This is a genomic window from Arthrobacter sp. Y3221159, from assembly GCF_059089885.1.
Genome location: NZ_JBNHFC010000009.1, coordinates 114,339 through 168,796 on the forward strand (window position 1 = coordinate 114,339; position 54,458 = coordinate 168,796).

General features: G+C 61.5%; 57 protein-coding genes and 2 pseudogenes (1 of these 59 only partly in view). 32 read left to right on the plus strand and 27 right to left on the minus strand.

The window, feature by feature from the left end; all coding sequences use genetic code 11:
• The 5 genes from AC5RT3_RS11155 to AC5RT3_RS11175 all read left to right on the plus strand — a co-directional run.
• Positions 1–532, plus strand: the 3' portion of a protein-coding gene (locus AC5RT3_RS11155) for an alkene reductase (RefSeq protein ID WP_494124193.1). 545 nt of this gene lie to the left of the window's left edge; only the last 532 of its 1,077 coding nucleotides appear in the window; its start codon lies beyond the left edge, outside the window; the stop codon is at positions 530–532.
• A 128-nt stretch (positions 533–660) separates the two neighbouring features.
• Positions 661–1,374 carry an SDR family oxidoreductase gene (locus AC5RT3_RS11160; protein WP_494124194.1) on the plus strand — a complete coding sequence of 238 codons (714 nt, stop codon included), beginning with the start codon at positions 661–663 and terminating at the stop codon, positions 1,372–1,374.
• Positions 1,375–1,683: 309 nt separating this feature from the next.
• Complete coding sequence (locus AC5RT3_RS11165) at positions 1,684–2,682, plus strand: NADP-dependent oxidoreductase (protein ID WP_494124195.1); 999 nt, start codon at positions 1,684–1,686, stop codon at positions 2,680–2,682.
• Between the two features lie 50 nt (positions 2,683–2,732).
• Complete coding sequence (locus tag AC5RT3_RS11170; RefSeq protein ID WP_494124196.1) at positions 2,733–3,599, plus strand: alpha/beta fold hydrolase; 867 nt, start codon at positions 2,733–2,735, stop codon at positions 3,597–3,599.
• Between the two features lie 276 nt (positions 3,600–3,875).
• Positions 3,876–4,478, plus strand: a complete 603-nt coding sequence (locus AC5RT3_RS11175) for a TetR/AcrR family transcriptional regulator (RefSeq protein WP_494124197.1) — start codon at positions 3,876–3,878, stop codon at positions 4,476–4,478.
• Between the two features lie 574 nt (positions 4,479–5,052).
• On the opposite strand, the gene AC5RT3_RS11180 is transcribed toward AC5RT3_RS11175, so the two are convergent.
• Both AC5RT3_RS11180 and solA (AC5RT3_RS11185) read right to left on the minus strand, forming a co-directional pair.
• On the minus strand, positions 5,053–5,727 hold the full coding sequence (locus tag AC5RT3_RS11180) for a haloacid dehalogenase type II (protein WP_494012146.1): 675 nt from the start codon (positions 5,725–5,727) through the stop codon (positions 5,053–5,055).
• A 94-nt stretch (positions 5,728–5,821) separates the two neighbouring features.
• The gene (solA, locus tag AC5RT3_RS11185) at positions 5,822–7,006 is read right to left on the minus strand and encodes an N-methyl-L-tryptophan oxidase (protein ID WP_494124198.1); all 1,185 of its coding nucleotides are present in this window, start codon (positions 7,004–7,006) and stop codon (positions 5,822–5,824) included.
• 165 nt (positions 7,007–7,171) lie between these two features.
• On the opposite strand from solA (AC5RT3_RS11185), the gene AC5RT3_RS11190 reads away from it, so the two are divergent.
• Positions 7,172–8,074, plus strand: a complete 903-nt coding sequence (locus AC5RT3_RS11190; protein WP_494012144.1) for a LysR substrate-binding domain-containing protein — start codon at positions 7,172–7,174, stop codon at positions 8,072–8,074.
• A gap of 377 nt (positions 8,075–8,451) precedes the next feature.
• Here the strand turns inward: AC5RT3_RS11190 and AC5RT3_RS11195 are convergent, their stop codons facing one another.
• Positions 8,452–8,811 carry a cupin domain-containing protein gene (locus AC5RT3_RS11195; protein ID WP_494124199.1) on the minus strand — a complete coding sequence of 120 codons (360 nt, stop codon included), beginning with the start codon at positions 8,809–8,811 and terminating at the stop codon, positions 8,452–8,454.
• 563 nt (positions 8,812–9,374) lie between these two features.
• On the opposite strand from AC5RT3_RS11195, the gene AC5RT3_RS11200 reads away from it, so the two are divergent.
• From AC5RT3_RS11200 to AC5RT3_RS11215, 4 genes are read left to right on the plus strand one after another with little or no spacing between them, the layout of a single operon-like run.
• A complete protein-coding gene (locus AC5RT3_RS11200; RefSeq protein ID WP_494012142.1) occupies positions 9,375–10,052 on the plus strand; it encodes an aspartate/glutamate racemase family protein in 678 nt (225 codons plus the stop codon).
• A gap of 33 nt (positions 10,053–10,085) precedes the next feature.
• Positions 10,086–11,372, plus strand: a complete 1,287-nt coding sequence (gene otnK, locus AC5RT3_RS11205) for a 3-oxo-tetronate kinase (RefSeq protein ID WP_494012141.1) — start codon at positions 10,086–10,088, stop codon at positions 11,370–11,372.
• Complete coding sequence (gene otnC / locus AC5RT3_RS11210; RefSeq protein WP_494012140.1) at positions 11,354–12,013, plus strand: 3-oxo-tetronate 4-phosphate decarboxylase; 660 nt, start codon at positions 11,354–11,356, stop codon at positions 12,011–12,013. The genes otnK and otnC overlap by 19 nt, the downstream gene beginning before the upstream one ends.
• Positions 12,003–13,349, plus strand: a complete 1,347-nt coding sequence (locus tag AC5RT3_RS11215) for an MFS transporter (protein ID WP_494012139.1) — start codon at positions 12,003–12,005, stop codon at positions 13,347–13,349. The genes otnC and AC5RT3_RS11215 overlap by 11 nt, the downstream gene beginning before the upstream one ends.
• A gap of 118 nt (positions 13,350–13,467) precedes the next feature.
• Here AC5RT3_RS11215 and AC5RT3_RS11220 read toward each other — a convergent pair whose 3' ends face one another.
• The 3 genes and pseudogenes from AC5RT3_RS11220 to AC5RT3_RS11230 all read right to left on the minus strand — a co-directional run.
• Positions 13,468–13,953, minus strand: a complete 486-nt coding sequence (locus AC5RT3_RS11220) for a hypothetical protein (protein ID WP_494012161.1) — start codon at positions 13,951–13,953, stop codon at positions 13,468–13,470.
• Between the two features lie 16 nt (positions 13,954–13,969).
• Positions 13,970–14,089: pseudogene (locus AC5RT3_RS11225) on the minus strand (hypothetical protein); the annotation flags it as partial.
• A gap of 68 nt (positions 14,090–14,157) precedes the next feature.
• Positions 14,158–14,314 (minus strand): annotated as a pseudogene (locus AC5RT3_RS11230) (IS3 family transposase); the annotation flags it as partial.
• 125 nt (positions 14,315–14,439) lie between these two features.
• On the opposite strand from AC5RT3_RS11230, the gene AC5RT3_RS11235 reads away from it, so the two are divergent.
• From AC5RT3_RS11235 to AC5RT3_RS11245, 3 genes are all read left to right on the plus strand, one after another.
• Positions 14,440–15,114, plus strand: coding sequence for a GntR family transcriptional regulator (locus AC5RT3_RS11235; RefSeq protein WP_494012138.1), 675 nt, complete (start codon positions 14,440–14,442; stop codon positions 15,112–15,114).
• Between the two features lie 147 nt (positions 15,115–15,261).
• The gene (locus AC5RT3_RS11240) at positions 15,262–16,320 is read left to right on the plus strand and encodes a phosphotransferase (protein ID WP_494012137.1); all 1,059 of its coding nucleotides are present in this window, start codon (positions 15,262–15,264) and stop codon (positions 16,318–16,320) included.
• 29 nt (positions 16,321–16,349) lie between these two features.
• Positions 16,350–17,711 carry an aspartate aminotransferase family protein gene (locus AC5RT3_RS11245; protein ID WP_494012136.1) on the plus strand — a complete coding sequence of 454 codons (1,362 nt, stop codon included), beginning with the start codon at positions 16,350–16,352 and terminating at the stop codon, positions 17,709–17,711.
• Between the two features lie 413 nt (positions 17,712–18,124).
• On the opposite strand, the gene AC5RT3_RS11250 is transcribed toward AC5RT3_RS11245, so the two are convergent.
• Genes AC5RT3_RS11250 through AC5RT3_RS11275 form a run of 6 tightly spaced genes read right to left on the minus strand, consistent with a single transcriptional unit; the run spans position 18,125 to position 23,280 of the window.
• Entirely contained in the window at positions 18,125–18,328 is a 204-nt protein-coding gene (locus AC5RT3_RS11250; protein ID WP_494012135.1) for an NAD(P)-dependent oxidoreductase, read from the minus strand.
• Between the two features lie 15 nt (positions 18,329–18,343).
• A complete protein-coding gene (locus tag AC5RT3_RS11255) occupies positions 18,344–18,631 on the minus strand; it encodes a hypothetical protein (protein ID WP_494012134.1) in 288 nt (95 codons plus the stop codon).
• The gene (locus AC5RT3_RS11260; RefSeq protein ID WP_494012133.1) at positions 18,628–19,749 is read right to left on the minus strand and encodes a tartrate dehydrogenase; all 1,122 of its coding nucleotides are present in this window, start codon (positions 19,747–19,749) and stop codon (positions 18,628–18,630) included. The genes AC5RT3_RS11255 and AC5RT3_RS11260 overlap by 4 nt, the downstream gene beginning before the upstream one ends.
• On the minus strand, positions 19,746–21,269 hold the full coding sequence (locus AC5RT3_RS11265) for an aldehyde dehydrogenase family protein (RefSeq protein ID WP_494124200.1): 1,524 nt from the start codon (positions 21,267–21,269) through the stop codon (positions 19,746–19,748). Before AC5RT3_RS11265 ends, AC5RT3_RS11260 begins: the two co-directional genes overlap by 4 nt.
• 33 nt (positions 21,270–21,302) lie before the next feature.
• Entirely contained in the window at positions 21,303–22,580 is a 1,278-nt protein-coding gene (locus tag AC5RT3_RS11270; RefSeq protein WP_494012131.1) for an NAD(P)/FAD-dependent oxidoreductase, read from the minus strand.
• Between the two features lie 28 nt (positions 22,581–22,608).
• On the minus strand, positions 22,609–23,280 hold the full coding sequence (locus tag AC5RT3_RS11275; protein ID WP_494012130.1) for an HAD family hydrolase: 672 nt from the start codon (positions 23,278–23,280) through the stop codon (positions 22,609–22,611).
• A 363-nt stretch (positions 23,281–23,643) separates the two neighbouring features.
• On the opposite strand from AC5RT3_RS11275, the gene AC5RT3_RS11280 reads away from it, so the two are divergent.
• From AC5RT3_RS11280 to AC5RT3_RS11305, 6 genes are all read left to right on the plus strand, one after another.
• Positions 23,644–24,573, plus strand: coding sequence for an ABC transporter substrate-binding protein (locus tag AC5RT3_RS11280; RefSeq protein WP_494124201.1), 930 nt, complete (start codon positions 23,644–23,646; stop codon positions 24,571–24,573).
• Positions 24,574–24,625: 52 nt separating this feature from the next.
• On the plus strand, positions 24,626–25,522 hold the full coding sequence (locus AC5RT3_RS11285) for an amino acid ABC transporter permease (protein ID WP_494124202.1): 897 nt from the start codon (positions 24,626–24,628) through the stop codon (positions 25,520–25,522).
• On the plus strand, positions 25,519–26,286 hold the full coding sequence (locus tag AC5RT3_RS11290; protein WP_494124203.1) for an amino acid ABC transporter ATP-binding protein: 768 nt from the start codon (positions 25,519–25,521) through the stop codon (positions 26,284–26,286). The genes AC5RT3_RS11285 and AC5RT3_RS11290 overlap by 4 nt, the downstream gene beginning before the upstream one ends.
• 3 nt (positions 26,287–26,289) lie before the next feature.
• Positions 26,290–27,429: an N-methyl-L-tryptophan oxidase gene (gene solA / locus AC5RT3_RS11295; RefSeq protein ID WP_494124204.1), complete on the plus strand. Its 1,140-nt coding sequence runs from the start codon at positions 26,290–26,292 to the stop codon at positions 27,427–27,429.
• An 85-nt stretch (positions 27,430–27,514) separates the two neighbouring features.
• Complete coding sequence (locus AC5RT3_RS11300) at positions 27,515–28,969, plus strand: NAD-dependent succinate-semialdehyde dehydrogenase (protein ID WP_494012125.1); 1,455 nt, start codon at positions 27,515–27,517, stop codon at positions 28,967–28,969.
• 35 nt (positions 28,970–29,004) lie between these two features.
• On the plus strand, positions 29,005–29,697 hold the full coding sequence (locus AC5RT3_RS11305) for a GntR family transcriptional regulator (RefSeq protein WP_494124205.1): 693 nt from the start codon (positions 29,005–29,007) through the stop codon (positions 29,695–29,697).
• Positions 29,698–29,833: 136 nt separating this feature from the next.
• Here AC5RT3_RS11305 and AC5RT3_RS11310 read toward each other — a convergent pair whose 3' ends face one another.
• On the minus strand, positions 29,834–30,064 hold the full coding sequence (locus tag AC5RT3_RS11310; RefSeq protein WP_494124261.1) for a hypothetical protein: 231 nt from the start codon (positions 30,062–30,064) through the stop codon (positions 29,834–29,836).
• Here AC5RT3_RS11310 and AC5RT3_RS11315 point away from each other — a divergent pair.
• Positions 29,979–30,350, plus strand: a complete 372-nt coding sequence (locus AC5RT3_RS11315) for a CGNR zinc finger domain-containing protein (protein WP_494124258.1) — start codon at positions 29,979–29,981, stop codon at positions 30,348–30,350. The two genes, AC5RT3_RS11310 and AC5RT3_RS11315, sit on opposite strands and share 86 nt — an antisense overlap.
• 1,217 nt (positions 30,351–31,567) lie before the next feature.
• Here the strand turns inward: AC5RT3_RS11315 and AC5RT3_RS11320 are convergent.
• Positions 31,568–32,623: a PDDEXK nuclease domain-containing protein gene (locus AC5RT3_RS11320; protein ID WP_494124259.1), complete on the minus strand. Its 1,056-nt coding sequence runs from the start codon at positions 32,621–32,623 to the stop codon at positions 31,568–31,570.
• A gap of 363 nt (positions 32,624–32,986) precedes the next feature.
• Between AC5RT3_RS11320 and AC5RT3_RS11325 the strand changes: the two genes are divergently transcribed.
• On the plus strand, positions 32,987–33,583 hold the full coding sequence (locus AC5RT3_RS11325; RefSeq protein WP_494124206.1) for a helicase associated domain-containing protein: 597 nt from the start codon (positions 32,987–32,989) through the stop codon (positions 33,581–33,583).
• Positions 33,584–33,639: 56 nt separating this feature from the next.
• Here the strand turns inward: AC5RT3_RS11325 and AC5RT3_RS11330 are convergent, their stop codons facing one another.
• Genes AC5RT3_RS11330 through AC5RT3_RS11340 form a run of 3 tightly spaced genes read right to left on the minus strand, consistent with a single transcriptional unit; the run spans position 33,640 to position 36,936 of the window.
• Entirely contained in the window at positions 33,640–34,872 is a 1,233-nt protein-coding gene (locus AC5RT3_RS11330) for a hypothetical protein (protein WP_494124207.1), read from the minus strand.
• Between the two features lie 30 nt (positions 34,873–34,902).
• Positions 34,903–36,540, minus strand: coding sequence for a relaxase/mobilization nuclease domain-containing protein (locus AC5RT3_RS11335; RefSeq protein WP_494124208.1), 1,638 nt, complete (start codon positions 36,538–36,540; stop codon positions 34,903–34,905).
• Positions 36,541–36,543: 3 nt separating this feature from the next.
• Positions 36,544–36,936, minus strand: a complete 393-nt coding sequence (locus AC5RT3_RS11340; protein ID WP_494124209.1) for a MobC family plasmid mobilization relaxosome protein — start codon at positions 36,934–36,936, stop codon at positions 36,544–36,546.
• A 245-nt stretch (positions 36,937–37,181) separates the two neighbouring features.
• On the opposite strand from AC5RT3_RS11340, the gene AC5RT3_RS11345 reads away from it, so the two are divergent.
• From AC5RT3_RS11345 to AC5RT3_RS11360, 4 genes are all read left to right on the plus strand, one after another.
• Positions 37,182–37,481, plus strand: coding sequence for a hypothetical protein (locus AC5RT3_RS11345; RefSeq protein ID WP_494124210.1), 300 nt, complete (start codon positions 37,182–37,184; stop codon positions 37,479–37,481).
• Between the two features lie 301 nt (positions 37,482–37,782).
• Positions 37,783–38,472 (plus strand): hypothetical protein, encoded by a 690-nt coding sequence (locus AC5RT3_RS11350; RefSeq protein ID WP_494124211.1) that lies wholly within the window; start codon positions 37,783–37,785, stop codon positions 38,470–38,472.
• 442 nt (positions 38,473–38,914) lie between these two features.
• Positions 38,915–40,195, plus strand: coding sequence for an IS110 family RNA-guided transposase (locus AC5RT3_RS11355; protein WP_494124212.1), 1,281 nt, complete (start codon positions 38,915–38,917; stop codon positions 40,193–40,195).
• 276 nt (positions 40,196–40,471) lie between these two features.
• Positions 40,472–40,834 (plus strand): DUF7793 family protein, encoded by a 363-nt coding sequence (locus AC5RT3_RS11360; protein WP_494124213.1) that lies wholly within the window; start codon positions 40,472–40,474, stop codon positions 40,832–40,834.
• Between the two features lie 314 nt (positions 40,835–41,148).
• Here AC5RT3_RS11360 and AC5RT3_RS11365 read toward each other — a convergent pair whose 3' ends face one another.
• The 6 genes from AC5RT3_RS11365 to AC5RT3_RS11390 form a co-directional block, all read right to left on the minus strand.
• On the minus strand, positions 41,149–41,547 hold the full coding sequence (locus AC5RT3_RS11365) for a DUF5956 family protein (RefSeq protein ID WP_494124214.1): 399 nt from the start codon (positions 41,545–41,547) through the stop codon (positions 41,149–41,151).
• 746 nt (positions 41,548–42,293) lie between these two features.
• Complete coding sequence (locus AC5RT3_RS11370; RefSeq protein WP_494124215.1) at positions 42,294–42,575, minus strand: helix-turn-helix domain-containing protein; 282 nt, start codon at positions 42,573–42,575, stop codon at positions 42,294–42,296.
• A gap of 2 nt (positions 42,576–42,577) precedes the next feature.
• Positions 42,578–42,847, minus strand: a complete 270-nt coding sequence (locus AC5RT3_RS11375) for a ParB family protein (RefSeq protein WP_494124260.1) — start codon at positions 42,845–42,847, stop codon at positions 42,578–42,580.
• Positions 42,848–42,862: 15 nt separating this feature from the next.
• Positions 42,863–43,315 (minus strand): hypothetical protein, encoded by a 453-nt coding sequence (locus tag AC5RT3_RS11380; RefSeq protein ID WP_494124216.1) that lies wholly within the window; start codon positions 43,313–43,315, stop codon positions 42,863–42,865.
• A 45-nt stretch (positions 43,316–43,360) separates the two neighbouring features.
• Positions 43,361–43,669, minus strand: coding sequence for a hypothetical protein (locus tag AC5RT3_RS11385; RefSeq protein ID WP_494124217.1), 309 nt, complete (start codon positions 43,667–43,669; stop codon positions 43,361–43,363).
• 78 nt (positions 43,670–43,747) lie between these two features.
• A complete protein-coding gene (locus AC5RT3_RS11390; protein WP_494124218.1) occupies positions 43,748–44,086 on the minus strand; it encodes a hypothetical protein in 339 nt (112 codons plus the stop codon).
• Positions 44,087–44,107: 21 nt separating this feature from the next.
• On the opposite strand from AC5RT3_RS11390, the gene AC5RT3_RS11395 reads away from it, so the two are divergent.
• The 3 genes from AC5RT3_RS11395 to AC5RT3_RS11405 all read left to right on the plus strand — a co-directional run bounded on the left by AC5RT3_RS11395 (position 44,108) and on the right by AC5RT3_RS11405 (position 47,233).
• A complete protein-coding gene (locus AC5RT3_RS11395; protein WP_494124219.1) occupies positions 44,108–45,187 on the plus strand; it encodes a tyrosine-type recombinase/integrase in 1,080 nt (359 codons plus the stop codon).
• A 22-nt stretch (positions 45,188–45,209) separates the two neighbouring features.
• Positions 45,210–45,512, plus strand: a complete 303-nt coding sequence (locus AC5RT3_RS11400; protein WP_494124220.1) for a helix-turn-helix domain-containing protein — start codon at positions 45,210–45,212, stop codon at positions 45,510–45,512.
• A gap of 407 nt (positions 45,513–45,919) precedes the next feature.
• Entirely contained in the window at positions 45,920–47,233 is a 1,314-nt protein-coding gene (locus AC5RT3_RS11405) for a tyrosine-type recombinase/integrase (protein ID WP_494124221.1), read from the plus strand.
• Between the two features lie 120 nt (positions 47,234–47,353).
• Here AC5RT3_RS11405 and AC5RT3_RS11410 read toward each other — a convergent pair whose 3' ends face one another.
• Positions 47,354–47,758: an SHOCT domain-containing protein gene (locus AC5RT3_RS11410; RefSeq protein WP_494124222.1), complete on the minus strand. Its 405-nt coding sequence runs from the start codon at positions 47,756–47,758 to the stop codon at positions 47,354–47,356.
• A 215-nt stretch (positions 47,759–47,973) separates the two neighbouring features.
• On the opposite strand from AC5RT3_RS11410, the gene AC5RT3_RS11415 reads away from it, so the two are divergent.
• The 3 genes from AC5RT3_RS11415 (at position 47,974) to AC5RT3_RS11425 (ending at position 50,556) form a co-directional block, all read left to right on the plus strand.
• The gene (locus AC5RT3_RS11415; protein WP_494124223.1) at positions 47,974–48,585 is read left to right on the plus strand and encodes an RNA polymerase sigma factor; all 612 of its coding nucleotides are present in this window, start codon (positions 47,974–47,976) and stop codon (positions 48,583–48,585) included.
• On the plus strand, positions 48,582–49,496 hold the full coding sequence (locus AC5RT3_RS11420; protein WP_494124224.1) for a peptidase M56 family protein: 915 nt from the start codon (positions 48,582–48,584) through the stop codon (positions 49,494–49,496). Before AC5RT3_RS11415 ends, AC5RT3_RS11420 begins: the two co-directional genes overlap by 4 nt.
• Positions 49,497–49,617: 121 nt before the next feature.
• Positions 49,618–50,556, plus strand: coding sequence for an AbiTii domain-containing protein (locus tag AC5RT3_RS11425; protein ID WP_494124225.1), 939 nt, complete (start codon positions 49,618–49,620; stop codon positions 50,554–50,556).
• Between the two features lie 225 nt (positions 50,557–50,781).
• Here the strand turns inward: AC5RT3_RS11425 and AC5RT3_RS11430 are convergent, their stop codons facing one another.
• Together AC5RT3_RS11430 and AC5RT3_RS11435 are read right to left on the minus strand one after the other, a co-directional pair.
• Complete coding sequence (locus tag AC5RT3_RS11430; RefSeq protein WP_494124226.1) at positions 50,782–51,297, minus strand: single-stranded DNA-binding protein; 516 nt, start codon at positions 51,295–51,297, stop codon at positions 50,782–50,784.
• A 38-nt stretch (positions 51,298–51,335) separates the two neighbouring features.
• On the minus strand, positions 51,336–51,617 hold the full coding sequence (locus AC5RT3_RS11435; RefSeq protein WP_494124227.1) for a glutaredoxin family protein: 282 nt from the start codon (positions 51,615–51,617) through the stop codon (positions 51,336–51,338).
• A gap of 1,309 nt (positions 51,618–52,926) precedes the next feature.
• Here AC5RT3_RS11435 and AC5RT3_RS11440 point away from each other — a divergent pair.
• Positions 52,927–53,418, plus strand: a complete 492-nt coding sequence (locus tag AC5RT3_RS11440; protein ID WP_494124228.1) for a hypothetical protein — start codon at positions 52,927–52,929, stop codon at positions 53,416–53,418.
• A gap of 355 nt (positions 53,419–53,773) precedes the next feature.
• Here the strand turns inward: AC5RT3_RS11440 and AC5RT3_RS11445 are convergent, their stop codons facing one another.
• Complete coding sequence (locus tag AC5RT3_RS11445; protein ID WP_494124229.1) at positions 53,774–54,298, minus strand: hypothetical protein; 525 nt, start codon at positions 54,296–54,298, stop codon at positions 53,774–53,776.
• Positions 54,299–54,458 lie beyond the last annotated feature (160 nt).

Genomic DNA, 54,458 nt, shown 5'->3' on the forward strand with positions numbered 1-54,458 from the left:
GTTGCACCAGTTTCTCTCCCCCAACGCCAACCACCGCGCCGACTCCTACGGCGGATCGGTAGAAAACCGGTCCCGGTTCGTGGTCGAGATCGCCCAGGCTGTGGCCGAGGAAATCGGCGCGGACAGGGTTGGCGTCCGCCTCTCACCCGCCATGCCTTTGGGCGGAATCGATGAGGGCGACACCGAGAGTGTGCGCGCTCAGTACCGGCACCTGGTCGGTGAGCTCGCCACCCTGAACTTGGCCTACCTGCACCTTCACCATGTGGGCGACGAGGAACTCCTCCGCTCCCTCAGGAATCTTTGGCCGACGGCGGTTCTGGTGGTCCGCTACGGACGTAACCGTGAGCGGATCGCCGGCGACATCAAGGCCGGCCTTGCTGACATTGCCCCGTTGGGCCGTTTCGCGCTGGCCAACCCCGACATCGTCGCGCGACTGCGTTCCGGCGCCCCTCTGAATGAGGTGGACCCCGCCACTGTGTACGGCGGTGGGGCATCCGGGTACACCGACTACCCGACCCTTGTCCCCGCCTGACCGGCTACCCTCAGGCCGCCCGCCCTGCCTGCTCCCCCGGAGTCAGGGGCGGGCGGCCCCCAAGCGACCTCAGCACCATCCGCACATTCCGGGTGCGGATTCAGCCCCCTAATAAGGAAGTTCTTGAAATGCCCTCACTTAATGAAGCAGTCGTCCTCGTCACCGGTGCAAACGGCGGCATCGGAACACACTTCGTCCACGACGCCCTCGCCCGCGGCGCCAGCAAGGTCTACGCCACCGCCCGCACCCCCCGAACCTGGGAGGACGAGCGCATTGTCCCGCTCACACTCGATGTCACAGACCCGGCCTCCATTCAGGCCGCAGTCGAAGCCGCAGGCGACGTCACGGTGTTGATCAACAACGCCGGAGCGTCCGTGGCAAGCCCGGGCATCCTTACCCACACCGACGCGGAAATCCGGACCAACGTCGAGACGAACTTCCTCGGCCCCCTGTTCCTCGCCCGCGCCTTCGCGCCGATCCTGTCCGCGAAGGATGGCTCGGTGATCATCGACATCCACTCCGCAATGAGCTGGTACGCCGTCGGCGGCATTTACAGCGCCACCAAGGCTGCCCTCTGGTCGGCCACCAACTCGCTGCGCCTGGAACTCGCACCCGAAGGGGTTCATGTGGTGGGCGTCCACGTAGGGTACGTCGATACGGCGATGGCCGTGAACGCCACCGATCCCAAGATGGACCCGGCTGACCTGGTCACCACGGTATTGGATGCCGTCGAAGCCGGTGAGTACGAGGTGCTGGCTGACGAGACATCCGTGCAGCTCAAGGCCGGACTCAGCGCCCCCATCGAGGCTCTCTACCCCCAGCTGGCCGTCAAGACCGCCTAGAACGCGCGCGGCGCCGTGGTCATGAAGAACCACCTCACTGACCACGGCGCTTCCCAAGCCCGATCCTCAAACCGGCATGCGCGACTGGGAGCAGGGGGCAGCGGCAACCCCGCTTCGTGCGCACAACACCTTCCCCTTGAAAAAATATCTGAGTTCAGTCATAATTGATTGCAATCGTTATGGGACGCCAGCTAAAGAATTGCCGGCTGGCACCGACCACCTGCCGGTGCCCGAGCGGGCGTCCCCGAGATATCGCTGCATCAAGGGCACCAACTACAAATCCACCACCCCCAGAAGGAGCATCACGTCATGCGAGCATTCGTCGTCACCAAGTACAGGGAGCCGCTGCGCGAGGCAGACGTCCCCGAGCCAATCGTCGGGGACCGCGATGTGCTCGTACAAGTGCAGGCGGCGGGCCTGAACCAGCTGGACGAGAAGATCCGGCTGGGCGAGTTCAAGCAGATCCTGCCCTACAAACTCCAGCTGATCCTCGGCAACGACGTCGCCGGCACCGTCCTGCAGGTCGGGGCAAAGGTGCGCGGGTTCAAGCCCGGCGATGAGGTCTACGGCCGCCCCGACAAGGACCGCATCGGCACCTTCGCCGAGCGCATCGCCGTCGCCGAGGAAGACCTGGCGCTGAAGCCGGCATCGGCCAGCATGGAGGAAGCGGGCTCGCTGCCGCTGGTAGCGCTGACCGCATGGCAGGCCCTCGTCGAGCAGGGCAACGTCCGACCCGGGCACAAGGTCCTCATTCACGCCGGCACCGGCGGGGTCGGCTCCATCGCCATCCAGCTCGCCAAGCACCTCGGCGCGACCGTTGCCACCACCGCCAGCGGCTCCAACGCCGACTTCGTGCGCGACCTCGGATCCGATATCGTGATCGACTACCGCACCCAGGACTTTGAGCAACTCCTCAGCGGGTACGACCTCGTGCTCGACAGCCTCGGCGGGGAGAACCTCGAAAAGTCACTGCGCATCCTCAAGCCCGGCGGCAAGGCCATCGGTATCTCCGGCCCGCCGGATCCGGCGTTCGCACGCGAAGCCGGACTGAATCCTGCGCTCCGCCTGGCAGTCACTCTACTGAGCAGCAAAATTCGACGGCAGGCCAGGAAGCTCGGCGTCAGCTATGAATTCCTCTTCATGCGCGCCAGCGGGGACCACCTGCGCCAAATCAGCGCCCTGGTCGACGACGGCGTGCTGCGCCCCACCGTAGGAAGAGTCTTCAGCTTCGACCAGACCCCAGAGGCGCTGCAGTCCCTGGCCGCGGGCGGCATTCGCGGAAAAGCAGTTGTCGCCCTGACCCACTGAACCGCCACCCATTAACACCTCTATAAACCACACGCAGGAGAAGAACCGCCATGGACAACACCGGCACCCCGCACGAATCCCTCGCTACCTCATATGCCAAAGCACCTACCAAAGCCCTCACCGCTGGTGGCACCTCCTACGCGTACCGCGAGCTGGGACCGAAGGGCGGCATCCCCGTCGTGTTCTTCGTGCACCTCGCCGCCACCTTGGATAACTGGGATCCCCGCATCATCGACGCCATCGCGAAGACCCGCCACGTCATCACCTTCGACCAGCCCGGTGTCGGCGCCTCCACCGGGCAGGTGCCGGACAGCATCGAGGCAATGGCTGACGACGCCTACACCTTCATCAGGGCCCTCGGGTTTGAAAGAATCGATGTTTTCTCCTTCTCCCTGGGCGGCATGATCGCCCAGGACCTGGCCCTTAAGCATCCCGACCTTGTCCGCAAGCTTGTGCTCACCGGGACCGGCCCGCGGGGCGGAAAAGACATCGATAAGGTCCTGGGCACCACCTACTGGGACATCCTCCGCGCAACCCTGACAAGGTCCGACCCCAAGGAATTCCTGTTCTTCAACCGCAACACCACCGGCAAACTCGCCGCGAAAGCGTTCATCAGCCGCCTTAAAGAGCGCACTGTCAACCGTGACAAGCCGATCAGCACCCGTGCATTCCAAACGCAGCTGAAGGCAATCCAGGCGTTCGGCCGCTCCGCCCCGTCAGACCTGTCCACGCTCACCCACCCCACCCTCATAGCCAACGGCGACAACGACCGCATGGTGCCGTCCGCTCTCTCCGAAGACCTGCAGCGGCGCATCAAGGGATCCGAACTGATCCTCTACCCCGACTCCGGCCACGGCAGCATCTTCCAGCACCACGCCAAGTTCGCACCCGCCGCCGTCGAATTCCTCGCCGACTGACCCACATTCCGAACCTCTACCTCTCATCATCGAGAGTTCGCCGACACCGCGGCCCGCGGTGGCTTCTTCACCAACAGCGCGGTCAAGCAGCTTTCCCGCCGCTGATACCGATTGCTTCGGCAACTCACGCTTATGACATAGACCCCCGCTCCCCTACGCGAAGCACCGTCCAGCCTTCCCGCTGCTTGAAGCGGACAGGACGGGGGGTGCCTCGGCTCTCGGTGGTCGTTATACTCAGAACTGAGTCCAGTCAGTTTACGGTCCGGAGGAACCTTCATGTCTGTCGCATCCCAGCCGCTCGGACGACGCGAGCGGAACAAGCAGCAGAAGCTTGACCGCATCACTGCCGCGGCCAGTGCGCTGTTCGCGGAACACGGGGTCGAAGAGGTCACAACCCAGCAGATCGCCGATAAGGCCGATATCGGCACCGGAACCCTGTTCCTTTACGCAAAGACCAAGGGAGAACTCCTCCTGCTAGTGCAGAACGCGCACTACGCGGAAGCGCTCGAGCGGGGCCGGGCCGAGGCTGACACCATCCCGGATGCACTGGATGCAGTGATGGCCATCGTGCGGCCGATCGTGGAGTGCAACCGCGTCCAGGTCGACAATGGGCGCACCTACCTGCGCGAGATGGTCTTCGGCGACCCGACGGAGCCCCACCACAGTGAAGCTCTTTCCATCGTCGCGCAGACCGAGGAGGCTATCGCTGCCGTTCTGGGCCGGAATGAACTTGTCAGTGCCGATGATGCCGCAACAACCGCACGCATTTTCTCGGCCGTCATGTTCCTCAGCATGGCAATGAGTGCGAATCCCACTCTTGGCACCGAGGAGATTGTCCAGGACATCAAGACCCAAATCCGCCTGCTCCTGCCCCGCTGACGCAAGAACTTTCACCTATCGCCGTCAGGCTTGCCGCCTGTCACCCCAGACCTACACCCGAAGCTGACACACGGCTCCTTGCCTGGTCCTGCGAACAGGTCGACGTTTGAACGAGAAGTCAGGTCCGCCTGCCCACAGCCGGGGACAATTCTCATAGGTTATCCACCGCTACTGCTGCCATGGAGCTTCCCCAACGGCTCCTACTTCCAGCCGTGGATAACCTGAATTGACCCCAGCCATGGACGGATCAGAGTCGCCATCAATTCCGGCCGCCAGCAGGCACGGGTTTGGCCGACCGAGGCAGGTTAACGGAATATCCGTTATCGGCCTTTAAGAAACAAGAGTCAAGTAGTTGCGAGAATGCCCGCCCCGCCCTGATGATCAGGAGAACGGCCGCAAGAACAGGCGGAGTTCCTTGTCTTCCAAGAAGCCTGCCAGCTGTTGTTGGCGGGCTTCTTGGAAGTACATAGTCACCGTGCCAGCGTTTGAACGCCTTGAGTGAAATGGTTGATCGGGACGTGACGCCGCATACGGCTTTCGTTTAAAGGTGTGGCCTTTCGCATCGGACCCGGGGTTAGAGACCGAGGTGCTTGTTCAGCTCGTCCAGGGACTTAACAGTGAAGATGTTGTAGCCCGGGGCGAAGGGTTCAGCGCCACGATCGAGCATCACCAGGTCCCGGAAACCCAGGTTGTACATCGGAATGTGGTCGTACAGCGGGTGCGAGGAAACATGCAGGAAGTCTTCGGGCTTGGCGTTCAGACTGTCCAGCATGTACTCGAACGCCTGGAGGCGCGGCTTGTAGGCCTGGGCCTGCTCAGCAGTAAACACGGCGTGCCACTCGGCGCCGAGCTTGGGAATGCTGATGTCCAGGAAGCTGTTGTCCGCGTTCGACAATGCGACCAGCTTGTAGTTGTCGCCCTGGAGCTTCAGCGCGGCCGGCACGTCCTCGTGGGCAACGGCGTTGCGTACTGCCTCTGCGAGCTCTGCGCCGGCACCAGGGGTTGGCCCGATGCCGAACCGCTTGCATGCGCGGTCAAAGGCATCCTGAAGGATCTGCTCGTAAGGCTTGTAGTTGCCATTGACCTCGTCAAACCGGTATGCCCGGAAGATCTTTTTGAAGGCCAGCCACTGCTCGTCCGGGATGCGGCCGTCGAGCAGGCGCTGGGTGGTTGGATAGATGGTGAAGTTGATGAGCGTGCCGTAGACATCGTAAGAGATGTACTTGGGCCGGAAGTTCGTGTCTGCCATGATTTGTCCGTTCCTGGTTGTTTGTATTTTTCTGGTTGCTATTTGTTTATTTGGCGACATGGGCGATCGCCTTTGGGTGAAGGATCGGTACCTCTTAGCTCAGAGCCAGTGACGTGAGCCGTGTATCCGGTCCGAGGAACCGTGCCGGGTTCATGAAACTGAGGTCGGTGGTCGTTTTTCCGTCCAGCAGGAGGTCGGCGGCAATGGCTCCCAGTGCGGAAGCCATCTTGAAGCCATGGCCGGAGAAGCCGGCCGCCACGACGACGCCTTCCATCCCGGGAACAGCGCCGAACAGCGCGGTGGTATCAGGTAAATGACCGTCCGCGCACGTGGCAACGCGCACCGGGTCCGGAATCAGTCCCGGCATGAATTCCCGGACCCAGGACCGGATGGTGTCCAAATGCTGCGGATCCCAAGTAGGAGGCTTCTCCATGGACTCGACCTCGTCCAGGAACCTGCTCGCGACAACTTTCACCGTCCAACCGTCGGCGCTCGGGAACCCGTAGAACTGGGCGTTGTCCGACCTTCCGGCTTCCTCCGCCCTCCTGAGGAAGACCGGCATGTCTTCCCTGCAGAAAGCCGCCGGATCCGCGACGGGGAACCACGTCAGGATCTGTGGCAGAACGGAAAGGTGAACACCGAGTTCCTTGCACACAGCTCCCGCACCATTGCCCTGCGAGATGATCACCCGGGAGGCGATGATGTCTTCCTGATCGGTCCGCACGATATACCGGTCACCGTAGGGTTCAACGCTCTGCGCCTTCCGGTTTCCCAGTAACTGAGCACCTAGACGGGTAGCCTCGCGCAGTGCGGCGGCCACGGCTCTCTCGGAAGTCAGGTAGCCACCCTCAGGGTCGAAGATTGTGACATCGGTGTCCCTGATTACGTGTTCGGGGTACTTGGCCCCGGCCTCGTCGCCCCGGAGAAATTCGTAGTCAAGGCCATTGTCTTTCCCGGCTGCGAGGAGCGATGCCAGCCGAGGATTGTGCTCGTCGTATATCGTGACAGCACCTGTGGTGTTGAGCAGCCGAATGCCGGTGATTTTCTCCAGATCCCGCCACACATCCTGTGACCTCTGCAGAAGGGGTGTGTAATGCCCGCCTTCCGCGTAGACCTTGCGGAAGAGGCGCGATTCGCCCGTGTAGGCAGAAAAGGGGCCCGGAATCGAAAACCGGTCTATTCCAATGACCCTCTGGCCACGGGAGGCGAGTTGCCAACCGGCCATGCTTCCAACAGAGCCAACTCCGACGATGACAACGTCTGTTTCGAGTGCAGTCACGCTTCTACCTTGCTTCCCTTATCGCAAGCCGCTGTCCGGTCCCCGGTCTGCCTCTGGATGGCATATCGTCGGCTGTGCTTCCAGTCCGACCAGCGTACGACACAATAAAATAATGATTAAGGGCCTGTAAGGCAACGCATTATTGCTGAAAACGAAAGAAGCAGGATGGATCTCACATCGATTGATGATTTGGAGTTCTTCGAACAGGTAGCCCGTTCCCAGAGCCTTACTGAAGCGGCCAGGGGTTGGGGTAAGTCGGTGTCGGCGGTAAGCAAACGTCTGGCCGCGCTCGAGTCGCGCCTGGGGGTGGCGCTGGTCCGCCGCAGCACCCGGAGGCTGACCCTCACCGAAGAAGGGGAGCGTTACGCGACCGGCGCCCTGGCAATCCTGCAGCAAAAAACTGATCTTGAAGACGCCCTGTCATTGCAGCATGGAGAGCTGAAGGGACGGATCAGTGTCCATTCGAGCCTGGGAATCGGTCGAAAGCACATTGCGCCGCTGCTGGGTGAGTTCGTCCGGCAACATCCTTTGATCCAGATCGATTTGGAGCTCTCACCACTGCCTTTGAACATCTCGGGTACGAGCTTCGACATCGCCATCCGGGTCGGAGGACTGTCGGACTCCAGGCTCAAGGCAAAACTCCTGGCGCGGAACCGGAGGATCGTGTGTGCGGCGCCCAGCTACATTGAGGGTGCATCGCCGTTGAAGAACATCAGGGACCTGGAACGGCACAACTGCATCGTCCTGCGTGAAAACAACGCCGACTACTCGCTGTGGCGCTTCGGCGAGAAGGGGCATGAGTATGTCGACGTCAAGGGCAGCATGATCAGTGATGACGGGGATGTCGTGACCGACTGGTGCGTCCAGGGCCTCGGCCTGATCATGCGCTCCACCTGGCACGTCAACCCATTGATCCAGCAGGGGGTCCTGCAGCAGGTCCTTGCTGATGTCCCGACGCCCAGCGCCGACATCTATGCCCTCTACCCCGCCGTGGCTAAGACACCCCGCCGGATCGTCGCGGCCATTGAGCACCTGCGACAAGGCCTCGCAGCGAGGATAGGTTCATAGGCACACGTCAACGAGCACGGCATCGTGCCACCTGGCGACGGGAGCCGGCACTCAACGACCGTTAGAACCCGCCCACCCCAGGCCCGTCGTCGTAGTGTGTTCGGGGACATTGCGGGCCTGCGCAGCCTGTTCGCCCGCATCATCCTGCCGGCGCCGCCAGGCATATTTGAAGGGCCGCACTGATGAAGTGCGACAGCTAGAAGGAAGCAGCCATGATTCAGAACTGGGGGCAAGTTTCGGCCTGGCCGGCTTGCAGGGTGCCCCGGGACAGCTGCTGCTGTCCCGGGGCACTCTTTCACCTCAGACGCGGCGACAAACCGTGACCGCGGCGGTGGCGCTGACGTTTGCCGAATCGAGTTAGTCTGCGCGTAATTGGGTTAGTCGGTCGTCGCCGGAACATCCTTGACAACCCACATCTTGCGCACGGTTTCGTGGATAGTCCACACCCCTTCCCAGCCGGCCGGCATCACGAACAGAGTACCTGGACCGATGTCAAAGCTCGTTCCGTCCGCTTCAGTGATGGTTGCGGACCCACTCAGAATCTGGCAAATTTCGTCATTCTGCCGGACGGTTTTGGACACTCCCGGAGTTGCCTCCCAAATACCCACTTTGAAGTCGTCCCTGGCCCAAAGGCGGAAAGACACATCCGTCTGGCCGGGCGTAACCGAATTCTCCTTGGGAGTGTGCTCCCCCGGATCTGCTGTTGTTGCGTCGCTCATAACGGTGGCCTTGACCATAGCTTCTCCTTCTCATCTTTCCCTTGATGAATGCCGTTGTCCCGCCTCGGGGTCGGCATCTGAAGGGCATTCTCTTCGGATTTGCTAGCGTACGTGACAAGAAGAAGCTGATTAGGGACCCATTGGGCAAGGCACTTTTTCTAAAAACGAAAGAAGCAGAGGTGGGATCTGCCAGGCGCCTCGCTGCAGTCGGCAACCGCATATTTACGCGCTTCCCCCGCCGGCACAGCAGGAAGGAGAGCCCCTCTTTCCGTATCAGCACGGGCGCCCGCGACGGCGGATCACTCGTGTGACTTGATCGTTTGATCATCGACGGATTGACACTTCTTTCGCGCAAGGAAACATTGCGTTGCCTGGCGTGTAGTTATTCAAGTTCTTCTTGTTTCGTACGCTGATCTGACCGGAACCAAAGCGGACGATAGCGCTTTGCGAGGCAAGCCCGGAACAGGGACAAACCGTATTCAACAAGCGAAAGACTCAACGATGAACAACACTCGCCGTGTCGGCCTTGCCGCAGCACCGGCGGTTCACGCCGCAGCACGCCCCGGGAAGCAGGCCTGGAGATGAACAACACTACTGTGCTTGCAATGCTGCACACGGTCCCCGGCCTGGTGACGGACATGGAAGCCCGGGCCCAGAACATGGTTCCCGGCCTCCGTGTCCTGCACTACGTGGACGAGTCATTGCTCCACGACACCATTGAAAGGGGAACCACACCAAGACATGTTCGACGGCGGCTGGTCAACTACGCCCGCTACGCCGAAGAATCAGGTGCCCGGGCATTGTTGGTGAGCTGCTCCTCCATCGGTGAAGCGGCGACCGCTGCCCGGGACTTTGTGTCCATCCCTGTCCTTCGCATCGACACTCCAATGGCTGACCTCGCTGTCGCATCCGGCGCCAGGATCGGCGTGCTCGCAACCGTATCTGCCACCCTTGGACCCACTACCCGGCTCGTCCAAGCCGCAGCCACCAGGCAGAACATGACGCCCGCTATCACCGCCAGAAAGGTGGATGGCGCTTTCTCCGCCCTGCGCGCAGGTGACCGGGAGCTGCATGACACGCTGGTGCTCGCCGCATTCTTGGAACTGGCGGCGGAGTGCGATGTCGTCGTTCTCGCCCAAGCGTCCATGGCCCGGGTCGTCAAGCACACCCAAGAGCAGCCTGGCGGACCGATCGTCCTTGCTTCGCCTGACTCCGGCATGACCCAGCTCAGCACGATCTTCCCCTCCAAAGACTCATAAGAACCGCGTCTAATCTCGAGAAGGATTCCAGCCATGCCAAACACCCGAACGAAAGCCACTGTCCCGTGGCTGGGAGTTATCGCCGATGATTACACAGGTGCCTCCGACGTGGCCGGCACTCTTGTGCGCGCCGGGATGCGTGTGGTCCAGACCTTCGGCATCCCTGAGCCGTCCATGCAGCTGCACGACATCGACTGCATCGTCGTTTCCCTGAAGACCCGCAGCGTGCCCGCCGCAGAAGCTGTGGAGCGGTCTCTGGCAGCGGCGCACGCCCTCAAGTCGCGGGGAGTTCAGCAGCTCTACTTCAAGTACTGCTCGACGTTCGACTCGACTCCCGAGGGAAACATCGGCCCTGTCGCAGACGCCTTGCGCAACGAGTTCGTCCCTGACGGCCAGGTCACAGTGGTCGCTCCGGGTACGCCGGCACTGGGGCGGACCGTTTACAACGGTGTGCTGTTCGCCGGCATGGACCTCCTGCAGGAATCTTCCATGCGGCACCACCCACTGACCCCGATGTCCGACTCGAACGTGCCGAGGCTGCTTCAGGCGCAGACCAAGACCCTCGTGGGTCGCGTCGACTACACCGCAATCGAAGCCGGCGCGGCTGAAGTCCAAGCGCATCTCCAGGGGCTGAGCGCTGCGGCTACCGGGTACGCCGTCGTTGACACCCTCAATGACCGTCATCTGGCAGTGCTGGGCGCTGCACTGCTCGATTATCCGCTTGTCACCGGGGGATCAGGGCTGATTGGCGGGCTGGCGGCTGCCCACGGATCCCGCGTGCAAGCAGAACCGATGCACGCTACCCGGCCAACGGGGCCGGCCGCGATCGTCGCCGGCAGCTGCTCGGAGATGACAAGAGCCCAAATCGAGACGTTCCGCCAGTTCCGCCCCTGCTTCCTCGTCGACCCTGTCGCCATCGCTGAAGGACGGGACCTGGTCGCCGAAGCGCTGGAGTTCGCCCGGGAGAACATTGCGGACGGCCCGGTCCTGATCCATTCCACCGTGTCGCCGGAGGAAGTAGCGAGGGCGCAAAGGCAGCTCGGGAGGGCCCGGGCTGCCGAAATGACCGAGGAGAGCCTCTCCACAATCGCCGAAGGACTCATCGGCCTGGGCTGCCGGCAACTGATTGTCGCCGGCGGAGAAACCTCCGGCGCTGTCGTCCGCCGCCTCGGAATCACCACAGCCCGTGTCGGCAGGGAGGTCACCCCCGGTGTGCCATGGCTGACAACCGAAACCGAACCCGGGCTGTCCATCCTGCTCAAGTCCGGAAACCTCGGAAGCCCGAGGCTCTTCCTCGACGCATGGGACCACGACCGGTGACCGCCAAGGACACCCGCAACGAACTCGTCCGACTGGCCAGGTCCTTGCACCAACGAGGCCTCACCAGGGGGACATCCGGAAACCTGAGTGCGCGTGTGGCAGGCGGGATGCTGATCACCCCCACCAACGCCTCTCTCGGTGAACTCAGAACAGACGATCTCGCAATGGTTTCCGACACCGGCGAACATGTAGCCGGCGCAGCCCCGTCCAAGGAGGCATTCCTGCACTTGGCGATGTACCGGGCGCGACTGCAGGACCAAGCCGTGGCCCATCTGCATTCCACATACGCTACAGCGCTTTCGTGCCTGGACGACGTGGACGATGATGACGTTCTGCCGCCCCTGACGGCCTATTTCGTCATGAGAGTCGGGCGGCTGGTCCGGTTGCCCTATTTCGCACCCGGAGACCAGGGCCTGGGCGAGACCGCCGAAAAAGCGGCAGCATCAAGCCGGGCCCTGCTGCTGGCCAACCACGGACCGATCGTATCCGCGCCTTCCCTGGCGCAGGCCGTGGACGCAGTTGAAGAAGTAGAAGAAACAGCCCGCCTGTTCTTCCTCCTGCAAGGCCGCGCGACTCGGCCCCTCCAACCCGCACAAGTTGCCCATCTCTGTGCAGGGCATCCTTACTCCCATGGCACGTAAACGTCCGGGCAGCACTGGACCCGCCCCGCAACTGTTGCTGGCCAGCCAGTTGATTTTCCACATCGGCTTCTACTCCGTGGTGCCGTTTCTCGCAGGCGTCATGCGGGACGACTTCGGCATGGGAACGTTGGCAATCGGGATCGTTCTTGGCGCGCGCACATTTGCACAGCAAGGATTGTTTCTCTTCGGCGGGGCGCTTTCGGACCGATGGGGAGCACGGCAGTCAATGATTGCGGGTTGCCTGGTACGGGTAGCGGGCTTTCTGCTTCTGGCGTTGGCATCCGATTTCCCGCTCTTCCTGTTTGGAGCCGTTGTGACTGGCATCGGCGGCGCACTCTTCGCGCCCGCGATGCAAAGTCTCGTGGCCGCTGCCGCCGAGCACCGCGCCCTCCAGAAAGGCACCAGACCGGAAGACGACGCGCACAGAGCCGCCTTACGGAAAAACCAGGGATCCACACTCTTTTCCCTGCTCGTGGTCTGCAGCGAGGTAGGTACTGTTGTAGGTCCGCTTTTGGCAACGCTTCTACTCAAAACCGCTTTTGATACCGCACTGCTGGTCGGGGCAGGGGTCTTTGCCGTGATGGCTGCAGTCTTCCTGTTCTTCCTGCCAAAACCAGACCGCGCCGACCCCGAAACGGCAGGCGGAAAGACCGCCTCCTCACCGGCGTCGGGCCTCTGGTCCTGCCTCAAGGAGAAAAAGTTCGTCCGATTCACGGCCTTCTACAGCGTCAATCTCCTGGCAACCAACCAACTGTATTTCGGGCTTCCAGTGGAACTGGAACGCAGCGGCGCAGGAGCAAGTGCGTTGGCTGTGGTCTTTGCCTACACATCCGTCCTGACCATCACCCTTCAATGGCCCATAGCCCGGCTAATGCGCAAAGCCGGATCGGAAATCGCCCTTCCTGTCGGCTTTGCCCTGCAGTCCCTTGGCTTCGCCTCCATGGCAGTCCTGGCGGTCATCCCTCCGCCAAGCGGTCTCCCCATCTTTCCGGCCCTCCTGCTCGTAACAGGTCTTGCCCTCGGGAATATGTGTGTAATGCCCATGGCCATGGGACTGGTACTGGAGTTCGCCGCCGGCCGCCCCACAGGGGCCTATTACGGTTTGCTCGCCACCGCAGGAGGACTCGCAGTCGTCATCGGTAATGCAGCCTTGGCCCCGCTGTACGAACTCGCCTACACACCGTCGATCACGGCACTCCCTCCCTGGCTCCTCCTGTCACTCTTCGCAGCGATAACAGCAACATTCATTCGCCGCTTCGTCCCCAACAGGCCCCCCCGACTCCGCCCCCAGTTTGTCTTTCTACGTGGTCGCCGACCAAGAAGCGTTCGAACATGACCTGATCGCCCAGCGACACGGCCGGCGACCCCGCGGCAGTCGGGCATCATGGCCCCGGAACGGTCACATCAGGAAGCCGCTAACGGTAAGGCGGCAAAGCGGATGGCAGCAGGCCAACTCAGGAGCTGCTCAGCATGGTTTCCCGGAGCCGGGATTGGGCCAGGGCCAGCCCGGCATACGCCGCTCCCCGGGCCACCGACAGTCCAATCAATTGCTGCGCCACGGTGATCTCAGGAACGACGGCGAGGCTTCGCGCCAGCCGCCTGCGCGCCTCGGGAAGGACTTCCTCCAAGAGCGGACTCAAGCGGCCCGCGAAATACACTGACTCCGGGTCCAGCGTGACTGCCACCGCCCCGACAGCGGTGACGATCGCCGTCGTAAGCACCTCCACCACTTCCGCCCGGGACGCCTCGTTCAGGGGCCGGGACCAGAGCGCTTCGATACCATCCAGGTCCAGTCCCCGGCCCTTGGCAAAGTGGAGGAGACCCGACACCGACAATGTGCCCTGCCGCGCCGGATACGTCAAGATATGCGGACGGCCGGCCCCGGCGCACAACCGCGTCGCTTCCCTGCTCGACGACGAAACCGTCCGAACGAAGCTCATCCACCTTCCTGGACACCGTCGCCTGGCTCAAAAGCGTCAATTCGATCAACCGGGTGCGCGTCAACGGGGCTTCTGAAAGGACCGCATCAAGGACCGAGGCCTTGTTGTAGTCCGCTGTCGTCGGGTTACTGCTCATCGGACAACCCCAAGTCTTTCTCGACGGGACTGTCCCATCGAAGGGCCGCCCCGGTTGTCGCCGAAATAGGGGTTAAGGTGCCTTGCCAGATACGTATCCGCCCGACGCAGAATGTTACTCTCCTGCCCCGACAACTGGTTCCGCTTCTTCAACTCCCCCACCTCCGCCGCTGCCGGCCCCGACCAAAGGTCTCCTTACGCTCGCGATGACGATCCAGCGCCTCAAGTCATGGCCGAGAGCCACAACCACGAGTACTTGCCCGTCAGGTCAAGGAGACAAGCCAAGGCACTCGCTTCTCACGCCATCGCGATCAACTGCCCTATAGTCGACAATGCCGTTAGGATGTATGAATGGTTGAACGAATCGAGATTTTCCATTCATCTACTGTGCAACAGGTTGCAGACGGCCTCACGACCATGATCCTCAATGGAAGACTTGCACCTGGGGAGCGCCTCCGGGAAAGCGTCCTCGCCGACAACCTGCAACTTTCAAGAAACACCGTTCGCGAAGCTGTCCGCATAGTCCAGGCTGGCGGCCTCATTCGCCATCGCCCGAATCACGGCGCAGTGGTTTGGGACCCCACCGACGCAGAAATCATGGACGTCTATAACGCACGTTACTACCTGGAGACCACGGCTGCCCGAAGCGTATCCGAAAGCACGAACTTAGATGAAGTACATGCCGCCATGGAAGAGTTCCGGGCGACTCTGAGAAGCGGTGACCCCTTCAAGATCGTCGAAAAAGACCTTGCGATACATAGCGCACTCATTGGCCTTCTTGGAAGCAGGAAACTAAGGGCGTTCTATCAGCAACTGGTCACCGAACTCAGGTACTTCATGTTCGTGCTCTCCACCGAAAAACACGAGTACGAGGATCCGGAAGCACTGGAAGCCGAGCACCAAAACATTGTAACGGCCCTTGAAACCCGTGATCCCGTCATCGCGGAAAAGGTTGTCTCCGAGACCATCATCGAGAACCGGGACGTCATCCGACAGATTATAGCGACGCGACACGCTGCCTCCTGATCGAAGCTGGTAGAACGGGCCCGGCAAGGCAAGCAATAGCCGAAGCCGCGGTTTCATGAAGCTGGAACATTGGCACGCACGCCACTTGCCTGTAGGATTGTTTACTGTTGAGCAGTTGAACATCCCTTACACAGCAGGAGCCAGGACATGGATGTCAGTAATGACGCTGAATTTATTGACGCGGTCGCAGCAGAGAGCGGACTCCTTGCGGAGCAGAAACAGCTTCCCGATCAGGAGGTCTTGGAGCTCCTTCAAAGGTATTACGGCCTGAACGGCACATTCATGAGGATTCCCACCGAGAAAGACGAGACTTTTCGCCTGCTGAACGGTGCGGACACCTATCTGGTCAAGTTGTCGTCCCCTGATGAGGATCCCCTGATCGTCCACCTGCAGACGGCCTGCATGGAGTATATGGAACACTCCGCGCCCGAGCTTCCAGTCCAACGTCTTGTAAAGAGCCTTGTCGGGGAACCCGAAGTCCACATTCCGGTACCGCATGGTCCCTATGATCGTGTTCTTCGGGTGATGCGCTTCATGCCTGGAAAGCTGCTCGCCGATCATGCGCCGTCGGCTGATCAACTCCAGCGATACGGCTCAAGCTTGGCCCAGCTGGGCATCGCGTTGCGGGACTTCGATCATCCGCGTGCCGACCGCATGCTCCTATGGGACCTTAAGCATTTCCACCGGATGCGGCCGCTGCTTGAATATGTTGACGATAAGCAAAAGCGATCCCTGGCCGAGAACATTTTCGATCAGTTCGACGAGCGAGTGGTTCCGCTTCTTGACACCCTCACTCCACAGGTTGTTCACGGCGACTTCAGTCCGTTCAACGTTCTCGTCAGCCCTCACACCCCCCAATACGTCACAGGTATTATCGACTTCGGGGATGTAGTGCGCACCCCCGTCATGTTTGATCTCAGCGTTGCTATGGCCAACCAATTAGGGACAGATCCGGGTGAGCCCTGGAATCGTGCACTGAACGTCATGGATGGTTACCTCGGTGTCCGTCCGCTGCCCCTTCACGAGGTCGAAGCGCTGACAGTTTCGGCGCCGGCCCGGCTCCTCCTACGAGCCCTGATCACGCAGTGGCGGGCCGCTCAACTGCCCGAAACCCGAGATTATCTTCTCTCCCATTCAAAGACGGACTGGGACCGGCTCGCCGCCACAGCCGCCAGCCCGGCTCCAAAAATGCGCCTCGCACTCTGAACCCGATGAATCAGCCTTCAGGAGAAACAATGGACAGCTCTACCAGCATCATCCGCAAGCCATCCAAGCCCATGGTGAACGGCTTTGATCCCGGCCGCCTCAACGAACTCCCCGATCAGATGCAAAAGAACATTCGACGCCGCGACAGGAGTCTCGGCCCCGGATACCGGCTTTTCTATGACACTCCCGTGGAGGTAGTCCGCGGCAAAGGCGTCTCATTGTTTGACCGTGATGGAAACGAGTATTTGGACGTCTACAACAACGTCCCCTGCGTGGGCCACGCCCACCCACGAGTGGTGGCCGCCGTCCACGAACAGATGCAGACACTGAACACCAACACCCGTTACATCCAGGAACCTATCCTGGATTACTCGGAGCAACTCCTCTCAACGTTCCCTATCCAGCTTGGCCATGTGATGTATACCTGCACGGGGTCCGAAGCCAATGACCTGGCCATGCGGGTGGCAAAGTACGCAACGGGCCAACAGGGTATCATCGTAACGTCCGGCGCCTATCACGGCCTGACCGCTGAGGTAGCATCCTTCTCGCCATCATTGGGCGTAGGAGTGCCCTTGGGGGCGAACGTGCGGGTTATCGACGCACCGGACGCCCTGCGATACTCATCGGATAAGAAGTCCTTGGAGGACCACCTTCGGGGTCAAGTGCGCAGCGCCATCGCTGATCTGCAACGGCACGGCATTGGACTTGCGGCCTTTATCGCCGACAGCATCTTCTCCTCCGACGGCATCTTCGCAGCCCCAGCGGGCTTCCTTCGCCCGATTATCGAAGAAATTCATGCGGCCGGCGGCCTATACATCGCGGATGAGGTCCAGCCCGGCTTTGGACGCACGGGGGAGGAATGGTGGGGCTTCCAGCGGCATGGAATCCTCCCGGACATCGTGACCATGGGTAAACCGATGGGCAACGGCATCCCTATCGCTGCAGCCGTCTTCAGGCCCGAGTTGCTCGAAGAGTTCGGCAAGAACATCCGCTACTTCAATACCTTCGGTGGAAACTCGGTTGCCATCGCGGCGGCCCAGGCAGTACTGGACGTGCTCCGCGAAGAATCACTCATGGAAAATTCCCTCAAGGTCGGCGGGAAGATCCTCACCGAACTGAAGCAGTTTACCCAGGGTCTGGAGCAGGTTGCGGAGGTCCGCGGAAGCGGCCTGTTCGTGGGAGTCGACATTGTGACCGATCGCTCCACGCTAACCCCTGATGGAGATACTGCCGCCGGCATCGTCAACCAGCTTCGGCAAGAACGGATCCTGATCTCAGCGTCCGGGGCCCAGGGCAATGTCCTCAAACTCCGACCGCCCATGCCATTCTCCATGCAGGATGCGGACCGTCTGATAGAGGCACTGGCCCGGGCCTTTCAAAAGCTGCACTAAAGCGCGGCCTCCAACGGCTGAAACCTAAAGATTGACAAGAGCTTTGTAGGGAGTGCCTTCCAACAGGGAGGCACTCCCTCCTGCTTCTTCGTTGCTCCAGACCAATTTCCCCCGGTTAGTCCGTTTAAGTCGGCTGCCGATGAGACTTTGCGTTTCCCTGTTTCACCTGCAGTTTGCAAAGCTCGTAGGCTCAGCGGCCGAGCGCGGCACAGCAAGAAGGCGACCGCCAAAAGCACGCAATCCAAGATGAGGCTGGCGCGGTACCCCGAGCACCGGAACAACAGATCCACGCATTGTTTTTGTGGTGGTCTACGGCGAGATTGGGCGCCGTTGTCGGTCGCCTCTTAGAGTCATTCTACTTACTCCCGGCTTACGACTCTTCTTTGCGATGAAGCCGGATGACAGTGCTTGGGTCAGGGCCCCGGGTAGACGAGTTCCCCGCGGCCGACGTTGATCAGCCGCGCTGTGGGTTTCATCGCGGCCAGGACGTCGGCGTCGACCAGTCCCCTGGTGTCGTTGCTCAGGGGCGCGGCGAGGACCAGGTAGTCAACTTGGGTGTCCTTGGCCATGTCCAGCACGAAACCGAGCGCGAACTCCGCAATGGCCCGGCTGAGCACTCCGCGGGAGTTTGTTTAGGTGATGTCGCTGCGGATGAGTTCATCGAACATCGGCTGGCTCACGCCGGCTGCCGAGACGGGGACCCATTTCAGGGAGCCGGCGGCAGCCCAGTTCTCCTTGAGCGCCGGCGAGAACGAGTGCCACTGGTACAGCACGTCCGCGCCGTCCATGGCCTTCGCGAGTCCGTGCGCCTTGGTCAGCCGGACCTCAGCGAGTTCCTCGACCTCGGCAATCCGTGGCGGAAGAGCCTCCCGGTACAGGGCGGCGACGACGGGACGCTTGCGTTCGACAGCGGGCGTCATGACGCCGAGGGTCCGGCTATGGCCTGATTGTCGGCAGGGTGGGTGCCGGCAGCGTGGGTGCCGGCCAGGGTGTCAATGGCGGACATGACAGCCGCGGTGAATTCCGTCGTCGAGGAGGTTCCGCCGACGTCGCGGGTGCCGTGGCCGTCCCGTAGCGCGGATTCGAACGCTGCCTGAAGGTGCGCTGCCGCCTCGGGTTGGCCGAGGTGCTCGAGCATCATCGCGCCGGACCAGATCTGGCCAACCGGGTTGGCCAGTCCCTTCCCTGCGATGTCCGGGGCTGAGCCGTGGACGGGTTCGAATAGGGACGGGAAGTCCCCCTCCGGGTTCAGGTTCGCGCTCGGGGCCAAGCCGATGGACCCGGTCACGGAGCTGCCCAGGTCCGAGAGGATGTCACCAAGGAGGTTCGAGGCCACAATGACGTCCAGGGTCCAGGGCTTCAGGACCAGGTGCGCGGCCAGGGCGTCCACCAGTTCATGGGTGACAGTCACCTCCGGGTAGTCGCGGGCGGTTTCTGCCACGATCTCGTCCCAGAACGGCATGGTGTGGATGATGCCGTTGCTCTTGGTTGCGGACGTCAGCTTCCCCGTGCGGGAAGCCGCCAGGGCCGCGGCGAAACGCGCCGCACGGGAGACACCGAGACGGGTGAACACGGTTTCCTGTACCGCGGTTTCCTGCGGCAGGCCCCGGTACATCCGGCCGCCCACCTCGGAATACTCGCCCTCGTTGTTTTCCCGCACGATCAGGATGTCGATCGGGTTCTTCGCCGCCAGCGGCGAGGTTACGCCGTCGAGCGTCTTGACCGGGCGGAGGTTGATGTACTGCTGGAACTCCCGGCGGATCGGGATCAGCAGACCCCACAACGATTCGGTGTCAGGGACCTCCGGTGAGCCCACCGCGCCAAGGAAGATCGCGTCATGCTTAGCCAGCTGTTCCAGGCCGTCCACGGGCATCATTCGACCGTGCCGGAGGTAGAACTCCGAGCCCCAATCAAAGAACGTGAAGGCCAGGTCCAGGGAATGGAGCTCTGCGATCCGCTCCAGGCAGGCGATCGCTGCCGGGACGACTTCGGTGCCGATCCCGTCCCCGGCAATAACTGCGATGCTGTGCGTGCTCATGGAATCTCCGTCAGGCCTTCGGACCGCTGCCAGCGCTGGGGCTCGCCAAGGTTGAGGATGGTGTTCTTGGGTTCGGTCATTTCGTGCACGGCGTACCGTACGCCTTCGCGGCCCACACCGGATTTCTTGAATCCGCCAAACGGCATGGAATCGATCCGTACGTCGGACGTCTCGTTGATGACGACGGCGCCGACATGCAGTTTCTCGGCGATGGCCAGGGCCAGGTCAATAGACTGGGTGAACACTCCGGCCTGCAGCCCGTACTCGGTGTTGTTCGCCGCGTAGATAGCGTCCTGGACCTCGATGAACGGCATGATGACCACCACGGGTCCGAACACTTCCTCACGGATCACCCGGCACTCCGGGGCCACATCGGTCAGCACGGTCGGTTCATAGTAGGCGCCCCGGCGCTTCCCGCCGGCGTGTACATTCGCGCCGGCCGCCGTGGCTTCGTTCACCCACTCCTCGACCCGGCACGCCTCTCCCTCGGAAATCAACGGGCCGACGTCGGTGCTCCGGTCCAGTTTCGACCCGGTCTTCAACGCCTTGGTCCCGGCGGTGACGTGTTCGAGCACCCTGTCGAACAAGGAGATGTGCACGTAGACCCGCTGCACGGACAGGCAGTTCTGCCCCGCCACCCCGAACGCGCCGGCCACGATCGCCTCGGCCGCCGCCTTGGCATCAGCGTCGGCGCAGACAATAGTGGCGTTGTTGCCGCCCAGTTCGGAGAGGATCTTCTTCGCCCCGGCCGCCGCGGCGATCCGCTCGGCCGTGGAGGGTCCGCCGGTGAAGGAAATCAGGTCCACCTGCGGGTCGGTGATCAGCGCTTCGGACACGCCGGGGCCGGTCACGACCGCCGCGATCCGCCCGGACGGGACACCCGCCTCAAGCAGCAGCTGCACAAACGCCAGGCCTGTCAACGGGGTACACGTCGAGGGCTTGAGCACCACACCGTTGCCGCCGATCAGGGCCGGTCCCAGCTTGTGCGCCACCAGGTTCAACGGATCATTGAAGGGAGTGATCGCCGCGACGATGCCCACCGGTTTGCGGCTATACCAGCCGATCTTGCTGCCCGCGGCCAGGCTGTCCTCGAAACCAAGGGTTTGGCCCCCGAGCTCCGTCGCGGCTGCCGCGGAAAGCCGCAGGGTCTCCACGCACCGACGGACCTCGCGCTCCGCCTCGGTGATGGTCTTGCTGCTCTCCGCGGCAATGATGTTCGCGAACCGCTCGGCCTGCTCCCCCAACAGTCGGCCCGCAGCCTCCAGTGCCTCCCGCCGGGCACGCAACGGCCAATTGTCCACCTGCAGGTGGCGGTGGATATGCCCGACGGCACGCCGCACATCTTCAGGCGTTGACGTGCACACCCGGCCGATGAGGACACCGTCTTCCGGGTCCCGGACCTCCACCGTGAGCTCAGCGCCCTGCCACTTCCCTTCGAAGAAAGCGCCTCCGGGAAGGTCTGCAAAGCGTGCCCGCCGGTAGGCGGTTTCCTCTGTGGTTTTTGGGCGTGTTTGAGCCACGGCTGTTTCTGGGACCATGATGCCTTACTCTGTCTACTTGACTCGGTCGATGATTTTTGCGGCTGCACCGATGAACGGCAGGAACCACGGCGGACCGAAGTGGCCCGGTACGGCCGGGTTCTTCAGGTCTTCCCAGACGTTGGCGGACTTGTCCCCGGCCATGTAATGAGCCATCCGCTTGCCCATGTGCGCAGCCATCTGCACGCCATGTCCGCTGTAAGCCAAGGAGTAGTACAGGCCGTCATGAACGCCGGCGTGGACCATCTGGTCCATCGACAGGTCTACCAGGCCGCCCCAGATGTAGTCCACCTTGGCGTTGGACAGGTAGGGGAACAGCTCCAGCATGGCCTTGCGCAGGATCTCGGCGCTCTTCACATCCGAGTCCGTGCTGGACAGCGCAAACCTTGCCCGGCCACCGAAGAGCAGGCGGTTGTCCGGCGTAATCCGGAAGTAGTAACAGAGCATCTTGCTGTCCGAAGCCATGCGCCGGTTGGGCAGGATGCGGTCAATCACGTCTTCCGGCAGCGGCTCGGTACAGATGATGAAGCTGCCCACCGGGATCACCCGGCGCTGCAGCCACGGCGTGACGCCGCCGGTGTAGCCGCTGGTGGCAACCAGGACCTGCTTGGCCCGGGTGATACCGCGGGTGGTGTGCACATCGTGCACCGTGCCCGAAACCTTCTTCAGCTCGGTAACACCGGCCTCCTCGCAGATCTGTGCGCCGGCGGCTCCGGCCGCCCCGGCCAAACCATGCACGAACTTGCCCACGTGCAGGCCCGCACCCAGCGGGTCCATCATGGCGCCCTGGTAGAAGTCCGTACCGATTTCGGAGTGGATCTCGGACTTGGGGATAACCGTGACGTGGTGATCGACCAGCTTGGCCAGCAGTTCCTGAGACTTCTTGAAGCCGTCGTTGTGCGACTCGTGGAAGGCCAGCGAGAGCTTGCCGTGCCGGTTGAAGTCGCAGTCGATAGCGTGGTCGTGGACGAGCTTCTCGATGCTGTCGATCGCATCGTTGTACTCGCGGAAGTACTCCACCGCACGCGCCTCACCGTAGCGTTTGACCGCGGTGCTGAAGCCGATGGCCAAACCGGTGGTCGCCATGCCACCGTTACGGCCGGATGCGCCCCAGCCCACGGTGTGACGCTCGAAAACAGCAACGCTGGCGCCCTGCTGGGCAAATTCCAGGGCTGCAGAGAGTCCAGTAAAGCCGGCGCCGATGATCGCGACATCAACGTTTTCCGGGACCGGAGTGCGCCGGTAGTCCCCGGATGGTTCGGCAGTGTCCAGCCAATAGGGGTTGAGTTTCACGGGTTGACCTTTCGCCTCAGAACCGGTTTTAAAGGCCGAGGTGCTTGTTGATCTCGTCCAGGGACTTGGCAACGTTGAGGTCGTAGCCCGGGCCGATGGGGTCATAGCCACGGTCCAGCACCCAGAGGTTGCGGAAGCCCATGTCGTGCATCGGGTGCATGTCGTAGCGGGTGTGCGAGGAGATGTGCAGGAAGTCTTCCGGCTTAGCGTTCAGGGTGTCGAGCATGTACTCGAAGGCCTGGTAGCGCGGCTTGTAGGCCTGGGCCTGCTCGGCGGTCAGCACGGCGTAGAAGTCGGCGCCGAGCTTGGGGATGCTGATCTCCAGGAAGCTGTCGTCCGCGTTGGACAGGGCAACCAGCTTGTAGTTGTCGCCCATGAGCTTCAGCGGAGCCGGCACGTCATCGTGGGCACCAAAGTTGCGTACCATGTCAGCGAACTCTGCGCCCGCACCCGGGGTCGGCCCAATGCCAAAGAACTTGCACACCCGGTCAAACGAGTTCTGAAGGATCTGCTCATAAGGCCTGTACTCAAGGACCTCGTCGAAGCGGTAACCGCGGAACACCTTCTTGAATGCAGGCCACTGCTCTTCAGGCAGGCGGCCATCCAGGAGCCGGCGGGTAGTGGCATCACTGTCCCAGTTGATCAGGGTGCCGTAGATGTCAAAAGAGATGTACTCCGGCCGGGAGTTTGAGGTCGCCATAATTTGTCCGTTCATCGTGATCTTGTACGGGACGCCCAGAGATTGGCTCCCGTACTTGAGACTTGTCCGAGCTCCACGGCTTCTGCGCCTGCTGAAGATCCCGAAGCCCGATGATTCGACTCTAAGATCTTGGATGTTCAGTTGTCAACAATTCAACAGTCCAGCAACACAGTGCTCTACTGTTGACAATTGGACAGAAAGAGGGTTGCATAGGAAGCCAGCGAGACTCACATCACACGCCTTGCTCGCAACATCAACGCTGTAGGTACGCCCAATTGGGCGGGCCAGTAAATGCGAACAAAAGTCCTGAAACGGTAACAGCTTCAGGAATAAATCGGCTGAAACCATTCGAAGGGAAGCACCATGAAGACCATCAAAAAAGTTCAGACCGCAGCCGCGGGGCTTGCCGTCGTTTTGGCCCTGAGTGCTTGTGGCGGCGCGGCCACCAGTACCGGGGCTTCTGAGGAAGCAACGTCACTGACCAATAACACCAGGGACATCTCTGAGGGTGTCCAGCCTGACCCGGCCGTAGTGGCTCTGGTGCCGCAGTCGTTCAAGGACAAGGGTGAGCTCACGGTCGCCATGGACCTGCACTACCCGCCCACGACCTTCCTCGCCGAAGACAACCAGACCCCGATCGGCCTGAACCCGGACATCGCCCGCCTGGTCGCGAAGAAGCTTGACCTGAAGCTGAAGTTCGTGGACACCAAGTTCGACACGATCATCCCGGGCCTGGACGGCGGCCGCTTCGACTTCACCGCCACCACGATGGCCAAGACCGAAGAACGGCTCAAGGTCCTGGACATGATCGACTACTTCAAGGCCGGCAACTCCGTGGCTGTGCCCGCGGGCAACCCGCAGAACCTCACCATGGAGACCCTCTGCGGGAAGAACATCGCCGTCACCCAGGGCTCCACCGGCCAGCTCAAGCGCCTCCCGGCCCTGAGCGAGCAGACCTGCACCTCCAAGGGACAGCCGGAGATCAACGCCGTGACGCTGCCCAACATCCAGGAAGCCCTCGTCCAGCTGAGTGCCAAGAGGATCGACGGCGTCCTGTATGACACCACGTCATTGGGATGGGCACAGAAGCAGCAGCCGGACTCCTTCACCCTCCTGGGCCGGGTCAATGTCGGCTCGAGCGACCTGTCCGCGATCGGTCTCAAGAAGGGCTCGGAGCTGACCCCGGCCATGCAGGCAGCAATCCAGTCAGTCCTGGAAACCCCGGAGTACAAGGAGTCGCTGGAGACCTGGGGCCTGGAGTCCGGGGCAATTACCGACGCCAAGCTGAACTAGCAGGGGGGCACCTTTCATGGCCACCACTCTCAACAAAGGGAGCAGATCAAGCATGGGCAGCACTGATCCGGCCCTGAAGCCCCGGCTGCGGCTTCGGACCCGTTCCGAGTACGCCGGTTGGATCTTCAGCATCCTTGTCGGCATCGGGATCCTCTCCTCGGTCCTGACCAACCCCAACTTCAAGTGGCACGTCGTCGCGAAGTACTTCTTTGCCGAGTCGATCCTGCGCGGGCTGATGCTCACCATCTTCCTCACGGTCGCGTCCATGGCCCTGGGAACCCTGCTCGGTCTTGCCCTGGCCATCATGCGCTCCTCGCACGTAAAGCCGGTTTCCATCGCCGCCGGGCTCTACATCACCTTGTTCCGTGGCACCCCGGTGCTGGTGCAGCTGATCTTCTGGTTCAACATCTCCGCGCTCTACCCGGACCTGAGAATCGGGATCCCGTTCACCGACATCGGCACGGCCGTGGACACGAACGCGATCATGGGCCCGATCACCGCAGCCCTGGTGGGCTTGACGCTCAACGAGGCCGCCTACATGGCCGAGATCATCCGCGGCGGCTTCTCCTCCGTGGGCAAGGGCCAGATCGAGGCCGCCGACTCGCTGGGGATGAGCGCCGGGACGAGGATGCGCAAGGTCATCATCCCCCAGGCGATGCCCTCGATCATCCCGGCGACCGGCAACCAGGTCATCGGCATGTTCAAGGGAACCTCCCTGGTCAGTGTCCTGGGTGTTGCCGAGCTGCTCCAAAGCGCCCAGCTGATCTATGCCCGCACCTACGAAACCATCCCGCTGCTGATCGTGGCCAGCCTCTGGTACCTGGTGATGACCCTGCTGCTGAGCTACCCGCAGTCCAAGCTCGAACAGAAATACTCCCGCTCAACCTCAAGGCTTCCCCGCAAGGCCAAGCCGGTTGTCCTGACTGACCCGGAAGGTGCTGCCCGATGAGTAACGACGGCACGATTCTCGCCCAGAAAATCCGAAAGTCCTTTGGACCCAAAACAGTCCTGAAGGACATCAACCTGGAGATCGCCAGCGGTGAAATCTGCTGCATCATCGGCCCGTCCGGCTCCGGAAAGTCCACCATCCTGCGCTGCATCAACGGCCTGGAAACCGTCGACTCCGGAGTGCTGAAAGTCAACGGCGAGGACTTCGGCTTCTACGAGACGGCGCACGCCTACCACGCCCTGCCGCCCAAGAAATTGGCCGAACAGCGAACCCGGGTTGGCATGGTGTTCCAGCAGTTCAACCTCTTCCCGAACATGACCGCCCTCGAGAACGTCATGTCCGGACCGGTCCTGGTCAAGCGCGCGGACAAGAAAGAGTCAGCCAAGAGGGCCCACGAACTGCTCGCCAGCGTCGGCCTGGCCGGGTTCGGGGACTACTACCCCGCCCAACTCTCCGGCGGACAACAGCAGCGCGTCGCGATCGCCCGCTCCCTGGCCATGGACCCCGAAATCATGCTCTTCGACGAACCCACCAGCGCCCTGGACCCCGAAAAAGTCGGCGAAGTCCTCGCCGTCATGAAGGACCTCGCCAAAAAAGGCATGACCATGGTCGTGGTCACCCACGAAATGGGCTTCGCCCGCGAAGTAGCCGACTCCCTGATCTTCATGGACGACGGCTACGTCATCGAACGCGGCGACGCCCGCCAAGTCCTCAGCAACCCCCAAGAGCCGCGCACCCGGTCCTTCCTGGAAAAGGTGCTGTAGACCATGGACGGAAAACTCGCCGTCATCGGCCTGGGCAGCATCGGATCCATGGCCCTCTGGCAAGCCTCCCACCTCACCGACTCCGTCACCGGATTCGAAGCCCACACACCCGCCCACGCCCGCAGCGCCGTCGGCGGCGACACCCGCCTCTTCCGCATGATCTACCGCGGCAACCCCGACTACTACCCCATCCTGGAACGCTCCCGCGATCTCTGGGCCGAACTCGAAGCCGAAACCGGCCAACACATCCTCACCCGCTGCGGCGGACTGTCCATCGGCACCCAAAACGGCCCCTACCTCACCGCCCTGCTCCACACCACCCACACCAACGGCGCGGACCACGAAATCCTCAGCCGCGAACAAATGGCCGCACGCTACCCCCAACACAACCTCCGCCCCGACGACATCGCCGTCTACGACCCCCACGCCGGCGCCCTGCGCACCGACCGCGCAGTCACCGCCGCCATCACCGCAGCCCAAACCAACGGCGCAACCATCCACACCAACACCCCCATCAACACCATCACCGAAACTTCCAACGGCGTCCACATCACCTCCGGCAACAAAACCTGGACCTACGACAACGTCATCGTCGCCTCCGGCGGCTGGTCCCAACACCTCATACCCGACTACCTGAAAGCGCAGACGGAAACACGCCGGATTATTCTGACTTGGTTTGTCGCCCGGGACCCGGCCGCGTTTTCGCCGGAGAAGTTCCCCATCTTCATCCGGATATACGAAGACCGTTCGATGTACGGGGCGCCCGCCGTGGACGGGGTAACCGTCAAGGCAACCCTGGACGGCCGCGGCAAACCAACTCCGGACGCGGGCAATGTGCCCAGGGACCTGACTACCGCGGAGATCACCGAGACCGTCGACACCGTCACCGAGTTCTTTCCGGGTCTATACCCGAACATCGTCCGCACCGATGCCTTTCCCGACCTCTTCACCCAGGACGGCAACCCCTTGCTGGGCAGGCTGGCCGAACGCAGCAGGATCTACTACGCCACCGGCTTCTCCGGCGCCGGCTTCAAGAACGCCACCGGATTCGGCGAGATTGCCGCCCACGAAGCCCTCGGAAAGGGCTCCTTCGACGGCCTCGATTTCGTTCGCCCCCAACGTTTCAAGAGAAGCTACCAATGACCTCCTGCTCCCTGCCACGGCCATACGGAAGGCTGAGCTCGGTGCACTCCGGACACTTTTCCCTTCAAATCATTGAAAGCATGATATGAGCACCACATTCGACCCCTCGGGTCTTTACCCGGAACTGTTCATCAATGGCGCCTGGCAGAAGGCGGCCAGCGGCGCCACGTTCCCAGTCGAGAACCCGGCGACCCATGAAATCATCGCCCATGTGGCTGATGGCGGCCAGGAGGAAGCCCAGGCTGCCATTGAGGCTGCGGACCGCGCCCAGGCGGAGTGGGCGAAGTCCACGCCCCGGGAGCGTGCCGACATTCTGCGGCGTGCCTTTGAGCTGGTCATTGCCAACACCGACCGGCTGGCCGCGATCATGACCGCGGAGATGGGCAAGCCCCTGGCCGAGGCGAAGGGCGAGGTGGCCTACGGCGCCGAGATGCTGCGCTGGTTCTCCGAGGAAGCCGTCCGCATCGGTGGCGACCAGTCCATCTCCACGGACGGTAACACCCGGATCATGATCACCAAGGAACCTGTTGGTCCGTGCGTGCTGGTCACTCCGTGGAACTTCCCGCTGGCCATGGGCACCCGCAAGATCGCCCCGGCCGTCGCGGCCGGCTGCACCATGGTCTTCAAACCCGCCGAACTGACCCCGCTGACCTCCCTGGCCCTGGTACAGATCTTCCGGGAAGCAGGCCTGCCTGACGGCGTCCTGAACGTCGTCACCACCTCCACCCCCTCCACCGTGGTCGGGACCTGGATGGGCAGCGGGATCGCGCGCAAGGTCAGCTTCACCGGGTCCACCGGAGTGGGCAAGGTCCTGCTGCGCCAGGCCGCGGACAACGTCATGCGCTCCTCGATGGAACTCGGCGGCAACGCCCCGTTCATCGTCCTGGCCGACGCTGACATCGAAAAAGCCGTCGATGGGGCCCTGAAGGCCAAGATGCGGAACATGGGCGAGGCCTGCACCGCAGCGAACCGCTTCTTCGTGCACCGTTCCGTCGTTGAGGAATTCAGCGAGAAGTTCGCCAAGCGGATCTCCGACCTGAAGGTCGGCAACGGTGCCCTGCCCGGAACCGACGTCGGACCCCTGATCGAGCAGAAGGGCCTGGACAAGGTGGAAAGCCTGGTAGCCGACGCCGTCGCCAAGGGCGCACGCGTCCTGACCGGCGGAAGCCGCCCCGAAGGCCCCGGCTACTTTTACACCCCCACCGTCCTGACCGACGTCTCCCTGGATGCCGAACTGATGAGCACTGAGATCTTCGGACCGGTAGCAGCCATCACCGCCTTCGACAGCGAAGACCACGTCCTGCGCCTGGCCAACGACACCGAATGGGGCCTGGTCGGCTACGTCTTCACCGAGAACATGGACAAGGCCCTACGCTTCTCCGCGGAACTGGAAGTGGGCATGGTCGGGCTGAACACCGGCATCGTGTCCAACCCCGCGGCGCCTTTTGGCGGCGTCAAGCAGTCCGGCCTAGGACGCGAAGGCGGCAAGATCGGCATCGAGGAATTCCTCGAAATCAAATACACCGCCATCGCCGTCTAAAAGTAGTAGTACGCCGAAAAGATAAGGGGATGTCAATGTCGGCAACGCAAGGACTGTTCGCGCTGGAAGGAAAGCCTACAGCGCAGTTGATCGCCGATCTGCTGCGCGAACAGATCATCCAAGGCACCTTTGGTCCAGGAGAGCAGATCAACGAATCGGTCGTGGCAGCCCAGCTGCGAACATCGCGGGGTCCTGTTCGTGAAGCCTTGCAGCGTTTGTGCCAGGAAGGCATCCTAATCAGCCGGCGAAACCGGGGTGTCTTCGTCCTGGAGCTTGCTACCGAGGACGTCAGGGAAATCTATGCCGTGCGTGAAGCCGTGGAACTAACCTCGGCAGACGCCCTGCTGGACGGTGGACAAGAAGCCCTCAGGCACACCAGCCATGCCCTAAAGGCAGTCATAAGGGACATGGCAAAACAGGTGGCCGTATCCGACTGGCAGGCCATTACCCGGTTGGACATGGACTTCCACAGCGCCTTCGTTGCCGGTGCAGGGAACACCCGGCTGATCAGGATCTACGAAACCCTGGCAGCCGAATCCAGGATGTGCATCCTCAACCTGGAGGTGTCCTACCCGCGGACAGATGTCATGGTGCAGGAACACCAGAACATCCTCGATTTGCTGGAGGCAGGAGACCGGAAAGGACTCCACCAGGCCATCAAACGGCATATGCAAAAAGCCGTTGAGGACCTCACCGCAACACAGCAGGATGAGAAAGTCACAGCATAGGAGTTCCCCGAACAAGACTTGAGTACTAGTAGGGGCCGGAACCACCGTGAACTGGTCCCTACCAATCCCCGTGTCATCAACCTGCCGGGACAGTACACCTAGCCGTGCGCCCCACAGAATCGAAACAGTGGAACGCCTACTCAGGGACGACGACGAACCATCCATCGTTTTCTGCGACGTCCTTGAGGGGCAATGTCTTCGATGAGGAACTAAGTGCTTGGTCTGCTGCGGCAAGTACCAGTGTGGGATAGGTGGCCGGCTCGGAGAGAATGTATTCGGCCATGTGTTGCTCAAAGTCCAGCGCCTTTGGGCGGAAATCGAAGTCTGGACCAAAATGCGCGATCAGCTGTAGCTCCTCTTCGGTCACCGGCGTCCCTGGCTCCCGTACAGACCAAGCGCTAACCCGGGCCGGGGACGCCACCGAACTGGGGGCAAGCGTTGCCGCCGCACCGGCTAAGTTGCTGACCGGCCCCGACGCAGCCCACTTGAAAGAGTGCGGACGCGAAAACTGCACCAGGATTTTCATCGACCGCTCCCGCAGTGGTACTCGCATCTGGTGCGGCATGGAAGAATGCGGAAACCGCATCAAAGCCGCCAACTACAGGTCGCGCCGGAAGGCCCGGGAGCAAAACACCGAAGCAAACGTCGCATAAGCCGCACCGGCAAAGGGCGTACGAAAACATGACCATGCCGCAACGCTGCAACGGCTCCAGTGGCCGCCAGCTTGAGTTATACCCCAACCTGACGAAACGTAAGGCTGTTGGGTAACCGCCGTCCTAAAGCAACTGGGGCGATAAATTCCCTTGCAGCCTATGAGAGCGGCGTCAGCTTCCATTCAGAGAATGGGGAGAGGAACAAACAGTGAAGCCCTTTGCTGAAGGACGCCCGTGCGACGAACACAAACGCTACCCCCTCCCCACCCGCGGATCGCCGCAACGTTCCCAGTCGGAAAGTGTTGTGATTGTCCTTGGCGTGATGTATCCAAGTGTCTTCCCACAGCCTGTCGAAGCTAACGACTCCCTCGATCTGGTACCCCTACCTCCTGATGTGGTCCATGGTCGGCAAAGCGTGGACGTTGTCTTCTATTACCCGCTCCCTTTCAGTAGGAACAGGGAGGAAGTTCCCAAGGCCGCTATTGGCCACGAAAATCGTACGGAAGCCCGGAAAGCTGTTGCCCGCGATTTGGCTTTGCATTCGATAGAAAAACGCAAGTAGTCACCCCTCTCGGCCGTCATCACTGTCGGGTGCCAGAGCGCCGTGGATTACACGCAGCGGCCGACAACGTCTAGGAAGGCTTCATCACACCAATGTCTTTCGGAATGTACGACTGGAAAGGGATAAGACCCGGTGATGACATTGAGGTCCTCGATGACGGCCTGTCATTGCACGTGGAGTAATCGAAGACCTGGCTTCGGATCAAAGCCTCATCAGGCTCAACCTCACCTATGGGAGAGGCGGACGCACATACCGCAGGGAGGACGGCTGGCAGATTCGTACTATCCGCCGAGAATCGAGAATTGAGCTGTGACCGTCACCGACTCCTGACCTGCAGGTCCAGGGCGTTATGAAGCACACCCCAACCTGACGTCAGGAAGCAAGGATAAGAGCGTCAGAATAGGGTCCGAAGCAGCCTTTCGGCACCCTCCGCTGAAAAGGTCCTAGATTTCAACCGGACGGTCATGCTGCCCACCACTCTTGCCCACGGGATGCCCGATCCTGGATGCTGATGTCGACGACAACTCTGCCGGCCCGATGCGCACAACAGCTGAATTGTCCAAAGTTCTCTGGACAATTCAGGCTGTTTCCCGCAATGCGGGTCGATTTCGAAGTCGTTAGCCAGACGTTGGGCGGGATCGATCAGGTAGGCGCTTTACTCGGCACTTTCGGCGACTTGGGAGTCCGGTTCGGCCCATTCCAAGGCGGCGACGAGGTGTCCCTCGTCGGGAAGTGCTTTCTGTTCCGCTGCGGGCAATTTGTCGTAGGTGTAGGCGGCGACGGCCATGGGAGATGTTGAGCGGCCGAGGCTGTATCGGACGCTGCGGTCGTTTTTGGTGCCGCAGATGAGGATGCCGATGGTTTCGTTGTGGTGGTCCCGGCGGAGCATGTCATCGACGAGGGCGACGTAGAAGTTGAGCTTCCCGGCGTATTCTGGCTGGAACTTGCCGGTTTTGAGTTCGACGACGACGTATCGGGATTGTTCGATGTGGAAGAACAGGAGATCGACGTAGAAGTCGTCCCCGTCGACGTCGAAGTGAACTTGGCGGCCGACGAAGGAGAAGCCAGGGCCCAGTTCGCGGAGGGTTTCCGTGATTCTGCTGGTGAGGGCGTTTTCGAGGTCGCGTTCGGCTACTTCGCCTGAGAGGCCGAGGAATTCGAAGTTGTAGGGGTCCTTTGCCACCTGTTGCGCCAGTTCTGAGTCTGGTCCAACAAGCCGTTGGACAAAGTTGGAGGGCGCCGCCCCGGTGCGTTGCAGGGTCTTATTCATGATCATGTTCAGCAGGACGTTGCGAGACCAGCCGTATTCAACCGCCGCGGAGGCGTACCAGGAGCGGGCCTCCGGCGAGTCAAGCTTGTCCAACAGCACCGTGATGTGACCCCAAGGCAATTGTCCAACAGCCTGTTGGACAATTGGTTCCGGCCAAGCAGTGGCGAATCCGCGCATGTAGAACAAGTTGGAGCGGGAAAGGCCCTTGATATCAGGGAATTCCGCCCGAAGGTCATCGGCCAGCCGGCTCATGACCTTACTCCCCCACTCCTCGATCTCTTGGCGTTCCAGAATGGTTTTCCCGATGGACCAGTACAGCTCGATGAGCTGAGTATTCACGGTGCGCAGTGCCTGTATGCGGGCGGCTCGTACGCGGTTCTTGAGCTCGCCGAGGAGGTCGGTGTAGCCGTTGGGCAGGGCTAGGTCACGGGCATCTGTCATGGTTTCGATCCTATCGATGGCCACGGACATGGCGGGTTGCTTCCCGTTCTGCCCTTGCCGGCGTCTATAGCCCGGGCGGCCGTACTTGCATGCTCCCTCGCTTCGGGCCGCGGCGAGGCAGCCGCGGATCTGTGGTTGATTTGCGCCGGTGTTCTCCAGTGACTGTCCGCTGGTCTGTCGCAAGATGGCCGTGTTTATTGTTGGGAAGCCTGCGCGGGATCCCCTTATAGATTATTTTGAAGGAGGACATTAGGGGATGACCGTGGCTGAGTTTCACCAGGCATGAGGGACCGTCGACGCGCTGCTCCGCACCCTGAGTGGGTGGACATGTACCGCAGGGGTATCCCTCCCTCGAGGATCGCGGTGCTGGACGCAGCTCCCGTCACCACCGTGCGCTATCACCTGCAGGTCGCGAAGAAGCTCGAACCGGAGCTCGAAGCCGAGCATGCGGCTGCGCTGCCGAAGTCTGAGGGACCGTCCACTGCATTTCTGACGATGATGCAAGACGTTGTCGACTTCTACGGCACCTGCGGCCGGCTGCCATCGGCCCATGCGGAGTCACCCCGGGAGGCGACGCTGGGCAGGTGGCTTTACCTCCGGCGCAGGGAAGCGCAGGCGGGCACCCTCTCCCCCGCTGTCCGGGACGGGCTGGATGTGATTCCCGGTTGGGGCCTGGTGTCGAAGCGGAAGGTCGAGGACGAGGCCAGGTGGCAGCAGCGCTTGCAGCAGGTGAAGGACATCCGGGACGCCGGGGGTGAGTGGCCGCGTCATCAGAAGACCCCGGATGCGGACGAACGCGTCCTGGGCGTGTGGCTGCACGCCCAGCGGATCAACTACAACCAAGGCAAGCTGTCTTCAGAAAAGGAGTCTCTGCTGAATGAGGTCCTGCCAGGATGGCGCGAGGGCCGGCCACGTGGCCGCCGACCACGACGAACACCGCAAAGCCCTGGCGACAGGTAGACCATGCGAAACGAAGGCGCTGCGGCCCCGCCTCCGCCTGTTTTGTCTTCCTGTGTTTATCTGCTGGGTCCGCCCTTGGACCTTTCGGCTCCCACGGCTGCCCCCGCACGGCTCTTCCTGGCCTTGGCCGCGCCTTTGCCCATGGTGACTGCTGCGCTGGGGTGGGTTCCTTCGCTGCGTGCCGCAGTGAGCCGCCCGCGGATCTGGGCTTCGTTGGCGCCGGTGTTCTCCAGGGCTTCCGCGAATTTTGCGTGGTGTTCTGCTGAACCGTAGCCGGTAGCTGATGCGGTTTCTGCTGTGAGTGACTGGTCTTTAAGTTGGCTGCTGTCGTTGCCTGTGACGCGGTTTTCGATGTCTCGACCGACGCCTTCCAGCCTAACGAAGAGTTCCTTCTCGGCCCTCTCATACCGCTGCTCAATTGACGCCACTTGAGAGCCTGTGAAGCCGCCCTCGGCCAAGAGCTTGGCTTCGTGCATCTCCTTGGCTGCTTTCAGGAACAGTGGGTCCTGGAAGTGCGTGTCGCCGGCACCGTTGATGTTCGCGGTGGTTTCTTTGCGCAGTTGCTCAATGTCGGGGCCGTTTATGCCATCCCTGCCGATCAGGAACAGGCGCTCTTTGATCTCAGCGTCTGCCGCCGCAGCAGCTTTGGGCGTTTTCGCATTCTGAGCGCGCTGAAGGGCCTGGGCCAGTTCGGGGTTTGCCAGGTACTCCACGGGTACTTGATGGCGCTCCATTTCAGGTGCCAGTTTCGTCGCCTGGGCTCGAAGTTCTTCTGCCTGCGCAGCTGCGATCAGCTGCACTGCTTTCTCGTGTTCGGCAGCGGCTTTCCGTGCTTCTTCTTGGCTGCGTGCCAGCTCGTCCAGCCGGGCCTTTTCGGTGGCGATAGTTGCTATTCCTGATTCAAGGTAGGCGGTGTCCGTGCCGACGTCGTGGGTGTCGATACCGTACCGGGCGAGGACTTCTTCGCGGATCTTCGCGGAGGCTTCGAGGGCGGTGGGGTCGTGGTCTTTCCAGCCTTCAGCGACGGCGTGTGCGGTGGCGATGTCGGCCGGCTGTGCCTTGTCCCACCACTCTTCCTTCTGTATGGGTGCGAGGACGGCGCGGGCTGAACTTCGTTCAGCTGTAAGGCGGGCCTGGGCTTCGTGTGCCGCCTGGGAGTCCAGGTGTTCTTGCTGTCGCTGGGCTTCCTGCCGGCGGCGGGCCAGCGTCTCTGCGATGCGTGAGGCGATCATCAGGGATTGCCGCATTCCGTTGTCGAGAAAGTCGTCGATGCCGTCTGATTCACTCATGGTGTTCCCCTTGCACTAGTGGTGTGATTCTTATCGGTCGAGTCCCGGCCCGGTGTCGCGGCTGGGCTGAGAGGTCTTCGCTGGTGTTGCGGGTGTAGGTGTCGTGGGTACCACCGAGCCAGGACGGACCGGGGCCATGCCGCGGCGGGCAATATCAACTGCCCTCGGCGGCACCGCAGCCGCTTCGGCCGGCTGTTGCTCTGCTCCTACAAGGACGGCCTTGGGCATCGTTGCAGTGAACGGGGCGAGCTGGTTTTCGACCACTGATCGGATGCGTTGGGCTTCGCGGGCACGGCCGGACTGGGCGTGCATTTCGTACACTGCGAAGGCGGTGTTGATCAGCTGCACCATGAGTGCTGTTTGAGCGGCTGTTTTGTTCTTGCTCGACGCTGCCATGAACAACATGGCCGTGCCGGCAATGGATGGCAGCGCGACGGGTTTGCCGTACTGTCGGGGTGCCCGCAGTTGGGCTGTGCGAGACAGTTCGGCAGCTGTGGCCGCCAGCGGCCCTGGCGTAGCCTCCAGCCGGTGCGACCAGGCTGCAAAGGCACCGGAAACCTCACGCGCTGCTTTCGCCCAGGTTGCGTGATCGTCACGCGGAATGGTGCGCAGCTGGTCGGCGAGTGCTGTTGCATTGCGGGTGTATTCCACCCACACATCTGCTGAAGGGGTTGCGTTCTCGGGACCGGTCCTGGAGACCTTGCGTTTGTTGCGCGCGGCCGCGTTCCATTCCGCCGCGGCCTCGGTAGCCAGGTGCGGGGAGTCCATCCATTCCCCACGCAACGCACCGAGCTTCAGGTCCGACGCGAGCGTGCCGCCGCCGAACCAAATAGGCCGCTCCCCCGGCTTGGGGCGCTCTGCAACGGAGTAGCCAACGATGACGTCGGTGGTGTTCTTCGCGTAGCGCGGCCGGAGCAACAGTCCGGTGTCCCGTGCACGTCGGACGAACTCCGCTTCGGTGGCTGACGCGCTGGCGCTGGCGCGCACCTTCCGGGCCAGGGAGGACCGGTGCATTTCACGGTCATCCCTGACGGCGGTGGCCTTCTCGGCCCGGTCGTAGCCGCGGGTGGCGTGCACACTGGAGAGCTCTTCGAGCCCGTACTTGGTCTCCAGTTCCCGGCAGGTCTGTTGTGCGCGTTTGTAGTCGCCGTGAGTGGAGGCCTTGGTGCCGTCTTCGCGGACGAGGGATACGGCGACGTGGATGTGGTGGTTGCCGTTCTCACTGGTGCCGTGGTTGATCGCTACCCACCGGCACTGGGCCTTTCCGCTGGCCTCGGTGAACCCCATGGCGTCGACGAAGTCATTCGCGATGTCACCCCACTGCTGATCCGTCAGCGCTCCTTCTTCGGCGCGAAGGCTCAGGGAGCAGTGCCACACATCGGCGTGCTTGTGCCCGTTCGGAACGCGTTCTTTCTTGACCGGGTCCCAGCGGAAATCCTTCTGCAAGACCTCGACGCCGAAGGCCTTGCGGGGCTGGTCCAGATGCTTCGCGATGGCGATCGCGTCGTCCCTGTCCAGGACGCCGTCGTCGTACCAGGCCATGATCGCCGCGTCCCCGGCCACCAGATGCGGATCGGTGTGCGCATTCTTCGTCTTATCAACATCGGTCGAGGCCAGGTACAGCATGAGCCCTGACATCCGTGAGCCGCGGGTGATGTTCGGAATCATTCCCTACATCAGCCCCTCAATCGTCCGGTCAATCCGCATCGCAACCTCACGCACATACGCCAGTGCAGCCTTGGCGTCCTGGGGGAACTCGTCGCCGGCGTTCGCGTGCCGGGCGATCTGGTTCACGTTGTTCGACACCCGGGCCAACAACGTATGGATCGCCATCAGTTCAGCCATCGCAGCCCTGCGCTCGGTCGGGGTCTCCGAGCCTTCCGACAGAGCAGCGGTCAGCAGCAGGTTCGGGACCGTGACCTTCTGCCGGGCAGCCTTCGCGATCAGGGCCGCTTCCTCCTCCGCCGTCACCCACACATCGCGCCGCTTCTTCGTCCCCGCCGGAGCATTCGCCCGCCGCCGCTTCGAGAGCCTGGAGCGCGGCTTCTCATTCTCTTCAGACACGCACTCCCCCAATCCCTCAAACGGCCCAGCAGTTCAAAAAGCCCAGCGCAGCGACCCCGAAACCGGGGACAACACAAACCAGTGTGCCAAGCAAACAGCCACCGGGCCGTGAGCGACACGTCAGTTACACCCGTGTAAATGTATAGCTTGCTCCGCACGGTTGGCTTTAAAGGTTTTTCGAGCCTCGGGCGGCACGCCCTCAGGCTTTCGGATGTCTGTGCCTACCGAGCCGATAGAGTCGAGGCATGGACATCAACGACATTGCCGCCAAAGCGGCCGCAAAAATTGACGCTGCCCGCGATGTAAGAGTGAACGCCGTAAAGACCGCCGCAGCTAGTGGTGTTGAACTTGCCGAAGCAGCGCAGCTGCTCGCCGCTGCGGAGCAGAAGTACGCGAAGGACTACCAGGCCGCTCTCCGCGCTGACTGGACCGAATCCGATCTGCGCGGGTTCGGCCTCACCGCGCCATCTAAAAAGGCCAGCGGCCGTCCGCGCGGTAGGAAATCTGCCACCGACCTTGACCAGGTATCCGACGCATCGTCGTAAGCGAGGACAACACCTCGGCACGGCAGCAGCAAATCGGCGACGGCGGCGAATACACTGCTTTGCCTAAGCCGACTTACCCCCTGGACCCACCCCACCAGCGGATGCCCACCCGCGACGCTGGCTCTATTACTGGACCCGAACTCTTGGTAAAATTCTGCTCGTCACCACGGGACGAGTCGCCTCCGCTGCCTTATAACCTCCGCTCCTAATGACTCACCCATTCCGTGCTTGTGCCGCAGGACAACGAGCGGTCCATCCAAGAGGTAGCGCATTCAAAGTTAGGTCCTGATCGGAGAACACCATGAAGCGTCTGCTCCTTGTGCTGATTGCCACGAGCCTGATGATCCTGGGGGTGATGGCTCCCGCCGACGCCAAGCCCAAACCGCCCCCGACTGATGGCTGCACTTTCGCCAAGGGCATGACGACGTGTACCGAAACCACACAGACAACCGGGCCCGGTCCCCAGGACGGCATGGCATGCACCACCGATAGCGGGCTGCCGGGCACGTACAGCCAGGAACGCACCACCACCACGACAACCACCACGACCTACAAGGGAAAAACAACGTCCGGTACGCCGACCAGCACGAACACCACCAGCACCACCCAGGACGGCCCAGCGACCTGCGAGGCCACGCCGGTCTCGACGGGCACTCTGGTGGTCGTGGTGGACCGGACGTTCGAGCGTTGCTACAACGACCCAACTCCCGTGCCCCGCGATGACAGCGACGCCTGCTACCGAGTCATCGGAACGGGGCTGGAGCCGGGCAGCCTCGTCATGTCGAACGTTACTTATACCCCTCCGGGCGGGACTCCGATCACGGGTAGCAGCGGTTTCCGGTACGTCACCAACGACGACGGCACGTTCAACGAGGAGTACGCGAGCCTCTGCACCGCTGGGGACTTTGACGACCTCTACTTCACCGGCACTGGAGCTGACGGGCTACCGGTGACGTCGAACACGGTGGACCCCTGCACACAGTTGGGTTAGCAGGTTGTGCGACATGGGTGAGACCCGGCGCGGCTGCTAGTCGGGCGGTACTGAGGCGGTCACTTTAGCTTCCGTCATCCAGGCTTTCCAGCAGCTCCACTTCCACAGCATAAGCGGTTCAGACGAGAAGGAAATAACGGACGCCACCAGCGCCCACACCGAGTAACCCCTCGCCCACGGTAATGATGGTAAAGGTCCTGAACCGGCGTGACTCGTCGCCCACCTGACGCGTGCGAACGCTGTCTTTCTCATGATTTGTCCACCGGTTCAGGACCAGCACCAAGCCCGTTGAACCAGGCGGACATGACCTAATAGGAGCCTGAATCGCTTTAGTCCCATTACCGTGCTGTCTGCCCGGCCTGGCCAACGTGCAAAACACAAAACCAGGAAGAGCAGGGCCGTCGCCATATTGGTTCAGGAGCTACCCCAAGTCATCGTCGGCGTGGACACCCACGCCGACACCCACCACGTCGCCGTAGTCACCGAATACGGCAAACCCATCGCTGATCAAAAGTTCCCAGCAACAGCCGCCGGCTACAGCAAACTGCTTCAATTCATCACCAGCCACGGCACGGTGAGCGCCGTGGGAGTCGAAGGGACAGGTTCCTACGGGGCCGAATTGTCCCGCGTGTTAGCCAAGGAAGACCTGAAGGTCTTCGAGGTCAACCGGCCAAACCGTCAGCAGCGCAGAATCCGGGGAAAGTCAGATCCACTGGACGCCTACCAGGCAGCCCAATCGGTACTTGCTGAACGGGGCATCTCGACCCCCAAAACCAAAAACGGACCAGTGGAATGCCTCCGCATCCTGCGGACAGCACGGACCTCGGCAATGAAGGCGCGCACAATAGCCATCAACCAAATCCGGAGCCTGCTCGTATCCGCACCAGAAACGCTCCGAGCGAAGTACCGCGGCATCCCCACATCAGCGATGATCACCGCGCTTGCCCGCTCGCGGCCCTCCGGGCACGCCGCAGACACGGCATACATCACCGCGCTGACATTGAAAACGCTGGCCTTGCGGTATCAATCCCTGCGATCCGAAATCGCGTCTACCGACGAGCTCCTGCAGGAAATCCTCGACTCATACGCACCACTGCTGACCAAACTGACAGGCGTAGGCGTTGAAGTCGCCACCCAACTCCTGGTCACCGTCGGAGACAATCCAGAACGGATCAACAACGAAGCCCAATTCGCAGCCCTCACCGGCACCGCACCCGTGCCCGCATCATCGGGCAAAACCCACCGCCACAGACTCAGCAAAGGCGGTGACCGCCAAGCCAACAGCGCCCTCCACCACGTTGTCCTCTCCCGCATGCAATCAGACCACCGAACCCAGAACTACGTCACCAAACGAATGGCCGACGGCAAGAGCAAACGAGAAACCATGCGCTGCCTCAAACGCTACATCGCCCGGGAAATCTACCGCCAAATATTCAGCCCTGTTGCAGCACCCGACGTAACCGACCTCCGGCCCCTCAGACGGCAACTCGGCGTCACGTTGCAGCAAGCCGGCGAACAACTCAACCAGTGGCCCTCCAACCTCTCCCGCATAGAACGAGGGATAGCCAGAAACGACCACGTCGCCCAAACGTACCGACAATGGCTCACCCAACAGCACCTGTCCACAACCGGGGACAATTCTCACCGGTTATCCACCGCTACCACCACCGAGGGAGCTACCCCAACGGCTCCCAAAAAACCAGCCGTGGATAACCCGAATTGACCCCAGCCATGGACAGCTCAAAGTCACCTCCGCGCGGCACACCAACCCCAAGAAGCCAACCCCAAGAAGCGCCATCACCCTGGAGCGCGAACCGCGAGGCTTACCCCCATCACGGGACTGACCCGCAACACCCCTTGCGGGATCGGCCGAACGGGCACAGAAATAACCCCCCTCAAAGCGGCAAGTCTTATCCAATCGATTTACATTAGGCTGAACAACAAGCCCTAGGGGGTACAGGTAATGGCGTCGGTTGGGTCAGGCAAAGCTGAACTGTTCATGGACGAACACGGGATTCTCCAGCTGATATGGGCGCGCCAGGCCGTCATACGATCAAGTGACGCCGAGGCCGCCATGCACATGGTCAACGAGCTATGCGGGCAAGCCGAACGCCCCCTGCTGGTAGACATGGCCACAACGGCCGAGGTGACCCGCGGGGCCCGCGCCGTCTTCAGCCGAACCTGCCAGGCATCACACGTCGCACTCTTGGGCGCATCACCAGTAGATAAAGTCATCGCCAACTTCGTCTTGGCCATGAACAAGACAACCCGTCCAAAACGCTTCTTCACCTCACGGAAAGAAGCTATGGAGTGGCTAACGAGAAGCAACTTCAAAAAAGAACCAGGCAGATCAGCACAATGAATCAAAGCAGCAAAGGAGAACGCAGGACTACTGCCATCGTTCTAGCGGCAGCTCTGATATCTCTGCTCGCAGCTGGCGCGATCATCGAGAAGCTGAGCCAGAATACTAACCGGAGCGGGGACTCAACAGTCAGCACGCCAAGCGCGGACGTGACAGAAAGCTGGACACCAGAGCGTATGAAAAGCGCCACACCTCAACCAATGCCACACGTTCCCTGACCCCAAGGAATAGCCCCTGCAAACCAGTTGCGTACCGCACTATGCTCCACAAATTACGACCACAGGCCGCGAACGTGCGTGCAACATGCCCCTGGGCTAAACGTTGTCCTGCCGGGAGTAAAGACGCTGCAGGAAAGCTTTTACGAGGCCACATAGTTCCCGCGGATGGGAGGCCTGCGGATCGTGTTTTCGTATGAACTCGTTGAGTTCTTCATGTAGCGCCTGCAGGCTTGACGGTGCCGAAGGCGGCCGCAGAAACCATTCGAAGCCCCGGGGGCGGGGAGGAAGGCCCGCAGCGGTCAAGTGCTCATCAATAAAACCATCAATGATCTTCTGGTCGTCTTCGGACAATGCATTGCTCTGGTGAAACCGCCTAAGGAGGTTCTCTTCCCCGGCCATCGCTGAAATAAGCGCATCCCACGTAGAGTCTTCAAGCTCAAACCACCCCTCTGGCGGAAGAGAGATCTTGACGAGATCCCATTCAGTGCTGGTCATAACCCCTCCTGTTTACGGCACTAATGCCCGTGCAGCCTCCCCTCGAACTTACGTTGGACGTAGGCAGAAACATAGGAAGCGACCGACGTAGGTTGACGTTCACGGCTAGGGCCAATAGGCGCTTGCCGCGCCAGCCATAACCAATGACAAAGCAGCTTCACCCTTCGGTAACAGTCCAGCTCTCCGAGCTCGCTCCCGAGCTTCGTTCGAGCCCCTCTTCATAATTTTGACGACCATAGGAGCATCGGCAAAAGCTACATCCTTCGGGCTTTTCCCGCACCCAGGTGGACGACGGGACCCACCTGACCGGCTGCACACAAACGCCAGGACACCGAGGTGCGAACCTCACCGCCGGGACCGGCGAATGTGCACAGCCTGGGAACGCTGAAGTCACCAACGGACCCCTTCCCCATGGACCAAGACCGGCGCCGCCGGCCAACCCGACCCGGGGGTCAGGTTTCTTTCAGCAGGGACGACACACACCGTCCAAGCAGGGCGAAGTTGGGCAGCGACGGAACCGCAACCAGCGGCCGGCTTCTAAAGCGCGCGGGGGACTTCCAGCCCGGTCACCGGCGGTGACAACCACAAGCTGCAGGGCGGCGCTCATCACCACCAAGTACCGTAGGCCCGCGTGATCCAAGCAACGGCACCACCCGCACATCCCAGGCATCACAAACAACCACTAAAACGACGAAGGCCGGCACCCGTAGGTGCCGGCCTTCTAGTCATTCTGGGAACAGGATCGTCTAGCTCTCGCCAGGGGCGTCACCTTCCGGAATCTGCCCGGACGCAATGCGCTCTGCAGTCTTCTCGTAGGCTGCTTCAATGTAGGCCGCCAGGTCGTCTTCCCGTACCCGCCAGATGCCCCTTCCGCCAAACTGGGCGGCCCTCAACTCACCGCTCTTAACCAGCGCATAGACCAGCGGCTTGCCGAGGTTCAGGACCTCCTGAACCTCATCCAGCGTGAGCATCCTCGGGAACGGCACCGGCGCCTTTGCCTGGTTCATTTCTTCGGTCCCCTTTCCCATCGCTACGTGCCCTCATTCCGGTGCTGCATCTCATCCATCGTTCTCTGCCCGCGGCGCAACTCCCCGGCCTTCACCGGCGGCCACGGCTTGCCGCCGTTGTACTTGCGCTGCAGACGCTTCACCTCACGCATCGTCGCCCGGACAATGAAGTCCGAAACGCTCGCGTCACCCTCTTCAGGTTTACCGGCTTCCAGGAAAGCGGCACGGACCTGTTCCGCCTGGTCCTCCGTGTAGTAAGGCGTGAACGCTGCAATCTTCTTTGGTTTCGCCATCACCACAGCCCGCGCTTACTTGGCTGCACGCAGCACCTGCGGCCACGGATGCAGGCTGTCCAGGTAACCCTTCCCCAGTGACATGGAACCGTCCGCGCTAAAACGGACATCGGAGTGTTCGTGGCTGCCGCCCGCATGGGCAATTGCAGCCAGCACCAGGTCAAGGTTTTCCCGGTCAAGACCCGGCACAACATCACCCAAACCCACCGGCACATCCTCGGCCAGCGACGCGGCCAACAACAGGAACCGACGCTCCCCACCAGAGAGCACACCCGCTTCCTCAGGAATGGCTGCGAAGTCGATCCAGGCACTCACCTGACCGGGCCCTTGCGGCTCGGAGCTGGTATGCACCCATGGGTTACCGCGGGCGGCAAACTTCCCACCAAAGCCCCGGATCAGCAGCTCCGTGGCCGCCTCGATCGTGTACATGCCTTTGGCCCAGGCGCGGAGGTCATCTGCGTGCGTCATGGCGTTAGCCTTTCAGATAGGTCGGAACAAAGATACGAGGCCGGATCAGCTCACAAAAAGGCTGATCATTTCGCTGCTGAACCCCACTATGCCTATGACGATGGCTACGGCTCCCACGGCGCCGAGGAGCCAGCCAAAAACCTTTCCCGCCGGCTTCGGGGTTTTCCGTTGCCGGGAGAGCACGGTCAGCCCGAAATTTGCCATGGCTGCCCCGAGGAAGAACACTGCTCCACCCTGGGTCAGCAGGCCCAAAGGGAGTGCAGCGCACAGCAACACGCAACCCCAGATCAGGTACTTTCGACCCTCATCCTTGGCCGGTCCTGCCTGGTGCTCGGCGTCTTGCAGCTTCTTCATTTGGTTCTACTTCCGGGCTTCGAGGGTGAGGAGACTTGTCGGGGCCAGCGTAGCTACTGGCCCCGACATTGGGGAGGTTTAGAAGGGTGGTTCGGAGTCGGGGCCGTTGCCCCATCCGCTGCCAGCATTGCTCGTTGCTGCGGGGATCCCCCACGGGTCATCTTGGGGGGTCGACTGCGATGCCTGGTTGCCGTTCCCCTGGCCACCGAAGCCGCCGCCGGCCTGTCCGCCCTGGTTGCTGCGCTGGGTGCGGTTGACCTTGGCTGTCTCGAATCCCGTGAGTTCGTCGCGGAGTCCAGAGGGCCCGAATCCGCGCGGATATTGACCCCTATCGTCTGTTTTGCCCTTGTTCTGCATGTCTGAAATACTTTCATAATTCCTGGAGAAACCGTGATATTCATGATCGATACGGAACAATATTGAACTGGGGGCTGTGTGATGGCGCTTGCCGCGGTCCGGTCCATTGGGTTCAGCCAAGCTCTGCGCTCGGCGCAGGACGAAGAAGACTTCGAACAAGAACTCGTCGACCAATTTGCGCTGGCGCAGATCGGTTCGGGCGTCACGGACCAGTTCGTCAGGACGGAGCGCGCGGTGATCTTTGAGTTCGCCCGCTTCCTTGGCCGGTACCTCTGGACGGCCTCTCCCTCGGACGGTGACCGGTTCCTGACACATTTGCGTCATGAACGCGGGCAGGCCCGGAGCACCCGGGAAAGCAAGGCCGGCACGCTGGCCAGGTTCTATGACTTCGTGATCGGCAGATACCAGGGCGATATCCATGCGCTCACCGGCTACGTCGTCATCCAGCCCATCGATGAGTTCAATCGCCCGTCCAGTTCGTCGTTCGTCGCTACCCGAATCCCGCCCGGCGACTCCGAAGTCGAGACGCTATTCACCCGCTGGCGTGATGCCCTGCCCGAAGCCAGGAAGTATTTGCCTGCAGCCCGTGACTATCTGGCGGCTTCCTTGTGGCGCCGTGCCGGTTTGCGTATCAACGAGACCTTGATGCTCGACATTAAGGACTGGCGCCCGGACCTTGGGCAGAACGGCAAGATCCATGTCCGTTTCGGCAAGGGCAGCCGCGGCCGCGGCGCCAAACCCCGCCTCGTTCCCGCGATCAACTCGGTAGACGTTCTGCTGCAGTGGTGGCTGACAGATGTGCGCCACCAGTTCGGTGATGACTACCTGGATCCGGATGCACCTTTGTTTCCGAGCGAAAGGCGCGACCGGCACACGGGCGGCTGCGCGCGGGTCGGTGACGATGCGCTGCGGGCGGGCCTGGCCAGCGCGGTGGATCGTTGGCTGCCAGCTTGGCGGGGGCGGCTAAGTCCACATGGACTGCGGCACTATTGCGCCTCGTCCCTCTACGCTCGGGGGCTGGATCTGAAGGCAGTCCAGGAACTGCTCGGACACGAGTGGCTCTCGACAACCACCCGCTATATCCATGTCCATTCCGACCACATCGACCACGCCTGGGCAGTCGCGAATGAACGCGTCGCTGCCCGGCTAACAGGAGAGTGACAAGATGCGCTGGAACCTACGAATGGTCGCCGCTGAGCGGGGAATCTGGAAATCGACCGAGCTCCGTCGTCTGCTGGCCGAAGCCGGACTTGAGATCAGCACGGGCAAGATGTCCGGGCTGTGGACCGGAACTCCGACCACGATCCGACTCGAAGACCTTGACGTCATCTGCGCTGTGCTGAATTGCTCACCAACGAACCTGCTGATTTGCGAGCCAGAAAAGGTGGAAGCTGCCCGACCGAAGCCGGCCGAAGCATCATCCACCGGTTCAGGCCCGGCCGTGATTCCCCGGCTCGGTCGCAACCGTTCCAAGCCGCCAGCGTGAGAGGCTCCAGTCGCCCCCGCCCGTGCACCGCCTGTGGCTTGAGGCCGATTGCGTGGAGTTATCCGCGCAGGACGAAGTTCTGTCACGAGTGCATGCCCGGAGGCCCGGTCGTCCCGCCGCCGTGTCGACGATGCGGACGCACCGAAGGGTACTACTCCGCCGGGCTGTGCGATCAATGCCACCACAGCGCCCCACAAACCGTGGCGGCGTGCAGGGACTGCCATGCCTGGGGTGTGGGCCGGATCAACGGCTGGCTTTGCGGGGCGTGCAAGTGCTGGCGAGCGAAATACCCGGAGGGAATCTGCAGGGCATGCAATGTTGTCACCGCAGTCAATGAGGATCAGGGCTGCAGGCTTTGCTGGCACCAATTTCTCGCCGCCGGCGGGCGGAAAGGAGGAACCACTCTGGTGGAAGCCAACCGTCACGGCCAGCAGCTGTTCCTTGCCAACCTCCGCCACGCCAGCAAAGGACAGCGACGTGGGACCCGGCGTCGCCGCCAGGAACAGCCGGTAATGGGATCGGCACTGGCATTCACGCCGGTAGCCCACCGCCAACTGGCACTGTTCCCCGCAACAGCGAGGGACCTGCAGCGAGGACGGACCCACGGATTCCCGGCCCCCGCCGACCTGGCGATGGCGGCCTTCCTGGATGAGTTTGTCATCGCCTATGCCGGAAAGCACGGATGGGGCGTGACGGCGACCAAAACAGTCCGTCGTGGACTGTCGGTCGCCCTCGGCCTGCAGGACACACCGGGCGCTCCCCTGCGGGCCACCGACATCCTTGAGCTGGCGCAAATCGGAACGAATGCTCTGCGGCTGTTGGAAGTCTGCGACGCCGCAGGCGTGCTCGAGGACGACCGCCAACCTGCAGTGGACAAGTGGTTCAACACAGCTATCGCCGGGCTCCCTGAACAAATCCAGCATGAGCTGGGCCAGTGGTACGCGGTCATGACCAAGGGCAGCAGCATTCCTCCCCGCAGCAGACCGCGGTCGGAGCAAACGATCCGCCTGTATACGCGGTGGTCGCTGCCGGCCCTGCATGCTTGGGCAGCGGCAGGACACACCACCCTCCGGGAAATCACGACAGAAGATGTCCGAGAGGTCCTTCCCGGCTCCGGGAATGCACGCTCCACAATGGGACAGGGTCTGCGCTGCCTGTTCCGTGTCCTCAAGGCCCATCGAGTCACCTTCTTCAACCCCATCGCACTCATACCCACAGGCACTCACGAAACCCGCCCACCCATGCCACTGACAGACTCCGCGCTGCGCGAAGCATTCAGCTCCCAGGACCCCGCCCGGGCAGCACTCATAGCGATCACGGCCTTCCACGGACTGCGATCGGGCCAACTACGGGGACTACAACTGACCGATATCCGCGACGGACGCCTCCACGTGGATGAACGCGTCATCCCGCTCCCCCAGCCGGTCCGGGAACGCCTGACTGCTTGGCTTGCCTACCGCGATCAACGCTGGCCCCTGACCACAAACCCCCACGTATTCATCAGCAGAAGAACCGCGCACGATACCTCCCCAGTCGGCGTCCAGTGGATCACCACATCGATGGGCATGACCGCCCAGGCAGCCCGCGAAGACCGGATACTCCACGAACTGCACGCCAGCAGGGGCGACATCCGGCGTCTTTGCGACATGTTCGGCCTGAGCATCACCGGAGCGAGCCGCTACTCCGCCATCCTGACCCACCCGGACCTCCGAAACGCCTAACCTTCTCTTACGCTCCAGCCCCAACACCCCGCCAAGGCTGGGACTGACGAATCAGCGAGCAACCGGAGCATATGTCTCTTGTGCCCGTCCCTTCCGGACCAGCACCTCTCTTGCTGCGACTTAGCTATCGAGGATGCGGCGCTTGGCAGTAACAAATTCATCCGCGGTGAGCGCGCCCCGCGAATAGAGGTCTGCCAGGAGAGCAAGCTCAGATGCTATCGATTTGTTCGCTTTTTCCCTGCTTACGCTCTTGGTCCAAAGCCTTCCCGCACGGGCAGGAGCGGACGCTTTGCGCGTCTTGTTCCTCTTGACGGCATACAGAAACAGCACGATGACGCCCAGGACTGCCACCGCAATGCCCAAGGGCATGGACAGATGGGAACCGGAGGCCGTCCCAAGGACCGCGATTGCGACTCCGACACCCGTTAACCCGATTCCGGTCACCCACTGTGCTGTCTCAAGGAGGGGCCGCTTGCCTCGGAATTCAAACAAGGAGCCACGGGTCCCGAGCACATGGTCGTTCATGCGTTGAAGGATAGACCCAGGTCCAATCGTTGAGCATCCCTCCGCCCAGACTGCTCGGAGGCCAGGCCTTCGCTCGCACTGTACCCGTAGACCGCTTTAGCGAAGGAACTTCTCTGAGCCGGCACCTTCGTGGGAACATCATTTGGCTCTGGACATGAATCTGAAGTTTTTTGGATTCTGCGAAACCTTTTGATCTTTGCCGGACACTAAAGGGCATGGGGAGCATAGAAACTGCGGATGAGGGGCTGTGGCGCCAGAGCCTTCTTGGCCAAGGCGACGCCTTTGGCGCCCTCTACGACCGGCACCGGGACAGGGTCTTCCGCCACGCATACCGGCTGTGTGGAAACCACCACGATGCCGAAGACATCATGGCCGCCTCATTCCTTGAACTCTGGCGACGACGAAAGCACGTCCGGGTGGTCGAAGGATCAATCCTTCCCTGGCTACTGGTCACGACCACGAACATGGCCCGTAACCGCGCCCGCGCTGCTGCCCGCTACCAACGGCTCCTGAACTCACTGCCACGTAACCAGGAAGACGGCGACCCCACCGCTGATCCGTACCGCAGATACCAAAACCAACTCGATCAGGACGTTGCGCAAGCTCTTGCCACGCTGAACGTCGAGGACCTGCACCTGGTGAGCCTGATTGTTTTCGAAGAGCACACCATCGCCGCGGCCGCCGCTGTCCTTAACCTGACACCAGCCGCAGCGAAATCACGAATGCACCGGGCCCGGCAGCGACTACGGGCTGCCCTCGACGGCAATGCATCAGCGCAGAACCCTCCCACCGCTCCAACACCAGTTTTGGAAGGAGAACGGCCATGAACCAGCTCCACGTCGACAACGTGTTCAGTGACGCGCTACGCGCCGAACTCATTACACGAGTTGAGAAAGCCGCGCCTACCCGCGCCCGGAAGCGCACCAGGCTTTGGGCCGGGACAGCAGTGTTCGCCGGCATCGGTCTCCTAGGCGGTGTAGGCGCGACCGCCGCCGGTCTCTTCGTACTCCCGGGATCTACGCAGGTAACGCCCTTGGCATCCCCGGTGACGGAGACTCACACAGGGACGGCCACCGTACAGCTCGGTCCGCCCCCGGAAGGCACCACGGGCATAGAAATACAGTTGCACTGCCTGAGTCCCGGAACGTTTTCTTACTCCCGCGGGGCCAGTAACACCTGTGACCAGGATGACGTAGGAACCCCCCAGGACTGGACCGGATACACAATTCCCCTCACACCTGGGGAGGAAAGCATCACCATCACAACAAGCCCCGATGCCAGCTGGAAGCTCAGCGCCCGGTACGTCAGCACCGACATCACCCAGTGGGCAACTAACGCCGACGGAGATACCTACGGCGCACTGAACGAGAAGGGAACCCCTGACCTGGTCGCCGTCATAGCAACTAATGGGGCCAGAGGCTATGTCTATCGGACAGAACTTGAAGATGCCAACGGAACAACCGCCAGCAAGACGTTTAAGAGCCCCGAAGAAGCCATCGCCTGGCAGGAAGCAATCAAGGGCAAGGACTTCGTCATGCCCGTTTATGACGCATCGGGCAAAACGGTCGTCGGTGAATTCGTTATCAGCCGCGGGACCGGGACCACCGAGGTCGGTGGAACACCTGCAGCGGAATGCGCGGGAGTTCCGGCGACCCTCGGTCCGGGTGAGGCATGGCCTTGCCCCGGCTTGTCGCCAATAGAAACGGGATACCCAGCCATCCCTGTCCCTTCCAACTGATCTCGTTGGAGCCCAATGCCCGTCAGCCGTCCGACTAGCGGGCAGGCTCTAGGCACCTGATGTCCGAGGTGGCCGGTAGATTCGCCTGGTATGCACTGCGCCTCACGTTGAAGGACTTCAAATGACCAACACTCTGCTCAGCTCCTTGCGGGAGCAAATCCTGGATGAATCAGAACCTCTCGCCGGGCTCCTGCGCAAGTGCTTGCTGCTCGGTGCCGAAACCGGCTCTGAATCATTGAGGCAATGGGCAAGATACGAGCTCTCCGGGTATGACGACGACGCGGAAGTCCCCAGCTATCGGGTACTGCCCTCGCCACCGATAACGGTGAGCTCAATTAGCGGGAATACCTGGGCCAAAGGCCAGACGTTCAATCGGCTCCAACTGCCCATAGAGGCCCAGAAGGGCGTGCCGGAGTCATTTCCACTCCGTCAGCCCATCGAAGAGCTGGAAAGTCTCGCCGGGGGCTCCTCGATCTCTTTTTCCAGCACCGGTCTGACCTATGCTCAAGCCATTTGGAACGATTCGCTCGGCCCATTCCAGCAGATCCTGAGCATGTCTTACTCACTTCCAGGTTCGATGCTCACAGGAGTTCTAGGTCAGATCAGAACACAACTCGTCGATGTCGTTGCCGACCTGACTGCAGAGACTCCGCTGACCGAGTTGCCAAGAAAACAAGCTGTGGATGCAGCTGTGGGTCAGCACATCGGGACGCAATACAACACCACGATTCAGACCGCGAACGGTCCTACTGCCATCGGTTCGAGGGCAAAAGCCAAGGCCGAGGGGTTGAGTGTCGACGACGCGATCAGGCTGCTCGACGTCGTTCAGTCCACGGCAAAGGGAGTAGCTGACGACGAGAACCGATCTGAGCTGATTGCGGCAGTCGAGGAACTGCGCGTAGCAGCCCAGCAGGAAACACCAAATACCGGGGACGTGGTGAAAAAAGCGGGCAAGCTAAACGCCCTCGCCGCACGTATTGGTGCTCCGGCCGTCAGCGCAGCCGTCAGTGGCGCGGTAGAGACAATTACTACGCTGGCGCTCTCCGGCGCCTTCGGGTAATCAACGGGCAAGCTGCAAGCATGGTCGGGTCCACCGACGGCCGCCACCAACCCCGGAAAGCGCTCAATAATGGCTGGCGTTTCAAGGTACCCCGATTCTCGTATGAACCGCCGGACAAACTGCCCTTTAAAGGAACGGGCATGCCTGTCGCTCGATGCCCAGATGGGTCGAAACCGGCCCCAGCAATCGAAGGCCGGTTTCCTCATCTTCAGGTGGAGAGGGGCTTCACGCCAGGTTGCGCGCCTCACCCTGAGGCTTGAACCAAGGGTCATTTTCAGGGAAGGCCCCTTCGGCAGGCTGATCTCTTTCGTTACCCGCGGGGGCCCGAGTGGCCTGAGACTGCTTTGCGCCTGAGTTCCCGCTGTTAGACCCGTCAGATTTCGCGAACCCACGGGGAACGTTCGCGTACCGGAGGGAGGGTCCGATCTCATCGACTTCGAGCTCGATGACGGTGCGCTTCTCGCCTTCCTTGGTTTCGTAGGAACGGGACTTCAGCCGGCCGCTGACGATGAGGCGCATGCCCTTGGTCAGGGACTCGGCCACGTTCTCGGCAGCTTCCCGCCATACGGAGGCCCGGAGGAAAAGTGTCTCGCCGTCCTTCCACTCGTTGGACTGCCGGTCGAAGGTCCTGGGCGTGGACGCGATGGTGAAGTTCGCGACCGCGGATCCCGAGGGTGTGAAGCGCAGTTCGGGGTCGTTGGTGAGGTTGCCGATCACGGTGATGGTGGTTTCTCCTGACATTGGTTTCGTCCTGTTCTCTTAGTTTCGTTCTGGCGGATTTAGTTGGTGCGGGTAAGAACTGCGGTGTGGTTCATGGAGGCGGCGACGAGCTTGTCGCGGCGCAGGCCGGACCAGTGGTCCTGGTCATCGGAGTTGTTCACGACGACGGGCGCTTGGGAGTAGCCGAGTTCGGCGGTGATGTACTCCAGGGCCGCCGGCACTTCGGTGATGTCCACGGCCGTGTAGGTGATGCCCTTGGAGTCGAAGTAGTCCTTCGTCTTGTCGCAGTTGCGGCAGTCGGGCTTGGTGTAGACCGTGTAAGCGGTGGGTGAAGCAGTCATTTTCAGCACCTGGTTTCGTATCAAGATTAGTTTCGTTCGTCTGGCTGAATTGCTACTTCAATTCTAGCAATCATTCAACTGAATGAATAGGGGATTTACCGTGTATTCTAGGGAATTTTCCCGCTCATTCCTTCGCGCAAATTGCGATTCCCCCGCTCCTTGGCCACGGGAACGGTGTCGATTTCAGAAGCTGACTGCACAGATGTCAGAAGTCCTCTACACATGCCCTGGATCCGGCATCCCTTGCCAGCGGCCCAAAGACACTGCGTGTGGAACTTAACTTTGTCTGCCGGACACTACTAGGTATAAACCAATTGGGGGAACAGGATGCTGAGCTCTGGGAAAGATGCGACCAGTCAGCCCCAGGGGGTCGCACCACCGACCCCCACCCCCAGACCCCACCACGCCACCCACCCAAGAGGCCAACTGCGCCGGGCAGGCCCAAGGCGCGGCCCAGGAGAAGCAGCCGGCAGCACACCACGGCACGGCCCAGGAGACCAGAGAAGGGGAGCAACCACGAAAAACTGCCGGATATATATCCGGCAGTTTCCACCAGGCCGAAAGCGCATGGGGGATCGGATGCCCGACCCCCTGCAGCCACGCTCCACGGGGCCGAGCCCCGGCGACTCCTGGGGTTTTGCAGTTGGTCGCCCAACAGCCAGTAGCTGAGCTACACCCGCCCCGCCAGAACTGTCGGGCGACCGACAAAGCGTGCGTTCCCCAACATGCTCCGGAAACAGCCATTTCACCACTCCCCCTAAGCGCCGACGCCGGACTGCGGTATTCCGGCCCCTTCGCTAAAACTGATGGACATCCATCAGTCCAAAGTAGGGAACGTCAGAATGAAACAAGCACTGTCTTTATCCCCGGTAATTACGGGCGATAACGGGACCTTTAGTCGGGGTTGCGCATTTCGAATAACGCATTTACTATTTATCTCACCGGTCGGAAGGTCACTATTTCGAGTTATTGAATCGCTAACTAGAAACCCGTCTGGTTATGGCAGTAGTTTGCAGCGAATGAGCGCGTGGTCAGGACAATCTGGATTTGCTCTTCGTAGTGTCGGAACTTTCCGACAGCGGTCCTTGCGTGTTTACACATGCAGGGGCCGCTTCCTTTCTTCCGTAAGAAGACGGGGGGGAATGGCTCTGGAACCCGTCTGCTTGTGGGGCTTACGGCTCTATCCCGCGCCTTCAATGTGGGAGACGGATCAACCTGGGTTGGAGTGATTTACGGATATTCCAGCCTTTCCACCTCATTGAATTAAGCCTGTTTGTCTTGCCACTAAAAAGATCGGACGTTGTTTGCTATGAGTAAAAAGCAGAAGTTCATTAGCCGTGCAATCCACCTTGTGGACATTGAGAACCAGGTGGGTTCGCCGCGCTGCAGTGCCGATGAAATCAAAGATTGGTTCGAGCACTATTCGTCTACGGTCAATCTTGGCGCCCTCGATATTGTGGTGTTCGGTGTAACGAACATGCATAACATTTTCGCGGTGAAGCAGTCTGGTATTTCGGCTAGGATCGTTCACAAATTCGGTCCCGATGGCGCAGATATCGCCCTGCAAACGGTCATGGAAGACGAAGGCCTAGATCGCCGCTTTGGACGGATCTATTGCGTTTCCGGCGATGGCGGGTTCGCGGAGCAGGTAGGCCGTTTGGGCTCCACCGTCCAGGTGCACGTGGTTGCGCGCAGGTCCGCTCTCGCGAAGCGCCTTGAACTTGCGGCGGGATCGGTGATTCTCTTGCCCGAGGCCATCGACCGTAAAGAAGCAGCTGCCGCACTTCGGCATGTCGGCTGATGAGGGAGGCATGGCACCTCGCAAAGCCGCCGGTTCCCCGCGACGTCCTGCGCGGGGCGGACGAAGGCGAGACAGCCTGCGGGCTGAGCAGCTGGAATATCAGGCTCCGTTGGGAGGACGTGACGTGCCTACGGTGCCGCGGCACCGAGTTTTTCTGGGCACTCGAACATGGTGGACGCCGCCGTTAGCGCCCAAAGGCGACTGCACAGCGGAAGATCTGGCCGTACAAGAGGGCCGCTCGGCGGACGTCGCTGGCTCCTGGCGATGGCTGTTCGTCCACGCGCCGCCCGGGCACTCGGTCACATGCAGAGGCACCCGAGTGATCGAACTGCTCGGGTGCCTCGTTTCGGGGATTTCAGAGGTTGCGGATTCGTTTCCACCGATCGGTGATCGCCGGAGTCATCCAGTAATGCGCGCCTGAGCGCGCCGGCGTTAAGCTGGCACCCGAATCGACCACAATCGGCCACCAGTCGGTCTCGTAATGCTTCCGGAAGTGGGGGGTGAGCTTGGTGAACGTGTTTGTGACGCGACCCGCAGAGTGCCCAGTCTCCTCAACGAGGTCCTTCCGGTTGTACTCGCGCGTGCCACGAGGGTCGCGTGCTATGACGTCCATGATGTCGGTGAGAACTTGGGTGATGATCGTGTCACCCTGAGCGACGCGTGCCAGTCGCTCTTCCGTCCACACTTCGTCTTTGGCGTCGGACCGTTCGTCTTTTGCATCGGACCGTTCAGACACGCCCTCGTGAGGGGGCGTTTCTGCGGCGGACACGGAAGCAGATGAAACGGCGCTGCGAGCTCGCGATCGCTCCGCAATCAGCTGGTACACCGCCTCGAGGTCCTCGGCGGGAACCGGCACAGGGTGAAATTCGCTGGGAGACATTTTTTTACCTTTCGAGGACCAAAACTTGGTGTCTCCAGACTAGCTGCTACCGCCCCCCAGAGCAATACCGCGTCTGGAGAGGTGATTTGCTCGTCCCGTTGCAACTCTGGAGATCAGGTCACTGCCTCCGACCTACTTACCCGCCGATGTGACATTCATC

What these genes read in the sequence shown, in the direction of transcription:
- AC5RT3_RS11160 (WP_494124194.1), top strand. Translation starts at nt 661, where the DNA reads ATGCCCTCACTTAATGAAGCAGTCGTCCTCGTCACCGGTGCAAACGGC.
- AC5RT3_RS11165 (WP_494124195.1), top strand. Translation starts at nt 1,684, where the DNA reads ATGCGAGCATTCGTCGTCACCAAGTACAGGGAGCCGCTGCGCGAGGCA.
- AC5RT3_RS11170 (WP_494124196.1), top strand. Translation starts at nt 2,733, where the DNA reads ATGGACAACACCGGCACCCCGCACGAATCCCTCGCTACCTCATATGCC.
- AC5RT3_RS11175 (WP_494124197.1), top strand. Translation starts at nt 3,876, where the DNA reads ATGTCTGTCGCATCCCAGCCGCTCGGACGACGCGAGCGGAACAAGCAG.
- AC5RT3_RS11180 (WP_494012146.1), bottom strand. Translation starts at nt 5,727, where the DNA reads ATGGCAGACACGAACTTCCGGCCCAAGTACATCTCTTACGATGTCTAC.
- AC5RT3_RS11190 (WP_494012144.1), top strand. Translation starts at nt 7,172, where the DNA reads ATGGATCTCACATCGATTGATGATTTGGAGTTCTTCGAACAGGTAGCC.
- AC5RT3_RS11195 (WP_494124199.1), bottom strand. Translation starts at nt 8,811, where the DNA reads ATGGTCAAGGCCACCGTTATGAGCGACGCAACAACAGCAGATCCGGGG.
- AC5RT3_RS11200 (WP_494012142.1), top strand. Translation starts at nt 9,375, where the DNA reads ATGAACAACACTACTGTGCTTGCAATGCTGCACACGGTCCCCGGCCTG.
- otnK (WP_494012141.1), top strand. Translation starts at nt 10,086, where the DNA reads ATGCCAAACACCCGAACGAAAGCCACTGTCCCGTGGCTGGGAGTTATC.
- otnC (WP_494012140.1), top strand. Translation starts at nt 11,354, where the DNA reads ATGGGACCACGACCGGTGACCGCCAAGGACACCCGCAACGAACTCGTC.
- AC5RT3_RS11215 (WP_494012139.1), top strand. Translation starts at nt 12,003, where the DNA reads ATGGCACGTAAACGTCCGGGCAGCACTGGACCCGCCCCGCAACTGTTG.
- AC5RT3_RS11220 (WP_494012161.1), bottom strand. Translation starts at nt 13,953, where the DNA reads ATGAGCTTCGTTCGGACGGTTTCGTCGTCGAGCAGGGAAGCGACGCGG.
- AC5RT3_RS11235 (WP_494012138.1), top strand. Translation starts at nt 14,440, where the DNA reads ATGGTTGAACGAATCGAGATTTTCCATTCATCTACTGTGCAACAGGTT.
- AC5RT3_RS11240 (WP_494012137.1), top strand. Translation starts at nt 15,262, where the DNA reads ATGGATGTCAGTAATGACGCTGAATTTATTGACGCGGTCGCAGCAGAG.
- AC5RT3_RS11245 (WP_494012136.1), top strand. Translation starts at nt 16,350, where the DNA reads ATGGACAGCTCTACCAGCATCATCCGCAAGCCATCCAAGCCCATGGTG.
- AC5RT3_RS11255 (WP_494012134.1), bottom strand. Translation starts at nt 18,631, where the DNA reads ATGACGCCCGCTGTCGAACGCAAGCGTCCCGTCGTCGCCGCCCTGTAC.
- AC5RT3_RS11260 (WP_494012133.1), bottom strand. Translation starts at nt 19,749, where the DNA reads ATGAGCACGCACAGCATCGCAGTTATTGCCGGGGACGGGATCGGCACC.
- AC5RT3_RS11275 (WP_494012130.1), bottom strand. Translation starts at nt 23,280, where the DNA reads ATGGCGACCTCAAACTCCCGGCCGGAGTACATCTCTTTTGACATCTAC.
- AC5RT3_RS11280 (WP_494124201.1), top strand. Translation starts at nt 23,644, where the DNA reads ATGAAGACCATCAAAAAAGTTCAGACCGCAGCCGCGGGGCTTGCCGTC.
- AC5RT3_RS11285 (WP_494124202.1), top strand. Translation starts at nt 24,626, where the DNA reads ATGGGCAGCACTGATCCGGCCCTGAAGCCCCGGCTGCGGCTTCGGACC.
- AC5RT3_RS11290 (WP_494124203.1), top strand. Translation starts at nt 25,519, where the DNA reads ATGAGTAACGACGGCACGATTCTCGCCCAGAAAATCCGAAAGTCCTTT.
- solA (WP_494124204.1), top strand. Translation starts at nt 26,290, where the DNA reads ATGGACGGAAAACTCGCCGTCATCGGCCTGGGCAGCATCGGATCCATG.
- AC5RT3_RS11300 (WP_494012125.1), top strand. Translation starts at nt 27,515, where the DNA reads ATGAGCACCACATTCGACCCCTCGGGTCTTTACCCGGAACTGTTCATC.
- AC5RT3_RS11305 (WP_494124205.1), top strand. Translation starts at nt 29,005, where the DNA reads ATGTCGGCAACGCAAGGACTGTTCGCGCTGGAAGGAAAGCCTACAGCG.
- AC5RT3_RS11315 (WP_494124258.1), top strand. Translation starts at nt 29,979, where the DNA reads ATGTGTTGCTCAAAGTCCAGCGCCTTTGGGCGGAAATCGAAGTCTGGA.
- AC5RT3_RS11320 (WP_494124259.1), bottom strand. Translation starts at nt 32,623, where the DNA reads ATGACAGATGCCCGTGACCTAGCCCTGCCCAACGGCTACACCGACCTC.
- AC5RT3_RS11330 (WP_494124207.1), bottom strand. Translation starts at nt 34,872, where the DNA reads ATGAGTGAATCAGACGGCATCGACGACTTTCTCGACAACGGAATGCGG.
- AC5RT3_RS11335 (WP_494124208.1), bottom strand. Translation starts at nt 36,540, where the DNA reads ATGATTCCGAACATCACCCGCGGCTCACGGATGTCAGGGCTCATGCTG.
- AC5RT3_RS11345 (WP_494124210.1), top strand. Translation starts at nt 37,182, where the DNA reads ATGGACATCAACGACATTGCCGCCAAAGCGGCCGCAAAAATTGACGCT.
- AC5RT3_RS11350 (WP_494124211.1), top strand. Translation starts at nt 37,783, where the DNA reads ATGAAGCGTCTGCTCCTTGTGCTGATTGCCACGAGCCTGATGATCCTG.
- AC5RT3_RS11360 (WP_494124213.1), top strand. Translation starts at nt 40,472, where the DNA reads ATGGACGAACACGGGATTCTCCAGCTGATATGGGCGCGCCAGGCCGTC.
- AC5RT3_RS11365 (WP_494124214.1), bottom strand. Translation starts at nt 41,547, where the DNA reads ATGACCAGCACTGAATGGGATCTCGTCAAGATCTCTCTTCCGCCAGAG.
- AC5RT3_RS11370 (WP_494124215.1), bottom strand. Translation starts at nt 42,575, where the DNA reads ATGGGAAAGGGGACCGAAGAAATGAACCAGGCAAAGGCGCCGGTGCCG.
- AC5RT3_RS11375 (WP_494124260.1), bottom strand. Translation starts at nt 42,847, where the DNA reads ATGGCGAAACCAAAGAAGATTGCAGCGTTCACGCCTTACTACACGGAG.
- AC5RT3_RS11380 (WP_494124216.1), bottom strand. Translation starts at nt 43,315, where the DNA reads ATGACGCACGCAGATGACCTCCGCGCCTGGGCCAAAGGCATGTACACG.
- AC5RT3_RS11385 (WP_494124217.1), bottom strand. Translation starts at nt 43,669, where the DNA reads ATGAAGAAGCTGCAAGACGCCGAGCACCAGGCAGGACCGGCCAAGGAT.
- AC5RT3_RS11395 (WP_494124219.1), top strand. Translation starts at nt 44,108, where the DNA reads ATGGCGCTTGCCGCGGTCCGGTCCATTGGGTTCAGCCAAGCTCTGCGC.
- AC5RT3_RS11400 (WP_494124220.1), top strand. Translation starts at nt 45,210, where the DNA reads ATGGTCGCCGCTGAGCGGGGAATCTGGAAATCGACCGAGCTCCGTCGT.
- AC5RT3_RS11410 (WP_494124222.1), bottom strand. Translation starts at nt 47,758, where the DNA reads ATGAACGACCATGTGCTCGGGACCCGTGGCTCCTTGTTTGAATTCCGA.
- AC5RT3_RS11415 (WP_494124223.1), top strand. Translation starts at nt 47,974, where the DNA reads ATGGGGAGCATAGAAACTGCGGATGAGGGGCTGTGGCGCCAGAGCCTT.
- AC5RT3_RS11420 (WP_494124224.1), top strand. Translation starts at nt 48,582, where the DNA reads ATGAACCAGCTCCACGTCGACAACGTGTTCAGTGACGCGCTACGCGCC.
- AC5RT3_RS11425 (WP_494124225.1), top strand. Translation starts at nt 49,618, where the DNA reads ATGACCAACACTCTGCTCAGCTCCTTGCGGGAGCAAATCCTGGATGAA.
- AC5RT3_RS11430 (WP_494124226.1), bottom strand. Translation starts at nt 51,297, where the DNA reads ATGTCAGGAGAAACCACCATCACCGTGATCGGCAACCTCACCAACGAC.
- AC5RT3_RS11435 (WP_494124227.1), bottom strand. Translation starts at nt 51,617, where the DNA reads ATGACTGCTTCACCCACCGCTTACACGGTCTACACCAAGCCCGACTGC.
- AC5RT3_RS11440 (WP_494124228.1), top strand. Translation starts at nt 52,927, where the DNA reads ATGAGTAAAAAGCAGAAGTTCATTAGCCGTGCAATCCACCTTGTGGAC.
- AC5RT3_RS11445 (WP_494124229.1), bottom strand. Translation starts at nt 54,298, where the DNA reads ATGTCTCCCAGCGAATTTCACCCTGTGCCGGTTCCCGCCGAGGACCTC.